36 protein-coding genes, 2 tRNA genes and 3 rRNA genes (1 of these 41 running past the window's edge) are annotated in these 57,671 nt (G+C 63.1%); 14 read left to right on the top strand and 27 right to left on the bottom strand.

What is annotated here, in order from left to right; genetic code table 11:
- Positions 1 to 65: the end of an excinuclease ABC subunit UvrA gene (uvrA, locus tag F4Y72_12805; GenBank protein ID MXZ29162.1), read on the top strand. Its footprint begins 2,791 nt before the window's first position; only the last 65 of its 2,856 coding nucleotides appear in the window; its start codon lies off the left edge, out of view; its stop codon occupies positions 63 to 65.
- 156 nt (positions 66 to 221) lie between these two features.
- Here uvrA and F4Y72_12800 read toward each other — a convergent pair whose 3' ends face one another.
- Positions 222 to 1,223, bottom strand: coding sequence for a cupin domain-containing protein (locus F4Y72_12800; protein ID MXZ29161.1), 1,002 nt, complete (start codon positions 1,221 to 1,223; stop codon positions 222 to 224).
- Between the two features lie 119 nt (positions 1,224 to 1,342).
- On the opposite strand from F4Y72_12800, the gene F4Y72_12795 reads away from it, so the two are divergent.
- The 4 genes from F4Y72_12795 (at position 1,343) to F4Y72_12780 (ending at position 7,037) form a co-directional block, all read left to right on the top strand.
- On the top strand, positions 1,343 to 2,338 hold the full coding sequence (locus F4Y72_12795; GenBank protein MXZ29160.1) for an ester cyclase: 996 nt from the start codon (positions 1,343 to 1,345) through the stop codon (positions 2,336 to 2,338).
- A gap of 178 nt (positions 2,339 to 2,516) precedes the next feature.
- Positions 2,517 to 5,084 carry a TonB-dependent receptor gene (locus tag F4Y72_12790; GenBank protein ID MXZ29159.1) on the top strand — a complete coding sequence of 856 codons (2,568 nt, stop codon included), beginning with the start codon at positions 2,517 to 2,519 and terminating at the stop codon, positions 5,082 to 5,084.
- Between the two features lie 115 nt (positions 5,085 to 5,199).
- Positions 5,200 to 6,030, top strand: a complete 831-nt coding sequence (locus F4Y72_12785; GenBank protein ID MXZ29158.1) for an alpha/beta fold hydrolase — start codon at positions 5,200 to 5,202, stop codon at positions 6,028 to 6,030.
- 41 nt (positions 6,031 to 6,071) lie between these two features.
- On the top strand, positions 6,072 to 7,037 hold the full coding sequence (locus tag F4Y72_12780) for a zinc-binding dehydrogenase (GenBank protein MXZ29157.1): 966 nt from the start codon (positions 6,072 to 6,074) through the stop codon (positions 7,035 to 7,037).
- A gap of 6 nt (positions 7,038 to 7,043) precedes the next feature.
- Here the strand turns inward: F4Y72_12780 and F4Y72_12775 are convergent, their stop codons facing one another.
- The 3 genes from F4Y72_12775 to F4Y72_12765 are packed head-to-tail and all read right to left on the bottom strand — an operon-like array spanning position 7,044 to position 10,646.
- The gene (locus tag F4Y72_12775; GenBank protein MXZ29156.1) at positions 7,044 to 8,186 is read right to left on the bottom strand and encodes a cobalamin-independent methionine synthase II family protein; all 1,143 of its coding nucleotides are present in this window, start codon (positions 8,184 to 8,186) and stop codon (positions 7,044 to 7,046) included.
- Positions 8,187 to 8,199: 13 nt separating this feature from the next.
- Positions 8,200 to 9,474 (bottom strand): histidinol dehydrogenase, encoded by a 1,275-nt coding sequence (gene hisD, locus F4Y72_12770; protein ID MXZ29155.1) that lies wholly within the window; start codon positions 9,472 to 9,474, stop codon positions 8,200 to 8,202.
- A gap of 11 nt (positions 9,475 to 9,485) precedes the next feature.
- Positions 9,486 to 10,646: an ester cyclase gene (locus F4Y72_12765; protein MXZ29154.1), complete on the bottom strand. Its 1,161-nt coding sequence runs from the start codon at positions 10,644 to 10,646 to the stop codon at positions 9,486 to 9,488.
- Between F4Y72_12765 and F4Y72_12760 the strand changes: the two genes are divergently transcribed.
- Both F4Y72_12760 and F4Y72_12755 read left to right on the top strand, forming a co-directional pair.
- Entirely contained in the window at positions 10,645 to 13,101 is a 2,457-nt protein-coding gene (locus tag F4Y72_12760; GenBank protein ID MXZ29153.1) for a TonB-dependent receptor, read from the top strand. The two genes, F4Y72_12765 and F4Y72_12760, sit on opposite strands and share 2 nt — an antisense overlap.
- A 71-nt stretch (positions 13,102 to 13,172) precedes the next feature.
- A complete protein-coding gene (locus F4Y72_12755) occupies positions 13,173 to 14,783 on the top strand; it encodes a sodium/solute symporter (GenBank protein MXZ29152.1) in 1,611 nt (536 codons plus the stop codon).
- Here F4Y72_12755 and F4Y72_12750 read toward each other — a convergent pair.
- Positions 14,768 to 15,805, bottom strand: coding sequence for an ester cyclase (locus F4Y72_12750; GenBank protein ID MXZ29151.1), 1,038 nt, complete (start codon positions 15,803 to 15,805; stop codon positions 14,768 to 14,770). The genes F4Y72_12755 and F4Y72_12750 overlap by 16 nt on opposite strands.
- On the bottom strand, positions 15,806 to 16,804 hold the full coding sequence (locus F4Y72_12745) for an ester cyclase (protein MXZ29150.1): 999 nt from the start codon (positions 16,802 to 16,804) through the stop codon (positions 15,806 to 15,808).
- Between F4Y72_12745 and F4Y72_12740 the strand changes: the two genes are divergently transcribed.
- Positions 16,673 to 17,569, top strand: coding sequence for a 4'-phosphopantetheinyl transferase superfamily protein (locus tag F4Y72_12740; protein ID MXZ29149.1), 897 nt, complete (start codon positions 16,673 to 16,675; stop codon positions 17,567 to 17,569). The two genes, F4Y72_12745 and F4Y72_12740, sit on opposite strands and share 132 nt — an antisense overlap.
- Here F4Y72_12740 and F4Y72_12735 read toward each other — a convergent pair.
- From F4Y72_12735 to F4Y72_12690, 10 genes are all read right to left on the bottom strand, one after another.
- Positions 17,558 to 18,490, bottom strand: a complete 933-nt coding sequence (locus tag F4Y72_12735) for an alpha/beta hydrolase (protein ID MXZ29148.1) — start codon at positions 18,488 to 18,490, stop codon at positions 17,558 to 17,560. The two genes, F4Y72_12740 and F4Y72_12735, sit on opposite strands and share 12 nt — an antisense overlap.
- A gap of 77 nt (positions 18,491 to 18,567) precedes the next feature.
- Entirely contained in the window at positions 18,568 to 18,813 is a 246-nt protein-coding gene (locus F4Y72_12730; protein ID MXZ29147.1) for an acyl carrier protein, read from the bottom strand.
- Positions 18,814 to 18,890: 77 nt separating this feature from the next.
- Positions 18,891 to 28,661, bottom strand: coding sequence for an SDR family NAD(P)-dependent oxidoreductase (locus F4Y72_12725; protein ID MXZ29146.1), 9,771 nt, complete (start codon positions 28,659 to 28,661; stop codon positions 18,891 to 18,893).
- Positions 28,662 to 28,866: 205 nt separating this feature from the next.
- Positions 28,867 to 31,215, bottom strand: coding sequence for a TonB-dependent receptor (locus tag F4Y72_12720; GenBank protein ID MXZ29145.1), 2,349 nt, complete (start codon positions 31,213 to 31,215; stop codon positions 28,867 to 28,869).
- A 107-nt stretch (positions 31,216 to 31,322) separates the two neighbouring features.
- Positions 31,323 to 32,318: a hypothetical protein gene (locus tag F4Y72_12715; protein ID MXZ29144.1), complete on the bottom strand. Its 996-nt coding sequence runs from the start codon at positions 32,316 to 32,318 to the stop codon at positions 31,323 to 31,325.
- A 71-nt stretch (positions 32,319 to 32,389) separates the two neighbouring features.
- Positions 32,390 to 32,505: ribosomal RNA gene (gene rrf, locus F4Y72_12710) — 5S ribosomal RNA — on the bottom strand.
- A gap of 114 nt (positions 32,506 to 32,619) precedes the next feature.
- Positions 32,620 to 35,529, bottom strand: a 23S ribosomal RNA gene (locus F4Y72_12705).
- A gap of 191 nt (positions 35,530 to 35,720) precedes the next feature.
- Positions 35,721 to 35,796 (bottom strand) — tRNA-Ala (locus F4Y72_12700).
- Between the two features lie 62 nt (positions 35,797 to 35,858).
- Positions 35,859 to 35,935: transfer RNA gene (locus tag F4Y72_12695), tRNA-Ile, on the bottom strand.
- 171 nt (positions 35,936 to 36,106) lie between these two features.
- Complete coding sequence (locus F4Y72_12690) at positions 36,107 to 38,884, bottom strand: TonB-dependent receptor (GenBank protein ID MXZ29143.1); 2,778 nt, start codon at positions 38,882 to 38,884, stop codon at positions 36,107 to 36,109.
- 153 nt (positions 38,885 to 39,037) lie between these two features.
- Between F4Y72_12690 and F4Y72_12685 the strand changes: the two genes are divergently transcribed.
- From F4Y72_12685 to F4Y72_12670, 4 genes are all read left to right on the top strand, one after another.
- On the top strand, positions 39,038 to 41,212 hold the full coding sequence (locus tag F4Y72_12685) for a redoxin domain-containing protein (GenBank protein MXZ29142.1): 2,175 nt from the start codon (positions 39,038 to 39,040) through the stop codon (positions 41,210 to 41,212).
- Between the two features lie 111 nt (positions 41,213 to 41,323).
- Positions 41,324 to 42,190 (top strand): DUF4437 domain-containing protein, encoded by an 867-nt coding sequence (locus F4Y72_12680; GenBank protein ID MXZ29141.1) that lies wholly within the window; start codon positions 41,324 to 41,326, stop codon positions 42,188 to 42,190.
- A 49-nt stretch (positions 42,191 to 42,239) separates the two neighbouring features.
- The gene (locus tag F4Y72_12675) at positions 42,240 to 43,235 is read left to right on the top strand and encodes an LLM class flavin-dependent oxidoreductase (GenBank protein MXZ29140.1); all 996 of its coding nucleotides are present in this window, start codon (positions 42,240 to 42,242) and stop codon (positions 43,233 to 43,235) included.
- A complete protein-coding gene (locus F4Y72_12670; GenBank protein MXZ29139.1) occupies positions 43,232 to 44,833 on the top strand; it encodes an NAD(P)/FAD-dependent oxidoreductase in 1,602 nt (533 codons plus the stop codon). The genes F4Y72_12675 and F4Y72_12670 overlap by 4 nt, the downstream gene beginning before the upstream one ends.
- Here the strand turns inward: F4Y72_12670 and F4Y72_12665 are convergent.
- Genes F4Y72_12665 through F4Y72_12635 form a run of 7 tightly spaced genes read right to left on the bottom strand, consistent with a single transcriptional unit; the run spans position 44,820 to position 52,851 of the window.
- Entirely contained in the window at positions 44,820 to 45,938 is a 1,119-nt protein-coding gene (locus F4Y72_12665; protein MXZ29138.1) for a hypothetical protein, read from the bottom strand. The genes F4Y72_12670 and F4Y72_12665 overlap by 14 nt on opposite strands.
- Before the next feature lie 17 nt (positions 45,939 to 45,955).
- Positions 45,956 to 47,617 (bottom strand): GH3 auxin-responsive promoter family protein, encoded by a 1,662-nt coding sequence (locus F4Y72_12660; protein ID MXZ29137.1) that lies wholly within the window; start codon positions 47,615 to 47,617, stop codon positions 45,956 to 45,958.
- On the bottom strand, positions 47,614 to 48,582 hold the full coding sequence (locus F4Y72_12655) for a sterol desaturase family protein (GenBank protein MXZ29136.1): 969 nt from the start codon (positions 48,580 to 48,582) through the stop codon (positions 47,614 to 47,616). Before F4Y72_12655 ends, F4Y72_12660 begins: the two co-directional genes overlap by 4 nt.
- The gene (locus F4Y72_12650) at positions 48,537 to 49,364 is read right to left on the bottom strand and encodes an ABC transporter permease (protein ID MXZ29135.1); all 828 of its coding nucleotides are present in this window, start codon (positions 49,362 to 49,364) and stop codon (positions 48,537 to 48,539) included. The genes F4Y72_12655 and F4Y72_12650 overlap by 46 nt, the downstream gene beginning before the upstream one ends.
- A 10-nt stretch (positions 49,365 to 49,374) precedes the next feature.
- Complete coding sequence (locus tag F4Y72_12645) at positions 49,375 to 50,589, bottom strand: ABC transporter permease (GenBank protein MXZ29134.1); 1,215 nt, start codon at positions 50,587 to 50,589, stop codon at positions 49,375 to 49,377.
- A gap of 22 nt (positions 50,590 to 50,611) precedes the next feature.
- The gene (locus F4Y72_12640) at positions 50,612 to 51,727 is read right to left on the bottom strand and encodes an ABC transporter substrate-binding protein (GenBank protein ID MXZ29133.1); all 1,116 of its coding nucleotides are present in this window, start codon (positions 51,725 to 51,727) and stop codon (positions 50,612 to 50,614) included.
- A 29-nt stretch (positions 51,728 to 51,756) separates the two neighbouring features.
- A complete protein-coding gene (locus F4Y72_12635; GenBank protein ID MXZ29132.1) occupies positions 51,757 to 52,851 on the bottom strand; it encodes an ABC transporter ATP-binding protein in 1,095 nt (364 codons plus the stop codon).
- Between the two features lie 163 nt (positions 52,852 to 53,014).
- Between F4Y72_12635 and F4Y72_12630 the strand changes: the two genes are divergently transcribed.
- Together F4Y72_12630 and F4Y72_12625 are read left to right on the top strand one after the other, a co-directional pair.
- The gene (locus F4Y72_12630; GenBank protein MXZ29131.1) at positions 53,015 to 54,142 is read left to right on the top strand and encodes a YcnI family protein; all 1,128 of its coding nucleotides are present in this window, start codon (positions 53,015 to 53,017) and stop codon (positions 54,140 to 54,142) included.
- Between the two features lie 54 nt (positions 54,143 to 54,196).
- Positions 54,197 to 55,702 carry a PepSY domain-containing protein gene (locus F4Y72_12625; protein ID MXZ29130.1) on the top strand — a complete coding sequence of 502 codons (1,506 nt, stop codon included), beginning with the start codon at positions 54,197 to 54,199 and terminating at the stop codon, positions 55,700 to 55,702.
- Here the strand turns inward: F4Y72_12625 and F4Y72_12620 are convergent.
- The 4 genes from F4Y72_12620 to F4Y72_12605 form a co-directional block, all read right to left on the bottom strand.
- Positions 55,699 to 56,514, bottom strand: a complete 816-nt coding sequence (locus tag F4Y72_12620; GenBank protein MXZ29129.1) for an SDR family NAD(P)-dependent oxidoreductase — start codon at positions 56,512 to 56,514, stop codon at positions 55,699 to 55,701. The genes F4Y72_12625 and F4Y72_12620 overlap by 4 nt on opposite strands.
- Before the next feature lie 3 nt (positions 56,515 to 56,517).
- Positions 56,518 to 57,036 carry a DNA-deoxyinosine glycosylase gene (locus F4Y72_12615; GenBank protein MXZ29128.1) on the bottom strand — a complete coding sequence of 173 codons (519 nt, stop codon included), beginning with the start codon at positions 57,034 to 57,036 and terminating at the stop codon, positions 56,518 to 56,520.
- Positions 57,037 to 57,112: 76 nt separating this feature from the next.
- Positions 57,113 to 57,409, bottom strand: a complete 297-nt coding sequence (locus tag F4Y72_12610) for a DUF1330 domain-containing protein (protein ID MXZ29127.1) — start codon at positions 57,407 to 57,409, stop codon at positions 57,113 to 57,115.
- Between the two features lie 199 nt (positions 57,410 to 57,608).
- Positions 57,609 to 57,671: ribosomal RNA gene (locus tag F4Y72_12605) — 16S ribosomal RNA — on the bottom strand; the annotation flags it as partial.

Genomic DNA, 57,671 nt, shown 5'->3' with positions numbered 1-57,671 from the left:
GCCGCTACCTAGCCGGAATGCTGCGCCGCCACCCACCGGCCGTGCGTAAACGGGACGCTGCCTGACTCGCTTGGTGCCGGCCCTCGCCCGTTATTCACCCACCCCTGTTGAGAGGCGCTGTGGGCGCCGGGTCATCGGCGCCCACTGGCTCGGTTCCGCCATCCTGGCTCCAACGCTCTCCACAGGGGTGGGTGAACAACAGGCTCAAGGTCTGGCGCAGGTCAGACCCACTTGGGGGCGGCGGGGGAATCGCTGCCGCGGACGACGAAGGCCTCTGCGGGGTCAGCGCCGGGGTTTTGGATTGTGCGTTCGAGTTCGATGGGGACGGTGAGTACGTCGCCGGGGGCGAGGTCCAGGGACTCGTGTCCCCAGGCGATGCGAAGGCGGCCTTCGTGGACCGTCCACACTTCCTCTTCCGCGCGGGAATGCGCCGGCAAACGGGCGCCGGGACCGAATGTGAGGCGGCGCAGGTGGAAGCCGTGCTGCCAGGAGAGAGGGGCTTGCTGGACGCCCTCTTGTAGATTGGATTGGCCGATGATGGGTTGCTCGATGACCCGGCCGTCCGAAGCGTTCTGGGCCAGGATTGAATCGGCGGCGCCGTTGGTAGCGCGATAGCGCGCCACGCATGATTGCAGGGCGGCGCTGTCCAGGCGCGTCAGTTCGGCAACCTGGCCGGCGGTCGTCGCGGGCATGACGGGTTCGTCGTCGGGGACGGCCTCGCCGGCCGCGGTGTCGATCAACCGGCCGCTCTCCAGCAGCACCAGGCCGTACCTGCGCGCGTCATCGAACACGTACGGGGCCCAGGTCACGCGACCCGGATCGTCGCCGCCCAGCGCGGCGAACATGAATCCTTCGCTGCCGCCTACGTTCTCGAATCCGCGGAACACGTGAATCGGAATGGAGATGGTGTCGCCGCGCTCAAGCACGACCTCGCCGTCTTCGCCGTGTTCGCCGGTCATGAAGCGCCAGCGGCCCGAGTGGATCCAGAAGACCTCGGCGGTCTCGTGGCTGTGCTGGGAGTTGACGCATCCGGGCGGCTGGCGCGCGGCCCCGATATTGAAGCCGTGCGGCTCGCGAATGTGCACGTGCTGGTCCGGGTTCTCGGCGACGCCCGGGCCGATGATCGTGAAGTTCTCCTTCGACTCGCTGCCCGGCGTGCGCGTGTCGATAAACGCGGTGCGGCAGGGCACCAGCTCGCCGTAACGGACCAGCCGCGCCCGCATCTGTTCCCGTGTGACCTGACTGGCTGCCAGCATGCCGCCTCCCCGGATTCGGTGCGGCCCATATACTAGCCGCAGCCGAATATACCTGCACATAACCGGCGGGGCGCCCTGACCGGCATATGAATCCTATGACCGACTATTCGAACTCCGAAGAAATCGTCGATTACATCCTGCGCATAACGCGCGAAATCTGGGAAGACCGCAACCCGGATCTGGTGATGCGCTACTACGGGCCGGAAGCGCGCATCCACGCCCTGGGCGGGATCATGCAGGGTGCGGCGGCGGTCACCGAGAATACGCGCGCCATGCAGGCCGCTTTCCCCGACCGGCTTGTGATCGGGGAGGGCGTGGTGTGCAGTCCGCTGGACGGCGGCGCGTGGCTGTCCTCGCACCGCATCCGCAGTCCGATGACCAGCAAAGGAGACAACGCCTACGGCCCGACCACCGGCAAAAAAGTAACGACCCACGTAATGGCCGACTGCGTGGTCCGGAACGGACTGATCGAGAAGGAATGGCTGGTGCGCGACAACCTGAGCCTGGTGCGGCAACTGGGCCTGGATCCGCACGAGGTGGCGCGGCGAGAGGCTGCCCGAATGCATCCGGAGGAACACTCGCGGTGGCTTGCCGGCGAACGCAGGCGCGTTCTGGACGCTCCCCCGCCCCCTTCGGGCCCGGCTTCACCGCCGGACCCCCAGCGGGACCCGCTCAGCTTTGCCCGCGAGATCCTGCTCGGCCAGTGGCAGAACCCGTCGGAGTCTTGCGAAGCCGCCTACGCACCCTACGCTGTCTTGAGCGATTCAGACCGGGAAGTGGCCGGAGCGAGCGATATCCTCGGCCACTACGCTGCCTTGCGGGAGAGCCTGAAGGTGCTCCGGCTCAGCGTAGATCATGCCGGACTGCAGGCCCGTGGCGACGGATGGACGCTCGCGGCGCGCTGGACGGCGGCAGCGGAACACTCGCAGGATTTCGAGGGGCTGCCGGCGGCGCAAGGCCCGTTGTTCCTCATGGGCATCAGCCACTGGTGGCTGACCGGCGGACGCGTGGCTCGCGAATGGACGGTATTCGACCGCCTCGCGCTAATGGAGCAGATCCTGCGCCAGCGGAAAGCCCCCTAGCGCCGTATTGCGCCGAGTCCGCCCCGGGGGGCGAGGGCGGCGCAAACAAGCAGTTGCACGAGCCTGCGTTTGCAACTATTCTCCGGTACCACGAATCCTGCAAACGTTCGGGGGCGGACGCCAAGTGGACGGACAGGCAGGTATTCGGCAGCTGCTAAATCCTATTGGGAGGACAAACATGCACCGACTTCATTGGACATTTTCGATTGCCCTGGCCGTGGCCGTGGGCGCCGTTGCCTGGGGCACGGCTCCGCAGGCCGGCGCGCAAGAGGCATCGGCACTTGAAGAGATCGTCGTCACGGCGCGGAAACGCGAAGAAGCGCTGGCGGACATTCCGATAGCGATAACCGCCTTCTCGGCGGAGCAATTGATCCGCGGCGGGTACACCACCCTGCAGGACCTTTCGTTCGCGACCGCCGGCATGCACTTCCACAAGCAGGGCGGCCAGATTCCGGGCCGCTTCAGCAGCAGGGTGCGCTTTCGCGGGATGAACAGTAACGCCAACCCCCCTTCACAGCAGGTGGGTACGGTGTTCCTGGACGGCGTTTACATTTCCGATGGAGTTACGAGCATCGACTTTTCCAATATCGAGCGCGTCGAAGTCATCAAGGGGCCCCAGTCGGCCACATTTGGCCGGTCCACCTTCGCCGGAGCGGTCAACTACGTGACCAGGACACCGGGCAATGAATACGCAGGCCGCGTCATCGCCGACGTTTCGGAGTGGGGCGGGCGCGACGTGACACTTTCGCACGAAGGACCGCTGGTGGACGACCAGCTGACCTACCGCGTTTCGGCGCGACTGTACGGAACCGACGGTCAGTACAAGTCCAATGCCGATGGCGGCGCCCTGGGCGAGGAGAGCACACAAACCATACAGGCCGTGATCAGCTGGACGCCCACCGAGAACTTCTCGGCCAAGTTCCGCTACCTGTGGTCCCACGACGACGACGGACCGGCCGCCGGCATGTTGCTGGGTACGGCCTTCTCGGCCCGCTTCGGCGGGGCCGGCGTCCCGGCCAACGCCGGGCCCAACTGCTACAGCGACGGCATTACTTCAGGGGGCGCGGGCTCCGACACGCCGTCCGATTACTTCTGCGGTTCGCTGCCGAAGGTTGACGTGGATTCCTTCATCGCTCCGAACACGGCGATCAGCGCCGTCGATCAGGCCGCCTTTCGCAGCAACGTGATCTGCGACCCGCGCGACGGCATCTGCCGGCCCAAGCTGCCCGGCGCGCCGCTCAGGTCCACGTCCGGTCTGACCCGCTACCAGCAAAGGGCCGCGCTGTTGCTCAACTATGACTTCGACAGCGGCATGCTGGACGGGCACAGCCTGGATTCCGTGGTCGGATGGAGCGCGATGCGGGCCGGCTGGGTTCGTGATTTCGACCTTACCGCCGCGCAGAATTTCCTGTCGCAGGATCCGGTCGTTGCCGATGATCTGACGGTGGAACTGAACCTGAGTTCGCCGCAGGACCGCAGGCTGCGCTATTCGATCGGGGCGAATTACTTCACCGCGGATAACGTCACCGTGGGCAACGGAGGTCAGACGATCTGGGGTTCCGACGGGGGCGTGAGCCAGCGAGTGGTGGCTGCGCCCGACGGAACGCCCCTGCCCGAGCCGGTAACGCTCCCGGGTCCGCACTTCTTCATGAACGCCATTCCGCCCACCGAGGGCAACGACACCACCGGAATATTCGGGTCCTTTGCCTACGACTTCAATGATGACCTGACCCTGGACGTGGAGTGGCGCTACCAGTCGGACGATATTTCACTGTCAAGTCCGAGTAACGCGGGCGTGCCGAATCCGGGCGGCGGTGTCGTGAACGCGACCTACAACGAGGAGTCATTCAACAGTTTCCTGCCGCGGGTCACGCTGTCCTACGATGTCGGCGACCGGGGAACCAGTTGGGTCACGTATTCCGAAGGCACGCTGCCCGGCTTCTTCAATACGGACTTCGGCTCCCTGAGCCAAGCGGACAGGGAGCAGGTAAGGTCGGTGATCCCCGGGCTTTCGCTGTTCAACGAGGAAGAGGAGCTTGAGAACATGGAAGTCGGCTTCAAGCAGGAGTTCGAGAACTTCTACTTCTCGGCGGTCTTCTACATGCTGGACTGGACCAATCTCAAGACTCGCCAGGGTGTTACCTTGACGAACGAGCTGGGTGTCCAGCGCACGCTCAATCTCCAGCTCAATGCCGGCGACGCGGAACTGGAGGGTCTGGAGCTGGAAGGCGGCTTCTCGCTGGGAGAGAACTTCTCCGGCACGTTCATGCTGAATTACGCCGACGGCGAGTACGGCACGCTAACCTGCGGCTTCTCGCCATTCAAGCCGCCCATCACGCCCGGCGCCACGTTCGGCCCCCGCGACTGCTCCGGCAGCCGGCCCGCGCGTTATCCGGAATGGCAGGGCGCCATCTCCGGCACCTGGACCGACAGCTTCGCGAGCGGCAACTGGGACTACTACGTGCGCGTGGACGGCGAGTACTTCGGCGAGGCGTACAACGAGGAAGCCAACTTCTCCACGATGGGCGACTTCTGGCGTTTCAACCTGCGTGGCGGTTTCGAACGGGACGACCTTCGCATCGAGGGATACGTCAAGAACCTGCTCGACGACGACAACTACCTGGCGGGCGCCCGCTGGTCCGATTTCTCCGGCACCTTCCTGTTCGCGTTCCTGTACAGCCAGGGCGTGGCGGTCACCCCCGCCGAGAAGCGCACCATCGGCCTCAGGGTCGTTTACGACTTCTAGCATCATTCGAAAAAGCTCCGGCCGACAGATCGGCCGGAGCTTTTCTTTCATGAAGATCAGGAACAGCCGCCCGGTGCTCGCCGGGCCGGCATTTCCCGGGGTGAAATAGTCAGCGATGTCGAACTATCAGCGCGGCTACGTGAATGGCCGCTTCGGACAGATTCACTACCACCGGGCCTGGCCGGATGCCGAAGGCAGCGGCAAGACGCCGCTGGCGTTCTTTCACCAGAACCACAAGTCGGCATTCGAATACGACATGCTGCTCAGGGAAATGGGCCGCGACAGGGAGGCGCTGGCCTTCGATACGCCCGGCTACGGCAGCTCGGACGGCCCTCCCGACGTGCCGACGATGGCAGACTTTGCCGGCTCGATGGCCGATGCGCTGGACGGCCTCGGCTTTGGCGCCGGCGGCAAGGGCGCGGTCGACGTGTTCGGCCTGCACACGGGGGTGCTGATCGCCACCGAACTGGCGCTGACGCGGCCGGACCTGGTGCGCCGTATCGTAATGAGCGGCGTTCCCTACCGTTCGCCGGAAAGGCGCAGGGAAATTCTCGAGTCGCTGCCCCGCGACCGGAAGCTGACCGAGGACGGAGCCTGGATCAAGGACCGCTGGAAGGTGCTCGTGGCCGACCGGTCGAAGGACGTGCCGCTGGAGCGTGCGGCGCGGGTCTTCGCGGAGGCTATTCGTCCACTGGACAAGCACTGGTATGCCTACGACGCCGTCTGGAATTATCCGCTGGAAGAGCGTCTGCCGCAGCTCCCTCACCCGGTCGCGATCCTGCAGACGCATGAACCTCTGCTCGACGAAACCCGTCTGGCGCATGCCGAGTTGCTGCCACGGGCGCATTACGTCGAGATTCCCGAAGTCCAGGTAAACATTCTGGACCTTGCCTGGAAGCAGTTCGCGCGCGAGATGCGGCTGTGGCTGGATAAGCCAGCGCCCTGATCAACCCCCTCAGCGCGCACCCGCAATCCTCGCTATCCGCCATGCACGGTTTCCTGGTCGAGCAGTTCGGCGGCACGGAAGTCATGCAGTGGCGCGAACTGGGGCGTCTGGAACCGGGTCCGCGGCAGGTGCTCGTTGAGGTAAGAGCATCCGGAGTCAACTTCGCCGAGACACGCATGCGTGCGGGGACCTATTCGGGACAGGAGCTGCCCTTCGTGATGGGCATGGAGGGCGCCGGGGTGGTGGCCGAATGCGGTGACGAAGTCGGCGAGTTCAAGCCCGGCGACCGTGTTTTCGGTCGGGCACGCGGCTCGCATGCCGAAGCGGTCCTGTTCGAAGCCGGTCACCTGATGCCGCTTCCCGACGGGCTTTCGTTCGTTGAGGGCGCCGCGATCCCGGTGAGCTGGCTGACCGCCTGGCATGCGCTGGATGCGGTGGCCGGATACAGGCAAGGCCAGCGGATTCTGATCGAGGCGATCGCCTCGGGCGTTGGAAGCGCGGCTTTGCAGATCGCGAAGTGGCGCGGTTGCTGGGTGGCCGGAACCGCGAGCCGGGACCCCAAGCTGGAAATCGCCCGCGAATGGGGCTGCGACGCCATCTACAACTACAAGCGGGACGACGTGCCGGCACTGGTGAAACGCGACACGGATGGTCGCGGAATCGACATCGGGCTCATGACGATAGGCGAGGAAACCGCCGAATCGCTGATCGCCTGCATGGGCATGGACGGGAAGATCGTGATGTACGGAAGCACCGGCGGGCGCCAAGTGTGCTTCAACCTGAACATCGGCGTTCGCAACCTGTCGCTGATGAGCATGAGCATTTCGACGAGCGAGCGCTTCATGACCCACACCATGTCCCGCTTCCGCGACGTGGCCCTGCCCCTGTTCGCTGACGGCACCTTCAAGGCTCCCGTCGGCACCGTCCTCCCGCTATCGGAGGTTGTCAGAGCGCATCAGCTCGTGGACGAGCGCAACCACTTCGGCAAGATCATCCTTACCGTATAAGGGCGTTTACCAGAGGCGCTTGCTGGCGATCGCCGCGCCTTCGGCCATGGCGGCCAGCTTGGCGTAGGTGATGTCCGGATCGACGGCCCCGAATCCGGCGAAAGTCGAGAACCCGCAGTCCGTTCCGGCGATCACCCGCTCGCGTCCGACGATATCGGCAAAACGGCAGATGCGTTCGGCCACCAGCCGCGGATGCTCGACGAAGTTGGTCGTGGAGTCGAGGACCCCGGGCACCAGGACCTTGTCGTCGGGCAGTTGCGCTTCGGCAAAGACGGTCCACTCGTGTGCGTGACGGGGATTGGAGGACTCGAACAGCAGCGCCTGCGGCCTGGCCTTGAGCGCGATGGGCAGGACCATCTCCATCGGCGCGTCGTGGATATGGGGGCCCTCGTAGTTCCCCCAGCAGACGTGCAGGCGCACCCGGTCCGCAGGGACGTTGCGCAAGGCGTGGTTCAGCGCCTCGACGTGCAGCTCGGCCTGACGCCGGTACTCGCTGTCGGGCTGTCCCTTGAACATCATGTGCCTGCCCAGTCCCAGGTCGGGCGAATCCAGTTGCAGCAGGAATCCGGCCGCGACGATGGCTTCGTATTCCGGGCGCATGGCATCCGCCAGCGCGTAGAGGTAGGACTCGTGGTCCGGATAGTGCTGGTTCGGCTGAAACAGGGCGATAACCCCGGGCGAGGCCGCATTCATGAAGCCTTCCGTGGGTTTGTGCCGATCTACCGCCGCGCGAAAATTCGCCAGGTCCTCCTCAAGCGGAGCCGTGTCCTTCACCCGGATCTCACCGACGCACTGGGGCCTGCGATAGGTGGGCGTGCCGCCGCTGGCGGCCAGGCGTTGGAGAAATCCCGGATACTCCTCCAGGTCGGAAGGAGGCTGCCGCGGACTGTCGCCCTCGAATCCCGTGATGCGGTCCTTGATGTAGGTGGCGTAGCTGATCTTGCTCATTTCGCCGTCGCTGACCACGTCCACGCCGGCCTCGCACTGTTTCGCCACGACCGCGTCCACGGCATCGGCCAGCAAGGCATGCCGCGCCGACGGCTCCATCCGCTCGCCTTTCTCCTCGGCGAACACCATTTCCGTTACGGCTTCCGAGCGGGGAAGGCTGCCGACGTGGGTAGTGAGTATCCGCTCGGTGGAATGCAGCATGATGCCCCCTGATTCAGCCGGCGTAGCGGCGCAGCCGGATGTCGGCCTGCTCCTTGTGACCGGCAAAGCCTTCCAGGGCGCAGAGCCGCGAGCAATATTCGCCGATCTCCACCGACGCTTCTTCGGTGATGCGCTGGTAGGTGCAGGTCTTGATGAACTTGCCCACCCACAGGCCGCCGGTATAACGCGACGCCTTGCGGGTCGGCAGGGTGTGGTTGGTGCCGATGACCTTGTCGCCGTACGACACGTTGGTTTCCGGACCCAGGAACAGGGCCCCGTAGTTGCGCATGTTGTCGAGGAAATATTGCGGGTCGCGGGTCATGACCTGGACGTGTTCGGAGCCGATCTCGTCGGCCTTCTCCAGCATTTCATCGTAATCGTCGCAAACGATCACCTGGCCGTAGTCCTGCCACGCCTGCCCCGCAATCGCCGCCGTGGGCAGAACGGTAAGCTGGCGCTCCACCTCGGCCATCGTGGCTTGCGCCAGCTCCTCGGAATTTGTCAGCAGGATGGCCGGGGAGTCGGGGCCGTGCTCGGCCTGACCGAGGAGGTCCGCCGCGCATAGTTCGCCGTCCACCGAATCGTCGGCGATGACCAGAGTTTCCGTGGGGCCGGCCAGCAGGTCGATGCCCACCCGCCCGAAAAGCTGCCGCTTGGCCTCGGCCACAAAGGCGTTGCCGGGCCCCACGATCATGTCCACGGAGGGAATCGTGCCGGTCCCCAGGGCCATCGCACCGATCGCCTGGACCCCGCCCAGGCAGTAGATGTCGTCGGCGCCGGCCAGGTCCAGGGCCGTCACGACCGCCGGATTGGGTGCGCCCTCAAACGGCGGCGAGGCGGCGATCACGCGCTCCACTCCGGCCACCCTGGCCGTGACCACGCTCATGTGCGCGGAGGCCACCAGCGGATACTTGCCGCCGGGCACGTAGCAGCCGACGCTGCTGACCGGGATGTTGCGGTGCCCGAGCACCACGCCGGGACGGGTTTCGACTTCCACGTCGTTCAGCGCTTCAAGCTGAATCCGTGCGAAGTTGCGAATCTGTTCCTGGGCGAAGCGGATGTCGGCGATGTCCTGCGGGTCCAGGCGGTTTTGGCAGTCGTCGATCTCCTCACGGCTCAGGCGGAACGAATCCGGCGACCAGCGGTCGAACTGCTGCGAATACCGGCGAACCGCCTCGTCGCCGTTCTCCGTAATGTCGCCCAATATGCCCTCGACCGCCGACTGGATGCGCGCATCGCGCTCATCCTGCTGCCCGGCGGCCATGCCCTTCTTCATGTATCGAATCATCTTGTCTTTCTCTATTCCGCGCTTTCAGGAGATTCCTCGTACGGGGCGCCGAGGAGTTGCATCATGACGTCGAGCTCGTTGAACAGCATCCATTCCTCGGTGATGCGCCCGTCCTCGATGCGATGCTGGGTGATGCCACGTATCCGCGCCTCGCGCCCCGTGGGCGGCCCGAACACGCCGTTGCCGCGGTGCGCGCCGTAGGCGTTCCAGCGAGTGGAGACCAGGTAGCCCTCGTCCGGATTGCCCATCCAGTAGACCTCGTCCACGTCCAGCGCCAGGTCCGGGAATTGCGCGAGCAGCGACAGTACAAATGCCTGGTACGGACCGAGGCCGCTGAAGGCGCGATCGGTGGGGCCGTTAAATACCAGGTTGTCAGCGTAACGGCCCTGCAGGGTGCCGAGCATCCGCCGGTTCCAGACGCATTGGTAGAGGCTGCGGATGTAGTCTTCCACGTCCAGCTCTCCCGAGGCTTCGGGAACCAGGGGATAGGCCGGCTTGGCCTGTCCTTGCTGGCGGGCCGGTTCGCCGGCGGTGTAGTCGTCGGGCAGCGCGGCCCCGCCCGACTCGGCCATCTGCCGCGCCACGTCGACGAGATCGAGGCCCATCTGGCGGAGCATCGCCGAGGTGTTGTAGAGCACGTGCTCCAGGAAGATCTCGTTTTCGCGCGACACGCAGTTGGCGATGCACCACAGCGACACCCGCTTTCCGGTGGGCGGGCCGTAGCGACTGTAGCCGGTGTTGTCGCCCTGAATGATCGTGCGATGCGAAGTGTAGAACCCGACGTCCTCGTCGCCGGCCCAGATGATCTCGTCGGCCACCAGGCGGATGTTCGGGAAGGCGTTGATGGTGTGGGTGGTGTCGGCCACGATCTTGTCGCGCCCGTACTGCAGCCCGTAGTCGTCGTACACCCGGCTGTTGTGCGCGTAGGTGTCGTAGATGTAGCCGATGTCCTTCTCTTCCCAGATCCGGTGCGTGATGCGGACGATGTAGTCGATGATGTTGCGGTACTGGTCCTCGAAACCGCGCATGGACTGCGCCGGCATGTCGTCGCGCCCTTCGGCGAGAAACCGGTCGGTGCCGCCCCGCGTGTATTGCGCCAGCGATATGGAGTAGTCGGCCGGCATATGCGCCCGGGTTAGTTGCGGCAAGCCGCTTTCCACGTCCTTCGTCATGCTGGTCCCCTCTCTCGTAAACAGCTGTCCAAAATACCGGCGTTTATTTTGCTTTATGCAAGCGGCTAGGTATAGTACGCCCTTGCATTTTCTTGGGAATCCTAGGGGACAGCTTATGAATCTCAGAGGCACGTTGACCCGCGCCGCCATTCCGATTGTCGCGCTCGCCGTTCTGGGAGCGGCAGGCGGGGCACAGGCGCAGGGCGCGCTGGAAGAAATCGTGGTTACCGCGCAGAAGCGCGACCAGAGTCTGCAGGACGTTTCGGTGGCCGTTACCGCCGTGTCCGGCGACGAACTCAAGGCACTGGGGATTACCGACGCTTTCCGTCTTGAAATCCTGGCGCCCGGCCTGCAGCTCGGGATGTCCGGCGCCGATCCGCGGCCCGCCCTGCGCGGCGCGCGGACCCAGCAGGTGGAGGCCAACGACGTGGCGATCTCCTTCTACACCGATGGCCTGTATCGGCCGCGCCACGGCCAGGCCCTTGCCGGTTTCGTGGACGTGGATCGGGTCGAAGTGCTTCGCGGTCCGCAGGGGACGCTGTTCGGTCGTAATTCATTCGGCGGCCTGATTCACGTCATCAGCAACAAGCCCGATCCCTCCGAGACGGACTACGGTTTCGCGGTTTCGGGCGGCGACTATGCGCTGGCGGGCTTCGACGGTTTCTTCAACGCACCATTGAGTGATACTTCCGCCGTCCGGTTTGCGCTCAAGACCGAGACCCGCGATCCGTACGTCGAGAACATCACTCTCGGCGATGACGGCGGCCTGAAGGATGCGGACATGACCTACTTCCGGGGGCAATTGCTGTTCGCACCCAGCGACACCCTGGACCTCACGCTTCGAGTGGAGAGCTGGCAGGACGATTCCAACGGCAACGGCCACTTCGGCTACTACGTTGAAGGCATTCCGGTCAATCTGGGCACGGGTCTGACCAACGGTGTCTCCGGCACCATGAGGCCTCGCATCGGACGTTCCGACGAGTGCGCCGGCACCTGCGGGCGCTATGGCGCCGGATTTGACTTCGCCGCCACGCCCGGGCCGGATACCGTAGCGCTGACCACCGGCGATCCCTACAAGATCGAGCAGGATACCGCCCCCGAGCGGGACTTGTCCGATCTGACCCTGGCCGGCGAACTCAATTGGTCCACGGATTTCGCCGACCTTAAAGCCACCGTTGCGTACATGGACTACGAAGAGTATCGCTGGGCCGACTGCGATATGTCAGCCTACCTGACGGCCTCCTGCGGCAACGACATCACGTCGGAGACCAATATGCAGGAATTCCAGCTCACTTCCAATTCCGACGGTCCGCTTGAGTGGGTCGTCGGCGTGTTCCTGCTGCAGGAAGATCTGACCAATGCCTTCCTTTGGGAAGATCATGCTTCCACCGTGGACAACACGCCGGTCAGCCCGCCGGACATCAATATGCACGCCGGCTGGACCCTCCAGATTCGGGTCGACACCAGCTCTGTGGCGGGATACGGCCAAGCATCCTACGCTCTCACGGATACCACGCGTGTGCTTGCCGGAGTGCGCTATACCAATGATCAGCGCGATTGGGAGATTTACGGTCAGGATCCCAACAACCGTTCGACATATTCGTTCACGGTATTGAATACGGCAGATGGCGAGGGTGACTGGAGCGAAGTTACCTGGAAGACCGGCGTGGAGTTCGACATGAGCGAAGACACCATGCTGTATGCCACAGTATCGACGGGCTTCCTGGCAGGTAACCAGCAGGGAGCTTTCAATGGCACCAATTCCTATGACGAGCAGACCGTGACGGCCTTTGAACTCGGCAGCAAGAGCTTGCTGGCTGACGGCAGCGTACGCCTGAACGCGGCCTTTTATGTAAACCAGTTCGAGGATCTGCTCGCAACGCGTTTCGTCGATACCGGGATCACCACGCTGGCGTTCACGGACAACGCCGGCGAGATCGACGCGATGGGGCTGGAAGTCGAACTGGACTGGGCGGTTACCGATCAATTGCAATTGGGCGCCCGAGCCAGTATGCAGCAGGCGGAGTACGGTGACTTTGCGCTACCCAACGTATTCCAGGAGGGTGGAGAAACAATCAGTGGAATTGCCAATCAGTTCCAGCTGGATGGGCTCCAGGTTCAGAACTCCCCCGATTTCACGGCTACGCTGCTCGGCAGCTACCTGGTGGACCTGGGCGGTTCGGGCACGCTGATCCCGTCGATCACGCTCTATTATTCCTCGGACTACCGCGTGGACGACTCCAATTGGTTCTTCGGCAACCAGGACGCCTATACCAAGACGGACCTGAGCGTTGCCTGGATGTCGGTCAACCAGGACTGGACCGCGCGCTTCTGGGTGGCCAACCTGGAAGACGAGGCCACCCTGCTGAAGGCCACGCGTTTCGGCGGCGACGTTGCGGTAACGGACTACGCCAACCCGCGTATGTGGGGCCTGACCGTAGGCTACCGCTACTAGATCGCATCATTCTTGCGGAAAGGCCGGGTTCTGCGATGGCGGAGCCCGGTCTTTTTTATGGCGCATAGGGCATGACCGACTTCGGCACGCTGAACTGGACGATCGTCGTCGCTTACCTGGCGGGCACGCTGGTGCTCGGCTACTTCCTGAGCAAGCGCGTCCGAACCGCACAGCACTACTACCTGGGGCAGCGCACGACGCCCTGGTGGGTCATCGGTGTGTCGGTGGTGGCGACCTATTTCGGCGCGATCACGTTCCTGGGCGGACCGGCGTGGTCGTACAAGGACGGCTTCGCGGTCATCTTCATCCACATCAACTACCCGATCGTCATCTTCATCGTCAACGCGCTGTTCCTGCCGTTCTTCTACAACACCGGCGTCGCGTCGATCTTCGACTACCTGGAGCGCCGGTTCGGGCTGGCGTCGCGCACGCTGATGTCGGCCGTGTTCCTGTTCGGAAATATCGCCTACTCGGGAATCATGCTCTACACGACCGCGCTGGTGCTGCAACTCATCACCGGGATGGACGTCGTCAACGCCATCCTCATCATCGCCGTGGTCGCCGTCACGTACACGATGCTGGGCGGGATCTCCGCGGTAATCTGGACCGACCTGATCCAGAGCGCCATCCTGTTCATCGGCGCGGCGATCGTCGCCGTCATGCTGATCGCCGACCTGCCGGACGGGTTCCTGGGTTCGCTGCAGGGGCTGAAGGAGATCGGCCGGGCCAATCCGTTCGAGTACACCTTCGATCCGTCCGTGGTCGCCACGATCTGGACCGGCGTGATCGCGATGTCGGTCTATCACGTCGTCGTGTACGGCGTGAACCAGATGATGATTCAGCGCACGCTCGCGGCCAAGACCCTGGGCGACGCGAAGAAGGCCTATGCCTTCATGGGATACGCGGCTTTTCTGGTCTATGTTGTGTTCTTCCTGATCGGCATCCTGCTCTACAGCTACTACGGCGGAAAGGACTTCGACAACGACAACCGGATCGTGCTGGACTTCGTGGCCACGATCGGACTCCCTGGGCTCATGGGCGTGATCACGGCGGCCATCGTCGCCGCGGCCATGTCCAGCCTGGATTCCAGCCTGAACTCGATGGCGACGGTCACGACGCTGGATTTCTACGAGAAGTTCTTCAGGAAAGGCCGCTCGCCGCAGCACTACCTGCGGGCGTCGCGCTGGTTCACGCTGATGTGGGGGGTCCTGACGGTCGTGCCCGCCATCATCGTTGCGCAGAGGGCGGACACCTCGGTGCTGGAGATACTCAGCAAGGTGGGCGTTTTCCTGGTTGGTTCCAAGCTCGCGATGTTCGGCCTGGGATTCTACTCCAAACACACGACCCAAAGAGGCGTGCTTGCGGGCGTCGCTGCGGGCTTTGTCGCCCTTTGGTACGTCGAGACCTACATGGACGTGGCTTGGCCGTGGTATGCGGTGCTCGGAGGCGTCGTGAGCATCGGCGTGTCGTTGGCGGCCAGCTTCGTGCTCGACGGGCGCCAGAAGCATTACTCGCTATGGACCGTGCAGGGGCAGAAGGAGGAGTTCGCGCGCAAGGGGCTGCCGGAGAAGCGCGACGGCTGGTACGTGATTCCCGGAAAGATCGACCGTTCGAGCTGGTACCTGCTGGTCTATTTCGTGTTGTGCGTCGTGGCGCTGGCGGTCTTCTACGATCTGATCTGAAGTTCGATGCCGGCCTCGCGGAATACGTCGAAGTCGAGTTGCAGGAGCATGTCGATCAGGTCGATGAGCACCCAGTTTTCGACCAGCACGTTACCGCTTCTGCGCCATAAGTCGCAGAGGCGAACGGTGAACATCTGTCCCTTGCCCTCGACGCCCAGCCAGGGGCGGACCATGAAGCCCCCGTGCGATGGCCAGCCTCCGCAAGCCACGTACGCGCCGTCGGCGAAACGGGCGTAATGCCCTTTGACTTGTCCGTCGAGTCGCGCATCGCCGGACTTGCGGAAGGCGCTGGAGAACCGGCCGGGCTCGAAGATCCCTTCGTAGGGTTGCTGAAACCGGCAGAAGCCCTCCAGGCCGAAGTAACTGCCGTAGCCGGAAGGGCCGTACCAGCACATGTTGCGGTGCCAGTAGGGTCGCCAGCCCTCTTCTTCGGTCCAGAGTTCGGCGAGCATGTCCTCGACCGTCTTGAGGCTCAGGCGTGACCGTTCCGGATCCTGTGCCGACAGCAGCATTCCATCGCCCGTCGCAGGCCCCGGAACGAACCCTTCATGTCCGACACTGGCAGGAAGAGGCCATCTTCCCAGCTGCCGCAGGAAATCCAGCATGTCGATATAGAGGTAGCACTCGACCGAACGGCCCGCCTCCATCCGGTGGAATTCCGCGTAATGCAGCCAGACGGGCTGGCCATTCGCGGGAATGCCCAGCCAGTCGTCGACGAATTCGCCTATGTAGTGGCCGTGGCTGACCACCCACTCGGCGCCCTCGTGTTCGCCGCCGAACAGCATGTCGCTGCGCCGGTGCAGGTGCCGGAAGGAATGCAGAAGCGGTTCCATCACCCGTTCAAGGAACTGTTGAGCGCCCGCCACCCTGTTGATCGGCTGCACGACATTCACCGCCACATCGGGATGCAGGAACTCCTTCAGGGCTGAACGAATGCGGGCGGAGTCGCAATCCGCGTAGTCGGCGACAAGCTCTGCGTAACGCTGCTTGTTGCGCAGCGTGGTTTCGGTGGCGATGCGCATTCAGGTGCGGGTGATGGAGCGGCAACGCTCGAGCAGGTCCACGCCCAGCGGCAGTAGGTAGTGGAGCATGTCGATGAATACCCAGTTCTCCGCGAGCTTGTCTCCCTCGCGCCGGTACATATCGACCACGCGCATCTCGGTCGGCCGCTCGGACGCCGGCAAGCCCATAAATCCGTCGCCCTGCTTTAGGCTCAGGTTGGCCCATCCGAACCAGCCGCCGTAGCAGCCCTCGGCGTGCTCCAGGACGTGGCCGTTGAACACGATGTCGTCCAGGCCGGCCCGGAACGGACCCTGGTGCTGCACCTGGTAGCGCTCGATCGTATAGGTCGAACCGATGCCGGCCGGTCCGAACCAGATCATGTCGTCGTGCCAGGTGGAAGCCAGCGATGAATTCGGCGACTGCCATCCGTCCTTGACGACCAGGTCGTCGCACATGCGCAGGATCAGCTCCAGGGTCTTTTTCGATTCCTCTTCTGCCTGGGGTTCGAACAGCAGGCCGTCCTGCGTGCGCGGCGGCGGATGGAGAATGCCGGAGCCGGTCTGTATCGGCAGCGGGTTCAGGCCCGCTTGCTGCATCACGCTGACGATGTCGCAGAAAAGCGCGGTTTCCGCGATCCTGCCGTCGTCGATTCGAAAGAACTCGCAATACGGAAGCATGGCGATCTTGCCGGTGGAAGGAATGCCCAGCCAGTTATTGTCGAACAAGCCGAAAAACTTCCCCATGCTGGACACCCACAGGGTCCCGTCGATCCAGTTGGGACCCGCCATGAAAATCTCCTGGCGCCGCTGCATGCGGGGAAACGCCTCCCGCAAGGGACGCCAGACCTTCTCGGCGATGTCGCCCGCACCCTGAATCTCGTTGAAGGGATGCACGCCCCGAAAGCGCAGGTTCCCGGCGCTGCGGCGAGCTATGACGGACTCGATGCCGTCCACACCGGCTTTCTCGAATTCGTCGAAATAGCCCAATACCAGGGCCTTGGCGTTCGCGATCTCGTTCATGCGAGCTCCAGTAGAATTCAGTCCTTTACGCGGGACACGACACTAGAATTGGCGCGGCCAATTATATTGAGTAATCGCTGGTGGCGTCCCTTTCGCGCGGCCGGGGACGCGGATGTCGTACACGTTGATCTTTCACCTCGGTCCGAGCGGGAGCGGCAGGCGTTCCGGTTGCTGGATGAAGAGGAGCAGGCCCGCTGGAGCCGCTTCCGCGCTGATGCGCCGCAGCGCGAGTTTGCCCTATGCAGGGGCGCGCTTCGGGCGATCCTCTGCCAACGGCTGGCTTGCCCGAACGAGGAATTGACTTTCGAGGAAGGGGAGCATGGGAAGCCGGCGGCGATCGTGCGCGGGCAGCCGGCTTCCGTCAGTTTCAGCGTCAGTCACAGCGGACGCCATGGGCTGATTGCGCTGGCCGGGCGCGGCAGGCTGGGCGTGGACGTGGAACCGCGAAGCGCTCGCCGCAACCTGGACGTGCTTATCGGCGAGACGCTCACTCCGGCGGAACAGTCGCGGCTGGCCGGCGCCGGCGCGAACCGCAGGCGGCAGCTTTTCTTTCGCCTGTGGACGATGAAGGAAGCGCTGGTCAAGGCGCTGGGCACCGGCTTCCAGCTTCACATTTCCGAATTCGAGATCCCTGCGGCCATGTGCAATGGAAAGCGGCTGTGCGAGTTTCGCTTTCCGCACCTGCCCGAGGTGCGCTGGCGGCTGGAGAATATCGGTAACCCCGAATTCGCCGCGGCCGTCGCGCACGAAGTTTCAGTCGAATGAAATCTCGTTGAGGAAGCCGCGCATCGAGGCCACGCACTCGTCCGGCTTTTCGACCTGCAGGAAATGGGTGGCGTCCGGAATAAAGTCGTAGTCCACGCTCAGGATGTGGCTCAGGTCCATGCTCGGCAGGTACGAGTAGGGCAGTGTGGGGTCCGCGCCGATCACCTTGATCGGACAATGGAATGAGTCGAAATTGATGGTCACCGCAAAGACCGAGGCATATTCGACGATCTGCGCTTCATAGTCGCGCGGGCAGCGCAATTCGTAGCCGTCGCCGCCGGAGCGCCGACGCAGCGTCGTGTCGGCCAGCAGCCTGTGGACGCCGGGCAGCGCCTGCCGGTACAGGGGAACGATCGCAAGCAACTCGTCAAACTCCCGCAGCGTGGCGAAGTGCTCGGTGCGCCGGCGGACCTGGGCGGCGTTCTGCGTCGCCGCGGCATCGAAGTCGAAGTAGCTGCGGCCGGCCTTGCAAAGCGGCGGATCGAACAGCACCAGGCCCGCGTAGTCCCGGCCCTTTGCGGGCGACAGCAGCGCGGCCAGCGCCGCCAGGGAATGGAATATCCCAACCGCGGGTTTCTCTCCGTAGGTCGAGTTGACCGCTTCCAGAATGCGGTCCTGATCGTCGGCCAGCGTGGGCATGTTGTGCCTGTCCGGCGCGCTGACCTCATTCCAGCCGTGGTTCCTCAGGTCATGGACGACGATATCGAACTCATCGGTAAGCAGCGACCAGAAGGGATAGTACAAGTCGATCGCAAGGCCGTTGCCGTGAGTCAGTATGAGCCGGGCGCCATCCGGATTGCCATGGCGCCTGAGGACGATGACCGTGTCATCGTCCACTTGCACATTGTGGGTGGAATGCGGCCTGGGCAGCGCCCAGCGCGACTTGTACAGGCGCGTCAGTCCGTCGGCTTGCTCAGGCAAGGCCGCGCCGGCTCCGCGCTAAATTGCCGGCAGAACGGAAGAAATACGTCTGGTCCTGCCGGTCTTTCTCCAGGCAGCTACGCAGCCTTGCTGTCTACGAATGCAACAACCTTGGTGAGGTTGTCGAGTGCGGCGCAATCGTCCAGCGTAAAGGTGATGCCGAACTCGCTGGCAATCAGCTTGCCCAGAGCAACCAGGTCCATGGACGAAACGCCGGCAGCCGCGAGGCTGAAGTTCATGTCGTCCGGAATATCCAGCGCCTGGCCGTCCACCTCGATGTTGTCGTCTACCAGCGCCTTGATTCTTTCCGCAGTTGAAGCCATGGTGATAGGTCCCCCTAATCAAAAGTTGTTTCGGATGCGGGCGCAATCATACTCGAATTCTCACAACCCGCGCGGTACTAGGAATTGATCCAGTAGCTTCGGCGCTGGAAAGGATAACCCGGCAGCGAAATGCGGCGGCGCTCTTCTCCGGCAAAGAGGCTCTCGAAGGAAACGGCCAGCCCGTCCTCGTACGCCTTCGCAGCCGTCTCGACAATCGAGCGGCCATTCCCGGAGTCGGGAGCGTTTTCCGCCTCGACTCCGGTTGCCGGCGACGCCCCAACGGCTTGTTGTCCTCCCCGGTCGCCGCCGTTTGCGAGCGACTTGAGTTCCTGCCGCAACGATTCGGCATCCTCGAATACCAGGCCGGCCCGGCAATCGAAATGAGTCCGTCCCACGGCCGCCGTCCATGCCATGTCGGCCAGAAGGGCATCCATGTCCACGTCGGAAGAGATCTCTTGCGAACGCCGGTCGAGCCATTCGAGATACCGCTCCGACAACTGCCGAAGGGCGTCCTCCGACTTGCCCGAAAGCGGAAGCATCCTGGCGATCCGGTCGTCGGGACCTTCGCCGCGCGACTGCTCGAGGTCCCCCGAACGCTCCGACTCGGAAACGGACACGCGTATCGGGGCGCCCGCGGGATCGATCGCGCCGCCGGGACCCGTCCCGTTGGCGGCGTGCCCCTCCAGCACGACATGTGCGTTCGTTCCCGATATACCGAATGCGCTCACGCCCGACCTGGGCGGCCGTTCGGAATGGCCGGGCCAGGGCGTCGCGCCTGAAACGACACGTACCGGAAGCTCGTCCCATTCGAGGTTCGGATTCGGGGTGTTGAAGTGCAACTGGCGGGGAATCATCCCGCGCTGCATCGCCAGCACGGCCTTGATCAGGCCGGCCACGCCGGCAGCCGCTTCGAGATGGCCGATGTTCGCTTTCACCGAGCCGATCAGCAGCGGCCTGTCGGACTCGCGTCCCCTTCCATAGACCGCCGCCGCGGCCTGCACTTCGATCGGGTCTCCCAGGGCCGAGCCGGCTCCATGCGCCTCCAGGTAGTCCACCGCCGACGGCGCCATGTTCGCCCTGGAAAGCGCCGTCTCGATGACCCGTTGCTGGGCCTGGCCATTGGGCGTTGTGGGACCTGCGCTGGCCCCGTTTTGGTTGACCGCCGAGCCGCGGATCACGCCCCAGATGCGGTCGCCGTCGGCCTCGGCTTCATCGAGCCGTTTCAGAACCAGCATGCCGCAGCCTTCGCTTCTTACAAAACCGTCCGCGGAAGCATCGAAGGCCTTGCATTGACCGTGGCGCGACAACATGCCCAGCTCCGCCATCTCCCGGGTCACGGCGGGCGAAAGCAGCGTGTTCACGCCACCCACGAGGGCCTGGTCCACTTCGCCATAGCGCAGGGCCATAACCGCCTGGTGCGCGGCAATCAGCGACGACGCGCAGTTCAGTTCCACCGGAACCGCCGGGCCTTCCAGACCCAGATGATAGGCAACCCGGCCCACCGTCATGCTGGTGGCGGTGCCCAGGTAGCTCACGCCTCTTTCGCCGGACTTCATCAGATCCCGGTACTCGCTCGAAGCCAGTCCGACGTAGATCCCGGTGCGGCTTCCCCGCAAGCGGTCCGAGTCCATTCCGGCATCTTCCAGGGCCTGCCAACTCGTCTCCAGCAGCATTCGCTGGCGCGGGTCCAGCATGCGCGCCTCGATCGGCGCAATCCGGAAGAACCTCGCGTCGAACTTGTCGATCTCGTCCACGAACCCGCCCTTGCGGTAGGCAGCGAACTCGCGCGGCAAATCTCGCGCGCTATCGGACCAGGGACCTGAACCCGCTCGGCCGTCGGTAATTCCGGTGCCGCCGCCTTCGAGCTGGCGCCAGAATGCCGCAAGGTCCGGCGCCCCCGGAAAACGGCAGGCCATGCCCACAATGGCAATGCCTTCTTCTTCGCGCGGCGCCGTGGCTGCGGGTTGCGGATCCGGCTCCGCTCGCCGGCGAGGTTCCGGCTGCGGCTCGGCTTGAGGCGCGGGTGCGGGAGCGGGTGCCGAGGCAGCCGCCGGAGCGGGCGCGGGTGCGGTCCCCAGGTCGCCGAGCTGTTCGGCTACATGAGCCGCAAATTGGGTGATGTCCGGATAGTCGAAAACCGCGGTGTTGGACGCCACGTACTCCCCGGCGAACGCCCGGTTCACCCGGTTGCGGAGTTCCACCGCCATCAGCGAGTCCATCCCGAGATCGAAGAACCCGACCGTGGGCGCTGGCGCCGACGGCAGTCTCAGTACTGCCTGCACTTCGTTTTGCAGAAAAGAAGCCAGCAGGTCTTCATGAGCCGCAGCGGGTGAGCTCCTCAGCATGGACAGCAGATCGCCCAGCCCTGCCGCGGGATCGTCCTTCGCCTCGGTAGCGGCGGACAACAGATCCTCCACCAGGATCGGCGGTTCTTCAACGGCCTCCGCGAAGACCGACCAGTCCATGGACATCACCACGGAATGGGTGGCGTCCTGGCGCACCAGACGATCGAATGCCCTGATGCCCTGTTGCGGAGTGAACCAGCGCCCGCCCAGCGCCGAGCGCTGGCTGTCTATGCGCTCGCGCTGCTCCGCCGCCTCGCCGATCTCCGACCAGGCGCCCCAGGCGATGGCCTGGCCTGCGAGACCCAGCGCCCGGCGATGGCCCGCAAGCTGATCCAGGAAGGCATTGGCGGCGGCGTGGTTGGCCTGGCCGGGATTGCCCATCACGCCCACGCGGCTCGAGAACAATACGAACATGTCCAGATCGCGGTCCACCGTCGCTCGATGCAAATGCCAGGCGCCCAGCACCTTTGGCCAAAGCACCTGCTCGAAGCGCTCCCAGCTCTGGTTGGTGAGCGCGCCGTCCGACAGCACGCCCACGCTGTGGATCACGCCCGCAAGGGGCGCCAGTTCGTCATCCATGCGGGCCAGCATCCGATCGATCGCCGCCGTATCGGTAACATCCGCCAATTCCACTTCCACCCGCACGCCGCGGTCCCTGAGCGCGCCGATGGTCTTCTCGGCGGCTTCGTCGGGCGCGCGCCGTCCGTTCAGCACGATCGTCCCCGCGCCCCTTTCGGCGAGCCAGTCCGCCACCGCGCAACCGATTCCTCCCAGTCCGCCCGTCACCAGGTAGGTACGATCCGGCCGCAAGCGGCCGTCCTTGACCGGCGGGTTTGTCGCCACGATCTTTCCGAGGTGCCGGGCCGAGCGCATGAAGCTCAGCGCGGCGCCCGCTTCGGCCAGCGGCCAGCGGCTGTGAATGATCGGCTTGAGCTCGCCCGCCGCAACGCGCGCCATCACGCCCCGCAGGACCTTGCCCACCCTGGCGGGCTCAGTCTTCTTCAATACGTCCAGCTCAAGGATGTGGTAGGGCACGTCGGGCCGCACGGCCGCCATCTCCTCCTCGCTCAGGATGTCGCGCCGGGCCATCTCGACGAAACGGCCGCCCTGCTTGAGGCACGCCAGACTGGCATCGATGTAGCCTTCGCTCGTCAGGCTGTTCAGCACCACATCGACGCCCTCGCCGCCGGTGGCCTTGAGAATTTCTTCGCCGAACGCCGTCGTGCGGCTGTCAAAGACGTGCTCCACGCCCAGCGACCGGAGATAGTCCCGCTTGGGCGCACTGGCGGTGGCAAACACTTCTGCTCCTGCGGCCTGCACCCACTGGATGGCCGCCAGGCCCACGCCGCCCGCGCCCGCGTGAATCAGGACCCGTTCGCCAGCCTCCAGTCCCGTGAACTCGAAGGACAGCGCAGCCGAAACGTAGGCGCTGGGGATCGTGGCAAGTTCGCTCACCGTAAATCCGTCCGGCGCAGGAGCGACGAGTTCCCCGTGCGTGATCATTTCCCCACCGAACGCGCCGAAGCCCATTCCAACCACATGGTCGCCGGCCTTCACGCGGGCCACGTCGGAGCCGACGTCCAGCACGTAACCGCACATTTCGCGGCCGAGCATGCCCTCCTCGATGAATCCGAGCGACCGGAATACGTCCCAGAAGTTGAGCCCGGCGGCCTCTACCTGCACCCGGACCTCGTCCGGCTCCAGGGGCCGCTCCGGCAAGGTCTGAACAAAGGGTTTGTCGAAAACGCCGTCCGGGTCGGGCGCCAGCACCCAGTCCGGCTCCTCGGGCAGTTCCAGCCGCTCTGCGCCGGCGCCCTCCCGAACCAGACGGGCCGTAAGCCGGCGGCCGCGACGATGCGCAATGTGATCCTCCGGGTCCGGATACATGAGTTCATTGACGAGATCGGACGCGGCGCCCGGGGCCGGATCGAGGTCGAGCATCCTGGGCTTGAGGTGCGGCGCTTCGCGAGCGACGCCCTTGCCGAAACCCCAGAGTACAGAGCCCGCGGGTTCCCCGCCCCGCTCGCGCTCCAGGACCTGCGCGCCGCGGGTCACGAACCACAGGCCCCTGTCCGGCATCGTGTCCGAATCGATCAGGCCCTGGACCAGCGCCAGCGCACTTGCGCCCGCCCGTCGCACGTCATCCGCCATGGCTTCGGTCTGGGCCCGCTCACCATTGCCGTCGAGTGCGGCGAGATGCACGATTCCACCGAGCGGCACATCGCCGGGAAGATTCTCGATCAGCGAGCGCCAGGAATCCCGGTCGTCCGGTTCCACGGCAGTCTCGAACACACCCGGTCCGTTCCCCGGTTGAATCCCGTTCGCCGGCGCATCCGCGCCGGCCAGCATCACCGTTTGATTGCGCGCGGCCAGGTCGCTCGCCAGTTCCGCCCCGACTCCCCCTGCGTCCGCGGCCAGCACCCAAACGCCCCGAGGTTCGCTCACCTTCGCGGGTCCCTGGGCCACGATGACGCCCTTGTCCAGGGTCCGGTTCGGGTCGTTCTCGTTGACGCCCAGCACTTCCACTGCCTCGAAACCGGCATCGCCCAGCGCCTGCCTCCAGATCTCCGGAGTGGCCAATGCGTGGTGGGGACGGTAATCGTCGGCGAACCGCCACCAGCCGTCCAGCTGCCCGAAGGTCAGGTCCATCCAGCCCAGCCCGGTGAGGTTCTCCAGCGCGACCAACTGCCCCGATGGAGCGAGAAGTTCCCGGCAATGTGTCAGTGTATCTTCCAGATATCTCGTTGCATGCAGAACATTCGAGGCAATAATCAGGTCGTAACCGTGAGGGTCGTAACCTTGCGCGACCGGGTCCTTCTCGATGTCCAGCGGCGCATACCGGATACAACCGCCGGCGTCGCCGAACCTCGCTTCCGCTTCGGCAAAGAATCCCGCGGAAATGTCGGTATAGACGTAATCGAAACGGCCCTCGGGAAGCTCCGGCAACACCGAAGCGGTGGCGGAGCCGGTGCCCGCCCCGACTTCGATCACCCGCAGGCGCCGATCGCCGGGCAGTGCGGCCACCAGGGCACGCACCGCCTCGCCCAGCAGGCTGTTTGCAGCGCGCGCCACCGGCGCCTTCAGGTACAGGTCGGCCGCCGTCGGCTCGCCGCTGCTGAACAGCAGGGTAAGCGCATCCTCCTTGCCGCGAAGCACGTCACCAAGGGCCTTGCCCGACCGCTCGAACAGGCCAACTTCGGTGAGACCGTGGGCATAGGTTCCCCTCATCCGCTCGACCCATTCATCCAGATCCCTGGGCATCTCGGCGGGCAGGGGATCTTCGGGTCCCAGGAGCACGCGGAAACCCGCATCGGTCTCTTCCAGTACCCCGGACCTGGCGAGCATTTCGAACATGCGGCGGAACAGGCGCGAGTGCTCGGGCAAGACATCCATTTCCTGCCGCAATTGATCGGAGTCGACGACGTCGCCCGTCTTCCTCTGCCATCCCAATTCCTCGAGCGTGGCAAGCGCGCGCGAACGCGACCATTGTTCGAGGTCCTCAAGCAGATCGTTCCGGCCCTCGGGATCGACTCCCGCCTCCCGCAGGTAATCGGCGAACAATTGCGTGCCGGCTGCGACAGCCGCGGGCCGGGGAAAGAAATCGGCGGAAAGGATCCCGGGGGGAAGCGGCTGCTCGCGCCACTCCACCTCGTACAGGAGATCGTTTACGCCTTCGATGGCCGAAAGCAGGGCCGCGCGCGTCGCCCGCTTGATCGAGTAACCGCTAAGTCGCCCCAGCAGAGACCCGTCCGGGTCGTAGATTCGAAGTTCGCCGTTCAGGGTCTCCGGCATTGCGTCGGGGTCCGCATCCGCGTCGCGCGACGCCTCGCTCAGGCGCACGTGGCAGTACACGCGGTCCGGCAACCGCCCCGCCAGCCACAGTTGCTCCCAACCGAAGGGAAGATAGGCGGAGGCGCCCTCGGACTCCGCGAACTTTCGGGCGGTGCCGAACACCTGGAAGCAACCGTCCAGCACCAGAGGGTGAACGTCCAAGCCGTGCCGTTCGAAAGCCTCCGGCAGCGACACCTCGCCCAGAGCCTCGCCGGGGCCGGACCAGACCTGCTTCAGCGTGCGGAAGAACGGTCCGAGATTGACGCCGGTGCTTGCCCTGTGCCGGTAGTACGCGTCAACGTCCGCCGCCTTCAGATCGGCCCTGAGTTGTTCGAGATCGATCGACTCGCCTTCGCCGGGCGCCGACGAGGCTGACGCCAGCCGGCCCTCGATATGCTGGCTCCAGACACCTTCGTTGCCTTTGCTGAAGATTCGAACGGCCCGGGACGCCGCCGACCCGGATTCATCGATCGCCAGCTGCACTGTCCTCGCGGCTGCGGTCGGGTCTTCCTCGTTCTCCTCCTCGAACACGAGCGCATTGTGCAGTTGCATGTCTTCAACGATCACCGACCGGCTGCCCTCCGCAAGCGCTGCCGATGCCACCATCGCTCCATATACCGCGCCCGGCGCCACAACGCGGCCGAACACCCGATGGTCGCTCATCCAGGGTGGGTCGGAGGGGAACAGTTCGGTTTCGAATGTTATTTCGCCGCCCGCCGATTCGCGGCGCACGCCGAGCAGTGGATGGCCTGCGCTCCCTCGTCGTCTCGCCGGAGCCTCCAGCCAGTGACGGCGTCGTTGAAACGGATAACCCGGCAGGGAAATCCTGCGCCGGTTCTCGCCCGCGAACAGTCCGGAAAACTGAATCGGCAGTCCAGCCTGATAGGCGGCTGCGGCCGCTTCCGTGAATTCCCCGCCGTCGGACGTTCGTGATGCTCCGTCCGCGGGCGGCCGCAGGCTTGCCAAGACAGCCGGCACGGGCGACTTGGACGACTCCGGCCATGCCGACAAGGTCATTGACGACAGAACCGACCGCGGCCCGATCTCGATGACCAGGTCCACTCCCAGGCCGTCCAGCGTGTCAACGCCATCCACGAACGCTACGGCTTCGCGAGCGTGCCGCCTCCAGTAGGCGCCGTCCAGCCGCTCGTCCACCCCGAGCGCGCGGCCGGTCAGGTTACTGACGAAATTCACGACAGGCTCCTCGACCGACAGGCGGTCCAGCACCGCTTCCAGGTCATCCAGCGCCGACTCCATCAGGGCGCTGTGAAAGGCCCTGGAGGTATTCAGGCGCCGCACGCGCACGCCCTGGGACTCCAGACGCCCGGATATCTCTTCGATTTCCGCTATCGCGCCGCTGACCACCTGGTGCGTGCCGTTGTAGGCGGAAATGTTCACGCCGACGCCCCCGGAAGCGGCATTGGCGGATTCCACCTCGGCGGCAACCGTTTCGGCCGGAGCAAAGACCGCCGCCATGGCGCCCGGTTCGGTCGCCGACAGCAGCGAGCCCCGCGCTTCGGCAAGGCGCATGCCATCCTCCAGGCTGAACACGCCCGCCGCCTGCGCGGCCGCCAGTTCGCCGACGCTGTGACCCAGCACAACGGCCGGCCGAACACCGATACTTGCCCAGAGAGCCGTAAGCGCGCACTCCAGCGCATAGAGCGCCGGCTGCTCCCATGCCGTGTCGGCAAGGTCCCCCTGCGCGCCATCGCGGCCGAACATCAGATCCAGAAGGGAAGCGCCCCGCTCCTCGACGAATACCGCCTCGCAACGGTCGAATACCGCCCTCGCAACCGGCTCGCTCTCGTAGAGCGCAAGCCCCATCCCGGTCCACTGGCTCCCCTGGCCCGTGTAGGCGAAGGCAACCGCGGCCGATTCGCGCGCAGCCGGTCTCTCATCAGCCTGGGCCACCTCTTCCAGTCGCGACCGCAGGGATTCCGCGCCCTTAAAAACGACGCCTTCGCGAACATCGAAGTGGCTTCGTCCCACGCTCGCGGTCCAGGCCATGTCCGAAAGCAACGGATCCGGGGCCGCATTGACGGGAGAAAACTCGTTTTCCCTTTCCGCAATCCAATCCAGGTAGCGCGCCGCGAGTTCTCCAAGCGCGGCGGAAGACTTGGCCGAGAGCGGCAGAAGCCGCGAGCGGCGCGAAGTGGGCCGCTCTTCCGGGACCGCCAGGTTCGAAACGCCTGCGGGCATCGAAACGGCAACCGCGTTTGCGGGGCCGGCTACATCGGCAATGTCGCGTGTCAATCCGGGGGCGAGGCCGTCGCGACCTCCTGTGCCCTTTCCGTTCGGGCTCCGGTGTTCTTCCACCACAAGATGAGCATTGGTGCCGGAAATCCCGAAGGAGTTCACGCCCGCCAGGCGCGGCCGGCTTCCATTGCCCGGCCAGTCCTGCATTTCCGTCGTGATCTTCAGCGGCAGGCTTTCCCAGTCAACGCGTGGATTGGGGTCCCGCAAATGCAGGTGTTTCGGGATCACGCCCTGATTCACGACCAGCACGGCCTTGATCAGCCCCGCCACCCCCGCCGCCGACTCCAGGTGGCCCACGTTGGTCTTTACCGAACCGATCAGCAGTGGATTGTCGGGCTTGCGCGACCGGCCGTAGACGGCAGCCACGGCGTCGATTTCGATCGGGTCGCCGACCGTGGTCCCGGTTCCATGCGCTTCCAGGTAATCGACGTCCAGAGCCTGGACGCCTGCCTGCGACAGGGCCTCTTCGATCACCCTCTCCAGCGCCGGCGTGTTGGGGACCGTCAGGCCGACGCTGGCGCCGCCGTGGTTCACAGCAGAGCCGCGGATGACACCCCAGATCCGGTCGCCGTCCGCCTCCGCTTCGCTCAGCCGCTTCAGAATAACGACGCCGCAGCCTTCGCCGCGAACATAGCCGTCGGCCGAAGCATCGAAGGTCTTGCACTGCCCCTCGGGGGACAGCATCATCGCGTCGGCGCGCAATTCGTAAATCCGGCCGTTCAGGATCGCCTGCACCCCGCCCGCAATGGCCAGGTCCGCCCTGCCCTGCTGCAGATCGGCCACCGCATCATGTATCGACACCAGCGATGAGGCGCAGGCAGCGTCAACCGCCTTCGCCGGACCCATCAGTCCCAGCACGAAGGAAACACGGCCGGCGGCGCCGTTCAGGTTGGTTCCGCTCAAGGCGTAGAGGCAAGAGGCCGCTTCGGCGGGCTTGCTCGAGTCCACGACCAGCATTCGATACTCGTCGTTGCTGATCCCGGTATAGACGCCGGTTCGGCTCTCCCTGAGCCGGTCGGGGTCGATGCCGGCATCCTCGAGCGCCTGCCAGCTCGTCTCCAGCATCATCCGCTGCTGCGGATCCAGCAGGGATGCTTCGACCGGAGATATGCGGAAGAACGAGTCGTCGAACTGGTCGATGTCGTCAACAAATGCGCCGAAGCGGCAGCCTTCGCTACGCACCGCCTCGTCGGGAAAGAGTTGGCTGAAGCGTTCGTGCCCCGAACCAGGGACCCATTCGCTTATGGAGTTGCCGCCATCCTTGAGCAGCTGCCAAAAGGAACCAATATCCAGCGCGCCCGGAAAACGGCAGGCCATGCCCACCACGGCGATCGGTTCGCCGGATCCGGGATATTCCGTTCCGGGAACTTCGGATACGGCAGGTCGGGCCGAAGAAGATGATTTGCGCGTCGCCATTACGTAATTTCGCCAGGAACCCCCCGTTCCAAACCGCCGATGGCGGCATCGTTTTCTGTGCTGTCAGTTTAAGTGAAAAACGCGCCCCAAAACCCCTGGTCCCCCGGCACGGGCGGGTACGGCGTTCGATGGATCGTTGTTGCGGCCCAAAAGAAAAAGCCCCGGAACCGGCCGGGGCTTTTTCACGAATCAGGGCATAAAGCCACTAGAAGCTGTAACTGACGTTCACGCCGAAGTGACGTCCGCGGCTTAGATTGGCCAGTTGGGCGTACGGGAAGGTGAATGAACCCGTGGTCTGATCGAAGCGCGCGAAGCGGCGGAGGTCGCGGAAGCGGTATGAGCCCGCCAGCGTCCGGTCATCGAGAATGTTGTTGACGTAGGCCGTCAGTCTCCAGTTCTCGTTCGCAATGCCCCCACGCAGGTTCCACTTGTATTCCCATCCGAGGTACGAGAGGTTGTAGATTTCCGACCAGCGCTCCCCGGTCATGTTCAGATCGGTCCGGGCGAAGAAATCCCAGTCGTTAAGCACGCCCGATTGGTTGTAGTTCGCGGAAACTTGGAGCTGCCAGTCGGGATACCGGTAGGGCTCGTTGCCGGCAAGATCTGAGTCCGTGCCAAGTTGCGGGGCGAAGGTTTCCTCCACAAAGAACTTGTACTCGGGGTCCGCGAACGCAACGGAACCGGACAGGACCCATCGCTCCGATACGGCAAGGCTGGACTCCAGCTCGAAACCGTAAACCTCGGTCTTGCCCGCGTTGGTGGCAATGGTCGAGGCCTGGCCCTGGACGTTCAGGAACGTCTGGCGGATCTGCTGGTTTTTCCAGTCCAGGTAGTACGCGGCTGCATTGAGCAGCAGGCGGCCGTCCATCCACAGTGTCTTGGCTCCAACCTCGTAGTTCCAGATGGTCTCTTCCTTCACGGCGGGATCTATGCCGAGGCTTTCCGCGACCGCACGGTTGTTGAAGTACCCGGGTTTGTTGCCCTGCGATACGACACCGTACAGGGTGACGTCTTCACTCGGCTTGTAGTCCACGATGAAACGCGGCAGGGTGCGCTTGAAACTCGCTGTGTCGAACCGGTACGCTTCCAAGTTCTTGCTTGAACCCAGACGCGGAACCTCGGCCTGCGTCTGCGGGAAGAACGTTGCGGTGCCCTCGAGCACATCGTCCTTCTGCCAGCGAACATCCAGACCCAGAGCGAGCCGGTCCGTCAGGCTATAGGTCAGGCTACCGAAAACGGAGACATTTTCGATATGGCGGGAGCCGCCAGCCTGGCCGTAAGGACGCGACCGTGACAACCGCAGGTTCTGGGCGGCGAGGATGTCATGCTCGTAATACGAGGCGCCCGCAAAGACCGACAGCTTGTCGGATCCCGGAGCGGTGACCTTCAGCTGCAGGCTCTTGTCCTGGTAGCCGGACCAGGCCTTGTTTGCTTCGAGCTGGCCGACCGAACCGAAGATCAGGCCGTTAAAACCGCCAAGGCCATTGAAAAGGCCGAAGCTCTCGGAATAGCTGGCATCCTGAATGGTAGTGTCCGTCTGCTGATTGGTGCCGGCCCGCAATTCGAATTCCCAGTCATTGCTGGTTACGAAATCCACTTCGGCCGTATAGCGGCGCGTAATCTGGAATTGTCCGACCGCCTCGCCGAAACGCTCTTCGACCCTCTTGTTGTTCTGTGCGACCGTGTCCAGATCGTCCGGAAGTTCCCCGCATATGTAGCCCAGGGGGATGGAGGAGTTGTAGAACAGACAGTTGTCCAGAGAATCGGGCAGGCTGGTTGTTGGCGGTGCGCCGTCATCATCTTCCGCATAGGATGCGAACAGCGTCACGGTGAGATTTTCCGCGGGCTCCCAAACCACCTTGCCGGAGATAGCCCTGGACTTTTCGTCGCCGATCGTGGCGTTATCTTCAAACATGGCGGTATTCTTCCACTCGCCGCCGAAACTGTAGGAGCGGACGCTCACCATGGCCTTCAATGTGTCCGAGCCCAGCAGCGGACCGGAAACGGTCAGGGCGACATCGGAGCGGCTGTGCTCGCCCAGATCGAAGTCGGCATCTATTTCGAGTTCGTCTCCCGGCGTCTTCGTAATGTAGTTCACGGCTCCGCCGAAAGTCGCGCGGCCAAACAGTGCCGATTGAGGCCCCTTGAGGACTTCTACCCGTTCAATGTTGTTGAAGCCGAAGGTGGCGGCCGTTCCCAGGACAAAGAACCCGTCCACAAAGACAGAAGAATTCTGACGGTCCTTCACTGCAGTGTTCACGACCAGACCGCGGAAATACGGGTTGGAATCGCGACCGCCGACGTTCTCGGTGTAAAAGCCGGGCGTATAGTCGGATAGGTCAATGATGTTATCGACACCCCGCTCGTAGATGTCGTCGTTGGTCAGAGCCGTCACCGTCAATGGAAGGTCCTGCAGGTTTTCTTCCCGTTTTCGGGCGGTGACGATGATCTCCTCGAGGGCGAGTTCCTGGGCGAAAGCCGGTGCGGAGTCGTAGGAAATGGCAATCAATGCCGCGCCCATCACGGACGCGAGCAGCGTGGTCTTTCTTTTCATAAAGGCAAGTCCCCTGTGACTTGTATGGAAAAAGCGCCTTACCCCAGCGGCGCCTGTCGGAAAAAAATTATAGCTGTATTCGGCGCATCAGCCAGCGAGCGCCGTGATCAGGGACGGGGCGCGCCCTGCTCCTTTGCCCGGCATAACGCGTAGAACCAGCCCAGGTTGATGCCGAAGCGGTCGGCGTCGTCCACCGCCCAGGCATAGGCGATGGGCACATGGTTTCCTTTTTCGTGGACGCGGAACAACGGGAAGACACGGTCCGACGGCGAGGCGAATTCACGGGTATGCAGTTGGAACTCCAGCGTGCGGCCGTCGGGCCAGTCGATGTCGGCCGAGCCGCCCTGATCGTGAAGTTCGATTTCGGTGAGGAACTCCGTATTCAGCATGTCGCCGTCGAGGTTGTAGTTGACCGTGCAGATGAACCAGCGGGCCCTGGTAGCCTGAATCCAGTCGTACCGGTCGCCCCCGGTCTCGTTCCAGGTTACCTCGCCCGTCTCCCGGCTGATCTGCCGGTCGCGAGTCCAGTAGTGGTTCGGGCCAAGCACCACCTGATACTCGAACCAGGCCTCGTCGCCGCAGGATTCCCGTTTCATTCCGCCCGAGAACTGGCCGCCGTCGAATCGCATATAGACATCGCATGCGTCCGAAAACGGGCGCAACTCGTCCGCTTCGATAGCTGCCAGCCGGTCCGGATCGAGCCTGGCGCCGATCATGCGGTCATGGCCGTCACTGAAAGCGTGGAGTTTTACCCTCACCGCCTGTTCCTCCTCATCGACGGAAAGCGCATAGACGCGGATGCGCGAGATGTTGGAGGGGTCGTTGTTGAGGTACTCCTCAACGTAGAGAACGTTCTCGCCCAGTTCCGGCAGATCCAGGCGAACGTAGTGGGAATGAATGCGGAAAACGGGCTCGTAGATGGGAACCGCAAATCCTCCGCCGGACTGACGGACGATCTGTTCGTGATTATCGTATTCGCCGGGCCACCACTCCATGATCAGCGCAAGATGTTTCTCCAGTTCCGCCTTGCCGAAGGTTTGCGCCTGAACGGGCAGTGCAAGCGCGAGTGCCAGGGAGGCAACAATCGGAAAACGCATGATCATCTTTGGTGACGCTTAATGCGCGCTGTTGCGCGAGGGCGCAGGGCCCTCGCTTCAAACAGCTTGAATCAGATGCCTGGCGGTGACCTACTCTCGCGCGGGGAGACCCCGAACTACCATCGGCGCTGGACGTTTTCACTTCCGAGTTCGGAATGGAATCGGGTGGGACCCGTCCGCTATTGCCACCAGGCGAAAAAGGTGGCGCGTCCCTCAATCGGGGACGCGCCCAGGATTGTTCCATGCAATGTTGATTCCAGGAGGGCGGGACGCCCTCTCAAGTGGGAATGCTTCGGTGTGACGCGGTTTAAGCCGCACGGGCAATTAGTACTGGTTAGCTTCACGCGTTGCCGCGCTTCCACACCCAGCCTATCAACCTTGTAGTCTTCAAGGGCCCTTCAGGGATCCGAAGATCCGGGAAACCTAATCTTGGGGTGGGCTTCCCGCTTAGATGCTTTCAGCGGTTATCCCTTCCGTACATAGCTACCCGGCAATGCCACTGGCGTGACAACCGGAACACCAGAGGTACGTCCACTCCGGTCCTCTCGTACTAGGAGAAGCTCCCCTCAAGTTTCCAACGCCCACGGCAGATAGGGACCGAACTGTCTCACGACGTTCTAAACCCAGCTCGCGTACCACTTTAAATGGCGAACAGCCATACCCTTGGGACCCGCTTCAGCCCCAGGATGTGATGAGCCGACATCGAGGTGCCAAACACCGCCGTCGATGTGAACTCTTGGGCGGTATCAGCCTGTTATCCCCGGAGTACCTTTTATCCGTTGAGCGATGGCCCTTCCATACAGAACCACCGGATCACTAAGACCGTCTTTCGACCCTGCTCGGCCCGTCAGCCTCGCAGTCAAGCACACTTCTGCCTTTACACGCACTGCATGATTTCCGACCATGCTGAGTGTACCTTCGTGCTCCTCCGTTACTCTTTGGGAGGAGACCGCCCCAGTCAAACTACCCACCACACACTGTCCTCGACCCAGCTAATGGGCCCAAGTTAGAGCCCCAACATGGCCAGGGTGGTATTTCAAGGACGACTCCACGAAAGCTAGCGCTTCCGCTTCAAAGTCTCCCACCTATCCTACACAAACCAAGTCAAAGTCCAGTGTGAAGCTGTAGTAAAGGTTCACGGGGTCTTTCCGTCTAGCCGCGGGTACACGGCATCTTCACCGCGATTTCAATTTCACTGAGTCCCGGGTGGAGACAGTGTGGCCATCGTTACGCCATTCGTGCAGGTCGGAACTTACCCGACAAGGAATTTCGCTACCTTAGGACCGTTATAGTTACGGCCGCCGTTTACCGGGGCTTCGGTCACGAGCTTTGCCCAAAAGGGCTAACAAGATCACTTAACCTTCCGGCACCGGGCAGGCGTCACACCCTATACATCCTCTTGCGAGTTAGCAGAGTGCTATGTTTTTAGTAAACAGTCGCAGCCACCTGGTCACTGCGGCCTCCGACAGCTCAGGGAGCAAGTCCCGTCACCGTCAAAGGCGTACCTTCTCCCGAAGTTACGGTACCAATTTGCCTAGTTCCTTCACCCGAGTTCTCTCAAACGCCTTAGGATTCTCTCCCTGCCCACCTGTGTCGGTTTACGGTACGGTCGCCCGTAACCTGATGCTTAGAGGTTTTTCCTGGAAGCATGGTGTAAGCCACTTCCCGGCAATGCCGGTGGTCTCGTATCTCGGCGTTAACAGCGCTCCGGATTTTCCAAAAGCGCCCGCCTACCTACTTTCCCCGGGACAACCAACGCCCGGTAGGCCTAACCTTCTCCGTCACCCCATCGCAGTTACGGCCGGTACAGGAATGTTGACCTGTTTCCCATCGACTACACCTTTCGGTCTCGCCTTAGGGGCCGACTCACCCTGCGCCGATTAGCGTTGCGCAGGAAACCTTGGGCTTCTGGCGTGCGGGTTTTTCACCCGCATAATCGTTACTCATGTCAGCATTCGCACTTCTGATACCTCCAGCACGCCTCGCGACGCACCTTCACTGGCTTACAGAACGCTCCCCTACCCCCGATACGATCCGAAGAACGTATCGAGCCGCAGCTTCGGTATACGGCTTAAGCCCCGTTAAATCTTCCGCGCAGGCCGACTAGACCAGTGAGCTGTTACGCTTTCTTTAAAGGATGGCTGCTTCTAAGCCAACCTCCTGGCTGTCTGGGCCTTCCCACTTCGTTTACCACTTAGCCGTAATTTGGGGACCTTAGCTGGCGGTCTGGGCTGTTTCCCTTTCCACGACGAACCTTAGCACCCGCCGTGTGTCTCCCGTGCTGCACTTACCGGTATTCGGAGTTTGCATCGGTTTGGTAAATCGGTATGACCCCCTAGCCGAAACAGTGCTCTACCCCCGGTAGTGATACACGAGGCGCTACCTAAATAGCTTTCGGGGAGAACCAGCTATCTCCAGGCTTGATTAGCCTTTCACTCCTATCCACAGCTCATCCGATAATTTTTCAACATTACCCGGTTCGGGCCTCCAGCAGGTATTACCCTGCCTTCACCCTGGCCATGGATAGCTCGCCTGGTTTCGGGTCTACTCCCAGCGACTCGATCGCCCATTTAAGACTCGGTTTCCCTACGCCTACCCTACACGGTTAAGCTTGCCACTGAGACGTAACTCGCTGACCCATTATACAAAAGGTACGCGGTCACCCGGTCCGAAGACCAGGCTCCCACTGCTTGTACGCACACGGTTTCAGGTTCTATTTCACTCCCCTCACCGGGGTTCTTTTCACCTTTCCCTCACGGTACTAGTTCGCTATCGGTCGGCAGAGAGTATTTAGCCTTGGAGGATGGGCCCCCCATGTTCAGACAAGGTTGCACGTGCCCCGCCCTACTCTTCGTCACCCACACATCGCATCCTTTCGCATACAGGGCTATCACCTTCTTTGGCCAGACTTTCCAGTCTGTTTTGCTAGGTTTTGATGTGATTGCGGTGAACTGGGCTGTTCCCCGTTCGCTCGCCGCTACTGGGGGAATCTCGGTTGATTTCTGTTCCTCCGGGTACTTAGATGTTTCAGTTCCCCGGGTTTGCTTTAACGCACCTATGTATTCAGTGCGCAATGACCGTAAACGGCCGGGTTTCCCCATTCGGAAATCCCCGGATCAAAGCCAGTTTGCAGGCTCCCCGAGGCTTATCGCATGCTACAACGTCCTTCATCGCCTTCTGCCGCCCAGGCATCCACCATGCGCGCTTGATTACTTAAACCACGTCACCCGAAACATTCCCCTCAAGGAGACTGTTCGGGGCGCTTGAAATAACCACGCGAATGCAGTTCCCACAAGTTCAACATTGCAAGCGAATCCTGCCCATTGGGAGCCGGACCCGCCTTGTTTTGCAATGGAACAATCCTGTTTGTAAAAGTGCGGCGCGGCGATAAGGCCACGCGTTTGAATCTGGTGGAGCTGATCGGGTTCGAACCGACGACCTTCTGCTTGCAAAGCAGACGCTCTCCCGGCTGAGCTACAGCCCCGGGGGCGGCGGAAAGGCCGCGTGAAGGCCCGACCACTCCGATTATCTGGATCTGCCCCAGCCTGGTGGGTCTGGGAAGATTTGAACTTCCGACCTCACCCTTATCAGGGGTGCGCTCTAACCAACTGAGCTACAGACCCGCGCACGAAGCACGCTCATATGCCGGCCCGCCAAGGACGGGCGCGCACAAGTTGCGTGCCGTTGTAAAAGAACTAAATCCCCGACGTGCCCATACGCCGGAGGATTTGCAATTGTAGGCGAAATCCACCCGTCGTCAATACCGTACCGCATTGACGGCCTCACGTCCGGATCTACAAGTCGAACTCCTTGACTACGTCGAACACAAACACGCGGCGTCGGAAGTCCACCCGCGAGGAGTCCACGCCCTGGAAACTGTCAAAGAACGGGAAATCCTTGTCGAAGACGTTCTCGACGCCCAGCGTAAAGCGCCAGCCCGCGTCGTACAGTTGGTAAGTTCCCTGAACATCCACTGTGGTGTAGCTGCTTACATCGCGGCGAACCGCCTGTTCGTCGGTGTTCTCGTAGTCGGAAGAATGTCGGACGGTCACGCTCGCCTGCCAATTCCGCCAATCCCAGTCCAGATAAACATTGGCTCGCAGTTCCGGCGGACCCCGGTCTGTGCCCTGCCGTGCCAGCGGTTCCAGTCCCGGTGCGGCCGTTTCCTCGAGCGTAAGCGTCCGCGTTGCCTGCATACCGGCCACGAATTCTCCGTAATTGGTGCTGAAATTCATCCGCACCTCCACGTCCACGGACTCGTTGAGGCTGCCCGACAGGTTGCCGTCCTGATTCGAAAGCAAAACCAGTACGCCGCCCGCATTGCGCTCGACCAGCCCCGGGAACAGATTCACATTTTCGATCGCGAAAGTTCCCGGGAAGCCCAGGGCGTCCCAGATGCTGCCGATCTTGTCGGTGAAGTCGGTCCGGTTGTAGTTCGCGGACAGGTACAGCCCCGGCACGTTTGGCGGCGAAACTTCGAAACCGAAACTGATGTTGTCGGAAACCTGCGAATTCAGATTCGGATTGCCTCCCAATGCGATAACCGGGAAAACCGGAACAAAAGGGCCATCCGGATTCAGCGGATCGAAAATCCTGAAAAACGGCGGCGTGTGAGGCGGGTTGAGAAAGCTGGGAGGGCTGAACAGTGACTGCAGCGTGGGCGCCTGAAAGGCTTCGCCCCAGGTTCCGCGAATTTTCAGATACTCCACCGGATACCAGACCAGACCGATTTTCGGTACGAAGTCACTGAAAGTGCGGGTTCTGTTGGGATTTTGGGGACCGTCGAACGGACCGTCAATCTCGTATTTGTCATAGCGCCCGTTCAGGTTCAGGTTGAGCTGATGAATGCCGGGTCTTCCCTGCGCGATCGGAATCGAAAACTCGGCAAACCACGCCGTGTTGTCCGATTCCGGAACGATGTCCGGCGCGTCAGGGAAGCGGAACGTAAAGGGGTTGAGTCCGAAGTCTTCAAAATCGAGCGTGTCGGTTCGCATCTCGCCGCCCACGGCAAATCGCAACTCTCCGGCGGGCAGTTCAAACAAGGCGCCGTCCGCGTTCAGGGAAATTACGTCCTGGGACTGCGTGCGATTGCCCCGGTCGTCACTTCCCTGAAACTGCATGAGGTTGTCCAGTTGCGCGGAGCCGTCGCCAAAGGGGTTGAACGCCGTAGCCTGATCCGGGCTGGCGAGCGCCTCCAGGAATTTCAATCCCTCCGGCGACCTTCTGTCGGTGTTGAAGGTATTGAAGTAGGTGTTGTAAAGGCTTTGCTCGCCGGTGCTGTAGCCAAGCCGGGCCTGCCAGTCGCGCACCGGCAAATCCCAATTGATGCGGGCCGACAGGTCGTGGCGGTCTGACTTGGTGTAGCGCACGAAAGGAAGCAATTTGCCCTCGGAGATTTCGCGAGCCAGGCTGTAGGCGGCGTGAACGGTCTGGCCGAAGTTGTTGTAGTAGTTGCTGGGGGGCACGTTGCCTCTGAAGGATTGCCCATGGGAAGTCTGCGAGTCGTCCTGCTCGCTGTACATGCCGCTGAAGTCAATGGACAGGTTTTCGCCCAACTGTTGCGTGAAATTCAGATACGTAGCCAGATGGTCGCCGGAGGGGGTGGCCTGGTCGGGGCCCAGCAGTGCCGGGCTGGTGGGGACTCTTTCAAAATTTCCGGATTGAGTTTCCCATTCCTGATTGCTTACATAGACGATGTCGTCGATGTTTATGTTGGTGCCGTCCCCGGGAGGAAGAACTCCCACACGGGTCCCGGGCGGCGCGTTGGGAGGGAATGGACCAAACCTGAGGAGCAGGGCGGGCTGGCCATAGGTGGCGGCAAAACGCCTTCCACCTTGCTCGCGGTAGTCACCGTCGATGTCAATGCCGGCATCGGCGGCCAGCACCGCGTCTTCCTCCCAGAAGTTGGCCGATGCGGTAAGCGAGCCCGTGTCCCAGGTCAGCCCCAGGGTCTGTTCCACCACCTTGCGGTGGCCTCCCGAACTGCTGTTCTCGTAACGCACGGTGGATTCCGCGCCCCGATAGTCCCTTCTCAGAATAAAGTTCACCACGCCGCCCACGGCATCGGAGCCATACACGGCGCTGGCGCCGTCCGTCAGGACTTCAACCCTTTCGATAGCGCTGAAGGGGATCGTGGAAACGTCGGTGAAGGTGCCGTCTTCGGCCGGGGAAGCGGCGATGCGGTTGCCGTTTACAAGCACCAGCGTGGATCCTTCACCCAGACCCCGCAGGTTGATCGTTACCAGCCCCTGCGCGAATCTCGGAGAACGATAGTCGAAGCTGCCCCCGGCGGTCATCGTCGAGTAGTTCTGCGGAATGTAGCGGATGATGTCCTCGATGTCCTGCAGGCCCCGTCGGTCGATTTCCTCCCGGGTAAGCACGAATACAGGCGACGCGCTAACGCCGCCGCGCAATCGGCTGCCGGTTACGACCTGGGGCGCCAGTTCAAGCGCCTCGTCCGCAGTTGCTTCGTTCGAGGCGTCATCCGCCTCCTGCTGCGCCAGTCCAACCGCCGGTGCGGCGAGAACGAGAAGAAGGACCGCCAAGCGACGGTTTGCTACGTGATCCAGCATGATTTGCCCCCATTTGTCAGAGTGACCTCGCGGTCAGCCGTGAAACCGAACGCGATAGAGCCCCGCCTCTTGATTTTAGCTAATGACAATTCAACTGCGATTTTGGGTAAGTAATCGAGGGGGAGTTACACTACTTGTGCGGGACTGACGGCATTGGCGCAGGGGATTATGGAAATGCTTACCGGGAAAACGATTTTCGCCACTCTCATCATTGCGGGCGGGTGTCTGGCTGCGGCGTCTTGCGCGCCGGAAGCCGCCAATGACGGACCCACGAGTGAAGCAGTTGCAGCGTCGAAGGCCAGCTATGAAGAAGGCCAGCGCGCGTTTCGGGAGCGCAACGCCGCGGACGCTGTCACACACTTCCGGACCGCGATCGAACTCGACCCCAACAACACCCAGGCGCACCGGATGTTCATCTTTGCGTCTCAGGACCTCGGCAGATCGGAGATCAGCGCCGAACTGGATGAAGAAGAGCGCAATGCGGCACTGAAAGCCACCGCGGACGAGTCCTTTGAGAATCTGCTTGCTCTCTACGAGGAGTGGTCACGGGATTCGTCCGATACCGCCGCTTACAAGTGGGCAATCGGCCAACTCTACATGTATCGGGACTACGACAAGGTCCGACAGTACACCAATGAAGCGCTCGCCCTGGATCCCGGCCTTTCCGACGGCTACAGCACCCTGGCGCTTATAGCCGATGTCAGCGGCGACAAGGAACTGGAACTGGAGTTGTTGGAGAAGGCGGTGGAAGCAGCGCCGGACAGCCCCGACAAGGCGTTCTACTACGCGGCATCACTGCACCAGGCCGACCCGGCGTTGTGGCGGGAAAAGTCCCTTGAAGTTGCCGAGCGGTTTCCCGAGAGCGAGCGAGGCGCACAGTCGCTCTACTGGCTCGCCTACCGTACCGGGGACCGTGATGAGCGGATTTCCATTTATGAGCGCCTGCGCACCACCTACCCGCCCGAAGAATTTGATTGGTCCGGATCCGGAATGACGCAGCTGGCGAACCTGTACTCGGAGTCGCAGCCGGAAAAGGCGCTCGCCCTGGCCGAGCAGATGGTCGCGGCGACGGCCGAAGAACCGGATGGCTGGAGCGCGACGCACTGGAACGAGCGGCTGGCCTTACAGCAAAACGTGATGAAGGCCGACGAACTGATCGCCGACGGACAGTTTCAGCAGGCCGTGGAGTTGCTGCAGGACGCGACGATTCCACGATTCGTCAATGCCAACGTGTTCCATGAAACCTGGGCCAGGGCGCTGGACGGCGCAGGCCAAACCGTAGATGCCTACGAGTATCTGCTTCCGCTGGCGGCGAAGGAGCCGACGGAAAGGGTGCGTGGGGCGGCATTCTTTTACGCGGAGAAACTCGAAAAAGACGAAAAGACCGTCCGAGCAGACATCAGAAATGTGCTGGAAGAGGACGCGGAGGAAATCATGGACTACTCCTTTGAGCGGTACGACAACGGCGAGCGGGTGTCGCTTTCGGATTTCCAGGGCAAGGTCGTGCTCCTGAACTTCTGGTACCCATTCTGCGGGCCGTGTCGGGGCGAGAATCCTGAGCTGCAGAAGGTCCTGGAGAAGTACGGTCCCGAGGGGTTCGAGATTCTTGCGCTCAACGTACACCCGGAAGAAGACGAGTTCGTCCTGCCCTACGCTACCGGCAATGGATTCGATTTCATCCAGTTGCGAAGCGATATGGAGTTTGCCCAGTCGGAGTTTCAGGCCCGGGGTATGCCGACGAATTTCCTTCTCGATATCGAAGGCCGAAAAGTCCTCAGACTCCCGCCGATCGCGGGAACGCAAGTCAGGACACTGGAACTCCAGATCGAATCGCTGTTGCCCGAAAAGAGCGCGGCAGGCGGGCTCGTTTTGGACGCTGTGTCGCCGGGTCCCGAGCAGGCGGAAGTTGAAGCACCCGGTCATGCCGGCGTAATCGCGTCCGTCAATCCCGGGAAGTTGACGGCCGGGGCGCAAGCCCTCATGAAGATCGAGTTGGAACTGGTCCCCGGCACGCACGCAAACTCGGACTCGCCAAGGGATTCCGCGTTGATTCCAACGACGTTTTTCCCCGATTCGGTTGAAGGCGTAGTGTGGGAACAGGTGATCTACCCCCGGCCGACCGAGGTGATCGAGTGGTACTCCGTGGATCCGCTGCCGGTTTTTGAGGATGGCGCCGTGATCCAGGCTCGGCTGAGCGTCGATGAAGATGCCGTTCCCGGAAAGCTTGACGTATCGGGTCAATTGCGCATTCAGGTTTGCGACGCCGACTATTGCTATCCGCCGGAGCGCGTACCGGTGACGGCAGCCATTACCGTTATCGGCCAGTAATCCTCCAGCCTGGAAACAGGTTCCTGATCAATCATCCGGCGGCGCCGGGCATTGCTGCCCGGCGGGCAAATCTGTGGCATTCTTGCTTTCCTGAAGTTTCGGGAGGACGCAATGGCAAGGCCCCACATCGAATTTATCCAGTCGCAGGCCGTGCCCTGGCGCGACGACCTATGGAGCGGCCGGTTTGACGGAGCGGAAGTAAAGATCCTGAGCGAGGACGACGAGACCGGCGCGGCCAGCACGATGGTGCGTTACCCGGCAGGCTGGTCGCGCACATCTACCGAGCACGTAAGCACCGATGAAGAGTTGCTGGTGCTGGACGGGGACCTCGAAATCAACGGCGTCGAGTACGGCGAACTCTGTTATGGCCACATCCCGGCCGGTCACACCCGGCACAGCGCATCGAGCAGGAATGGCGCCGTAGCTCTCACTTTCGTGTCCGGCGTGCCGGAGACTTCGGCCGGCGAAGGGCCGGACGACGACGACGAGCGTTTCGTGGAGAAGGTGGACGTGCTCGGCACGAAGCTGGACACCAGTCTGCGCGAGCTCGGCGTTGACGTGGACGAGGGCGACGGGATGCTCGACGGGTTCCGCAAGTTTTCCCGCATCATCTGCCGCGAAGATCCGCATACCCATGACCAGACGTGGGTGCTTTCGGCGCCCCCGCTGTGGCGCAATGACGTGATCGAGATTCACCCCGTGGTGGAGGAGATGTATCTGATCACGGGCGACCTGACCGGCGATACCGGCCTGATGAAACCGGGCGCGTATTTCTGGAGGCCGCCCGGCATGCCTCACGGCCCGTTCGGCTCCAAGACCGGCAACCTGCTGTTCTTCCGCACCCAGGGAGGACCGCTGTCAACCGACTTTCAGCCCGGCGAACACCTGTTCAGTTGGGACGCCAAGCTGAACCCGGTGCTCCCGCCGGAATTGGCCGATTACTCCCCGAAAGTCGAATCCGAAGCCGCGTATTACTAGACGCCCGGCTCCTCCAGAGCTTTCGACGTTCGCGTGCCCGGAATGAACCATGCGTTTCGGCCTGCGACTGATCGAGTACCTGGGTCCGGTACCGGAGCTGGTACGGCTGGCCGTCACCGGAGAAAAGGCCGGTTTCGACAGCGTCTGGTTCCCGCACGACACCTTCATGCGCCACACCTGGGTGACGACTTCCGCGGTCGCAGCTGCAACCGAACGCATCCGGATCGGATCGGTCGGCACAAACCCTTACACCACACATCCCGTGGAGCTCGCCACGTACGCGGCGACGCTGGACGAGCTTTCCGGCGGGCGTTTCATTCTCGGCATGGGCCTGCACACGCTGGACATGATCGGCTGGGCCGGCGTGGACGCCACCGATTACCTGCAGCGCCACCGCGAAGCCGTGCACCTGATCCGCGGCCTGTGGCGCGGGGAGGTCATGGAATACGACGGCGAGGTGTTTCAGTGGGGCCCGGAGTGCTATCTGCGGTTCAAGCCGCTACGCCCCGACATTCCGATCTACCTGTCCGCCTTCGGTGAGGACTTCCTGCGCCTGAGCGGCGAAATCGGCGACGGCAGCCTGCCGATGATCACACCTCCAGCGTCGGCCAGGCAGATGATCGCGCCGATTCGCGAAGGACTGGCTGCGCGTGCAGATCCGGCGCCCGACTACGTGGTGTCCGGCTGTGGCTGGCTGTCGCTCTCCAGGGAGAAGGCCGCGGCTTCGGAAGTCATGAAGAACCTGGCCGCTTATTTCGGGCCGTATCTCGAGGACCGTGCGCTGCGTACGATCGGGTTCGGAGCCAGTGATTTCGCCCCGTTGCGGGAGCTGGTGGACGCAGGGCAAATGGAGGCGGCGCGCGCGCGTGTCACACCGGACATGCTGCGCCTCGGTATTGCCGGAACGCCTGCGGAAGTCATCGACCAGATCCATGAGCTGGCGGACGCCGGCGTCAACGAGGTGAACCTGGGCGGTCCCCTGGGTCCGGATCCGGAAGAAGCGATTCGCCTAATGGGCGAGGAGGTCATTCCCGCCTTCAGGTGAACGCGCAAGACGACGTTCTCATTCTGGGTGGCGGCCACAACGGTCTCGTCTGCGCCTGCTACCTGGCTGCCGCCGGAAAGCGCGTGCGCATAGTCGAGCGCCGGAGCATCGTGGGCGGCGCGGCAGTCACCGAGGAATTCCATCCCGGTTTCCGCAATTCGACCGCGAGCTACACCGTGGGATTGCTGGACCCCCAGATTGTCCGCGACCTCAAGCTGCACGAGTACGGTCTGCGGATCGTCCCGCGACCGATGGCGAACTTCCTGCCCTTGCCGAACGGAGAATCCTTGTCCATCGACAACGATGACGCGGAAACGGCGCGGGAATTCGCCCGCTTCTCGCCGCGCGATGCGGAAGCGCTCTCCGACTTTCGCGCCATGATCCGGGACATCGGCAACATCGTTCTCCGGCAGATGCACCGTCCGCCCCCGAACGTGGGCGGCGGCCTCCGCGATTGGGTCCGCGCCGCCCTGGCGGGCAACGACGTCACGCGACTCAGTATGCGCCGGCAGCGGCAACTGGCGGATCTCTTCCTGACGCCGATAGCAGACCTGTTGCAGAGTTGGTTCGAGAACCCGCACATCCAGGCGGCTTTCGCCTTCGACGCCGTGGTGGGCAACCACGCCTCGCTGCACGAGCCGGGAACCGCCTACGGGCTGCTGCACCATGCATTGGGTGAAATCGCAGGCCGCAAGGGCGTGTGGGGACACGCGATCGGCGGAACGGGCGCTATTACCAAGGCCATGCTCGCACAAGCGCGTGACCTGGGCGTCATCGTGGAGACCGGCGCCGAAGTCGTGGAGGTGATAGTGGAGGCCGGCCAGGCACAAGGCGCCGTGCTCGCCGATGGCTCTGTCCGCCGCGCCAAATCGATCGCCGCCAATCTGGCGCCGAAACTGCTCTACCTGGAGCTGATCGACAGCAGCGAACTCGATGCCGATTTCCGCGGCCGGATCGAACGAACCCGCACGGAATCGGCCGTGCTGCGCATGAACGTGGCCCTGTCGGAACTGCCCGAGTTCAGCTGCAAGCCGGGCGCCGGAATCCAGGACCACCACGGCGCCGGCATTGTCATCGCCCCGACCCTCGACTACATGGAGAACGCGTATCTGGATGCGCGGCGCGGAGACTGGTCCGAGCATCCGGTGATCGAACTGCTGATCCCATCGACCGTGGACGGCACGCTGGCGCCCGAGGGCAGGCATGTAGCCAGCCTGTTCTGCCAGCACTTTCCCCGCCATCGGGACTGGCAGCAGCGCCGCGAAGAAGCCGCCGATACCGTGTTTGCCGCCGTGGACCGCGTCGCCCCCAACTTTAGCCGTTCGGTGATCGCCCGACAGATACTCACGCCGGCCGATCTCGAACAACGCTTCCGCCTTCCCGGCGGCGACATCTTTCATGGCGCCCACACGCCAGGCCAGTTGTGGAGCAACCGCCCGGTAATGGGCCACGCCGCGTACCGCGGACCGATCGCCGGTCTTTATCACTGCGGCGCCGGAGCGCATCCGGGCGGCGGCGTAAGCGGCATCCCGGGGCGCAACGCGGCGCGCGAGATCCTGCGCGACCTCAGGAAGCGCGGGAGGATCAGACGGGGGTGAGTTGAGCTTCGTTAATCCGTAGCCCGAGTCCGGACCGTGTGATGTCGAGGTCGTTTTCCGCGTTCAGTGTTCCGCCGGCGCCGAACATCAGGCAGGGCTCGGTCAGGTCCTGCTCCAGCAGAAGTGTGCCGAAGGCGCCTTCCGCGGCGACAAGGGATTGCCGATACTCGTTCATCACCGCCAGCGAGGCGCGCGTCAAGATGCTGGTCTCGCCCACCTGGGCGCCCACGATAAGGCCGATCCCCCGCCGCGTTGCCTCTTGCGCCAATTCCAGCGACCGAGTGATTCCGCCCATCTTGGACACGCGGAGATTGACGATCCAGCATTCGGGATCGTCCAGCGCCTTCAGCTGCCTGGCGCGAACCAGGCTTTCGTCCAGAATGATCCTGACCGCGCATTCCCGGGCCACCTGTCGAAATCCTTCCAGGTCTCCGCTCTGCAACGGCTCTTCGACGGCGAAGACAGGCGCGTCCAGGGACTTCAGGTAGCCGACGGCGTCGGCCGCGTCCTGCCACAGGTTGTTGGCGTCAAGCCGAATCCGCAGATCGGGGTCGCCGTGACAGGTCAGCAGCGCCAGTTTGCGTCGGTCCTTCCCCGCGTCGCCGGAAACCTTGACCTTGAAATCGCGAAAGCCCATTCGCCAGTACTGTTCCGCCTGCTGCTGAAAGGAAGAAAGTGACGCATCGCCTAGGACAGCCGAGTAGCTGAACGTACCGCTCAAGCGGGAAATGCCGAGCAATCCCTCGACGGGCTGCTGCTCAATCTTGCCCAACAAGTCCAGGACCGCGATCTCCAGCGCGCAGAAGGCGGCGGGGTTCGCGTCGATTTCATCGCCGTGTGTTCGGATCCATGCGCACAGCCCCTCAAGGTCCTCAACTTGCCGAATCAATGACGGCTTGTGCTTCTCGATGAACGCGGCAGCGGACTCTACGGTTTCGCCGGTCACGTATTCGCGCGGGCAACCTTCGCCGTAGCCGGTTTGTCCTTCCGCTCCCCGGGCCGCAACTATGACGTTGGCGGCTTTCGAGCGGCTTGCCGATGCGTGCCGGAAGACCAGCCTGAACGGCACGGGGAAGCGCCGGACATCAACGCTTTCGATACGCATGGACGGCCGCCGGGCCTTCAGCCCGGTTCCGCGTGCGCGCTGAAGTCAAACGGGCATTCGTGCGCGTACTGCAGGTGCAGGTACTTGAATTGCGAGTCGCGCTGTCCGGCGGCTACCCGGTCGGCGCGGAATTCCCCGCCGGTTCCCGGGCGCAGCTTTTTGATTTCGACCGGGGACAGCCGGCCGCTGCCGCGCTTGCCGTCGTATTCGATATTCGCCTCGCGCAATCCGCGGTCCACCGCGTTGGCCAGGCCCGACGAATCAAACGGCTCACGCCTGGAGGCTTCCAGGTAGAGCGTGTACGCCGCCTCCTCCTGATCGGCCAGCATGACGAAGAACTTCGGCGAAACGCCCAGACGGGCCGTCGCCGCCATCACGGTATCGAGCACCTGCTTCTCGTAGAGTTTCTCGCCCGTAATGCTGGTCACCCCTTTGCCTTTTTGCACGAACTCAAGGCAGGGCGTTGCGTTGATCATTCGCGTGACCTGCACGATATCGTTCATGTCGTAGCGGTACAGGCCGTCCTGGGTGGTGACGAAAACGTAGTATTCGCAACCCTCTTGCAACTCGTCGAGCAGAAGATAGTCCCTGCCGCCCGCCTCCCGGGCCTCGCGCTCGACAAACTCGAAGAAGTTGTCCAGCAAGGTCGGTACACAGACATTTTCGGCCGCATCGATATTGACCGTGCCCTGGAATTCGCTGGCGATGTAACCCAGTTCGATGATCGAAGTCCCGGCCGGAATGGAACCGGCCAGCCGGCGAAGGGGAACACCGCAACTGCCGCCGGTCCAGGTCATGATCCCCTTGAGGTTGGGCCAGATTGCCGCGTAGTCCAGCCCGCCGTTGGCCGCGAGCAGGCCCTCCAGCTCGCGCGCCCTGCCGCGATCGGGAGTCAGCGTGATTTCGGCGGGCAGGTCGGCGCCATCGGGCAGTCGGCCCTCGTGGACTGCCTCGATCAGTGCCTCCGGCTCGCTTTGGATCAGGTCGAGGATACGCACCAGCGTAGAGGGATTGGCCGTCCCTATGCCGGTCACGTTGCGCTCGGCAAGCGCAAAGGCCGCGGTAGCGAAGTAGCGCAGATCGTAATCCTCAATGTCCGCGACTTCCGGAGGCAATACGTATTTCCTGCGCACCATTTTCGACATCCGCTTGTACAAGAGGCCCGAAGCCGAGCCATAGGGCACGCCGGACGGCATCAGTCCCTCCACCGCCTGCCCCGTGATCCCCAGCACCCGACCTTCGAAAGCCCGGGTCCCCCGGGCCACCGAGTAGGCGAACAGCTGCTGGTTCTCCTTGACCCGCCCGAGTCCGGCGCTGGTTACGGGAATGTCCTTGGCCGATCCGAGAGTGCCGCTGGTGCGATGGTAATAGACCGGCCGGTCGGCGGTCAGGTACGGCTCTCCCGTGCGGTCCTGAACCTCCACGTACTTGCGCAGATCCTCGTAGGTCTTTGCGGGAACCGCTCGCCGATACGCCCCCGGGTTCCGGATTTGCCTGAAATTGTGGCGGGCTCCGAAATGCGTGTTGGCGTTGGTGACCAGGATCCGGCGCAACAGCGCCTCTTGTGCTTTACGCGGGTTCCCGGTGGCATTGAGCAGCGACTGATACCGGCCGTCGAACCGGAGCGACAAGGCGGCGCGCAGCGCTGCGTACTTGAGCGGCGGGCGTTCTTTGGTCACTGGTCGCCGGCAGCGCTTTCAATGTCCGGCATGAAGGGAGTTCGCATCTGCGCCCAGAACCCCATCGGATATGCGCGGTTCACCAGGCCCAGCGGCCCGACCTCTCGTTCCTCGGGCAGGAACCGGGTGCCGAACAGCAGGTCCCACACGATGAGGTTGTTTCCGAAGTTGTTGTTGGATTCCTCCGGCAATTCGGAGTGATGCCAGCGATGAAGCTCGGGCCCGGCTATCAGGTAATTCAATGGACCCAGCCGCACCAGGCAGTTGGAATGCTGATAGAAGCCGTTGACGGCGTAGAACACGAAATACGCCGCCAGGACTTCGCCGGAAACGCCGACCAGCGCGAACGGCAGTGCGTCCAGGCAGTACTGGATGGCCTTCTCCAGCGGATGAAACCGGCCGACGTTGACCCAGTACAAGCGGTGCGGCGAATGATGCACGGCGTGCAGCCGCCACATCGGTGAGAACTTGTGGAAAGCGCGATGCAGCCAGTAGCGCCCGAAATCCGCCGTCAGCATCATCAGCGCCGCCTGCGCCCAAACCGGCCATTGATGTGGCCAGAAATCCGCTGCGACGAGACCCTGGGCGCGCAACCAGTCCGCCAGCTCCACCACCAGCGTAACGCTCAGGAGCAGGGGCACGCCGATCTGCACCGCGCCCAGAAACATGGCGTCAACGCCTACCTCCGGCGCGGCCGGCTTCCAGTCGCGCCGGTACGGAAGCTTGAGCTCGTGCCAGGTGATCAGAATCGCTCCAAGCAGCACGGCTGCGTATGCGCTCAGCGAGGTGATCAGGCCCAGCCGGGAGAAGCCCGCGAACGACGCGCATGCCAGAGCCATGACGATCGGGTAGGCCGAGGCGGCCAAAAGCGTGCCCCGCGTACTCATGTGTCTCATGTGTTGCCTTCGGTCACTAGGCACTAATGTACCGATCTTTGCTCGGAAGCGGTACGATTCCGCAACCATTCCACCGTCAGCAGGACCACGACGGCGAAGGCGATCAGAAAAACGGCCAGGGCCAGAATCGCGGGGCTGATCTGCTCGCGTATGCCGGCCCACATCTGGCGCGGTATCGTGCGCTGCTCCAGTCCGCCAAGGAAAAGCACGACGACGATCTCGTCGAACGATGCGGCGAACGCGAACAGGCCTCCGGAGAAGACGCCCGGGGAGATGAGCGGCAACTGGATCCGGAAGAAGCGCCGCATGGGACCGGCGCCGAGACTGGCGGCCGCCCTCAGGACCGTGCGGTCGAACCCGGCCAGCGTGGCGGTAACGGTGATCACCACGAACGGCGCGCCCAGCGCCGCGTGGGCAAGGATCAGTCCGGCATGCGTCTGTCCCAGGCCGAGACCCGAATAGAAGAAGAACACGCCCACCGCCACGATGATGATCGGGGTGATCATGGGCGAAATCAGCAGCGCGGTAACCAGTGTGCGCCCCGGCATGGACGGGCTGGCCAGGCCGAGCGCCGCCAGCGTGCCCAGGGTGGTCGCCAGCACCGTGGCGGCGACACCGATGATGAGGCTGTTGACCAATGCGCGGCGCCATGCCTCGTCCTCGGCGATGCTCTCATACCAGCGCAGCGACCAGGCCTCGGGATCCAGACGCAGCATCCCTTCGGTAAATGTGAAATACGGCTCCGCGTTGAAGCTCAGGGGCACGATAACTAGGATCGGAGCCAGCAGGAATATGAACCCCGCCACGCAGAAGGCATTGAAGCCGTAGCGGCCCATGCGCCTGCCGACCATTGCCCGCACCTCAGCCCAGCCTCATCCGTTCAATACCGATCGCCCGGCTGTAGACCAGGTACAGGGCCGTCACGGCTACCAGCAGAATGCTGCTGAGCGCCGCGGCCAAACCCCAGTTCAGCGAGGTCTGCACGTGATAGGCAATCTGGCTCGAAATCAGTTCGCCGGTGCGTCCGCCCACCAGCGCCGGCGTGATGTAGTAGCCGATGGCCAGTATGAAGACGAGCAGCGAGCCCGCGCCGATGCCCGGCAGGGTCTGCGGCAGATAGACCCGGCGAAAGGCCTGCAAAGGCGCAGCGCCCAGGGACACGGCGGCAGCCATGTGCGATCGGGGAATGGAGCGCATTACCGAGTACAGCGGCAGGACCATGAAAGGCAGCAGCACGTGAGTCATGGCCACAAAGGTGCCGGTCATGTTGTAGATCATCTGCAGGCGCCCGTCGTCGGGAACGAGGCCCAGGGACACCAGAAACCCGTTGATGACGCCCTGGCGTTGCAACAGGACGATCCACGCGGTCGTTCGCACGAGTAGCGAGGTCCAGAACGGGACCAGCACAAGCAACAGCAGAATCCTGCCGCGGGCGGGCGGCGCCGCGGTGATCATGTAGGCAATGGGATAGCCGATCACAAGGCACAGCAGCGTCACGCCCAGGCTGACCAGCAGCGTGCGCCACATCAGCGGCGTATAAACGCGTTCGTCCGCCGCCTTCGGCGCAATGCCGCCATCGGACCGTTGTTCAAGATCCAAAGCATGCAGGTAGTGGCGCAGGGTAAAGCGGGCGCCGGCTTCCCGAATCGCCAGCCAGGTTGCCGGCTCTTCCCAGTCGGAATCGATTCCGGCCAGGGTTTCCCGCCATGAGCCTGCCTGCCCGGCTCTCGCCAATCGCCGCGCCGTGCGATTGAGAACGCCCCGCATCCCGCTCTGCACGCGGTTGACGGCCCCGGCGACACGGGCCAGTTCGGGACGGTTTTCGGTAAGCGCCGCCAGCTCGCGCGCCATGGCGGCGAAGGCATCCTCGGACGGAAGTCCCTCGCCGGTCCAGTCCCTGAGCTCCGCGATCGTCTGCGGCAGGACCCGGGCGACTTCCGGCTGGTACGCGCTCTTGCCCAGCAGGGTTCCCAGGGGGACAACGAAGCTGACCGTAACGAAGGCCAGCAACGGCAACACCAGGGCCAGCGCGCCCAACCGGGGCGCCGTCGCCGACAAATTCAGAATGCGCTTCAAGCCTTGGGGTCCGGACCGGCGGCTAGCGCGCCAGCCAGGCGCTGAAGCGTTCGTACACGTCGTCCCGGTTTTCGCTCCACCAGCGCCAATCCAACCGAACAGCGCGTTTCATGTTCGCCGGTGAGGTGGGCATGTGCGGCTGCATCTCCACGCCGGTGGCGAGATGGCGATCCACCAATGCGCGAGGCGACTGGCGAACCGGGCCATACGAGATGTACTTGCTGATATTGGCGATCGACTCGGGTCGGTTGGCGAACAGAACGAACTGCCTGGCCGCCTCGAAACGGGGCGTTCCGGCGACGATCGCCAGAAAGCCGCTGTCCAGCGCCTGCCCGTCCCACACGATAACAAAGGGCTGGTTCTCCAGCACTTGCGCGTTGAATATCCGGCCGTTATAGGCGGTGCTCATGATGACTTCGCCATCAGCGAGCAGTTGCGGCGGTTGGGCGCCCGCCTCCCACCACACTACCTGATCCTTGATCGTATCCAGTTTGGCGAAGGCTCGATCCAAGCCCTCGGAAGTCGCCAGCACAGAGTAAATCCTGTCCGGCGCCACACCGTCGGCAAGCAATGCGAATTCGAGATTGACGAAAGGCGAGCGTCGCATGCCGCGGCGGCCGGGATATTTTTCAAGATCAAAAAAATCGGCGATGGTTTGTGGCGGCGGCCCGGTCATGTAATTCGAGTTATAAGCAACTACCGTCGAATAGAAAGTCACTCCGGATCCGCACTCGGTAACGTATTCGCTCGGGTAGTCGTCCTCGGGCGCCTCGCCGTTCACACCGTCAGGCAACTCCGTCACCTCCAGCAGTTCGATCAGGCCCTCTTGACAGGCCAGCCAGCCATCCGGCATCTCCATGTCCACCACGTCCCAATGCACCGCTCCGGCATCGACCTGGGCACGAACCTGGGCAAGCCCGCCGTTGTAGTCCTCCAGCAGTATCTCGATGCCGGTTTCGTCGGTGAACGACTCGTGATAGGCCTGCTGGCAGGCGCGCGCATACGAACCCCCCCAGGACACGACCGTGATGGCCTCCGCCAGCGCGGCGCCGGCCGGCGCCAGGCAGGTGACGAACAGACAGAAGCCCCATACCGACGGCGCCTTCCCCCGGAATCGACCGGAAAAACCAATACTCATTACGCTACCCCCTTCTATTGCAACAGGTGTCAAAGGGCCTCGGCCTCCAGGGCCCGGCAGTCAAGCGCGCCCCAGCCGATCCGGACCGAATCTCCCGGCAGGATGCCGCCATGCCCCACGATATTGGGAATCTTGGCGATGAAATCCGAACTGCCGCAAACCTCCAGCCGGACGCGCAGATGATCGCCGAGAAAGCTGATGTCCTCCACCAGCGCGTCGAACTCGTTCGAATATTGCATCGACAGCGGCGCGATGTTGACTCTCTCCGGGCGAATGGCGACCAGCGTTTCGCTGCCCGGAGGCAGGTCGGCGATGTGGGCGGCCTGCAAACGCTGCTCCGCTACTTCCACCTCGCACACTCCGCGCTCCACCGACACGATCCGCCCCTTCAACAGGTTGTTCTCGCCGATGAAGCTGGCCACGAAGGGCCTCTGCGGTTCCTCGTACAGGACTTCCGGCGTCGCCACCTGCTCTATGCGGCCGGCCCGGAAGACGGCCACGCGGTCGGACATCGCCATGGCCTCCTGCTGATCGTGCGTGACGTACAGCACCGTAACCCCGAGCTGCCGCTGAATGCGCCGGATTTCGTACTGCAGTTGCTCGCGCAGGCGGCGGTCCAGTGCGCCTAGCGGTTCGTCCATCAGCACGAGTTCCGGCTCGAACACCAGCGCCCGGGCAATGGCCACGCGCTGCTGCTGTCCACCGGAAAGCTGGTTCGGCCGGCGGTCCTCAAAGTCTTCCAGGCGCACGAGCTCCAGCGCGCGCGCGACGCGCGCGCGACGCTGTTCGGCGTTCAGGCCGCGCACTTCCAGGGGAAAGGCCAGGTTCGCGCCCACGCTCATGTGGGGGAACAGTGCGTAATTCTGAAAGACCACGCCAATGCCCCGCTTGTCCGGCGGCAGGCCGGCAACCGAGACTCCGTTGATGCGGATGTCGCCGGTGGTTGGCGGTTCGAAGCCGGCCAGCATCATGAGGCAGGTCGTCTTGCCCGAACCCGACGGGCCCAGGAGCGTCAGAAACTCGCCGCGATTCAACACCAGGTCGAGATCGCGCACGACCCAGTCGGACTCCGTGTAGCGCTTGTGCACTGCGAGGTATTCGACGTGCGGGGCTGGCTGGTTCATTGCGCTTTCAATCGATTCCTGTCGGTGTGGCGGCCCCGAAATCGGGCGGCGTCATTGTGAAAGACCGCTCAGGCAAAAGCAAACCGGATCGCCGGCAGACCGGAGAACCCTAGCCGCGCGGGGAGTAGCTGAAGATCTTCGGGTTTCGTTTCCGCCGGCGGATATGCAGACCAAGCAACAGAATGAACGAGGCGAGAACGAGGTGAAAGAAGGCCGGCAGCGACTTCGCGAACCAGGCCTGATCGGCCAGAATGGTCAGGCCGGCCAACCAGCGGAAGGCCATGACGGCAAAGTAGGCGCCGCCGAAAACAAGACAAACCCGGTACTTCCACGGCCTTGCCCTTATCGTGCCGTTTCGCACCCTGTGCAGCACAAAACTCATCAGCCCGACAATGCCGAACTGGCTGGCGAGCAGGACCGGGTAGGGCAGCAAGCCGGTATGCCAAGCCTCGAATTCGGGAATCCAGTCCACGGGGAAAAGCGCCTGCAGCAATTGTGCGCATACACGCAGGACGAACAGAGCAGTCAACATGCTCATCAGTACCAGCGTAAGCCGGCTGCCTTTCATTCAACCCCCGTCTTGAATCCCCCCAAAGCTTACCAGCCGCCCGGAAAACGGCGAAGCCGGAGCAGAATCCTGAGGAGTCCGTGTACCTTGCGCGAGAGGTGCGCCCCGGGAGTTTCGGGTATCTTCCCTGACCGGGGCACCAGGAGACAAGCGGAGGGCAATGCGATGAAGAGATCACTGGCGAGGCTGGCGGCTGTGGCCGTTCTGGCCGGCTTGAGCGGGACGGCGCTGGGGCACGCCTATGTGCATATGACCCACATGCCGGCGGGCTGGTTCCATGATGTGGAGGTGCGGGTCCCGCACGGTTGCGGATCGGATCCAACGACCGAGGTGCGGGTGAAGATCCCCGAAGGCGTCATGCGCGTGACTGTCGCGCATGATCCTGAATGGAAGGCCGAGACGATCATGCGCGAACTCGATCCGCCGATTGAAATGGGCGAAGGTTACGAGATCAAGCAGACTGTGGACGAGATCGTGTGGACCGGGTCCGAACTGCCGACGCGGCGATTCGGACGCTTCATGTTCCGCGCGCTCCTGCCGGAAGAGCCCGGCCGCATCCTCTGGTTCAAGACGATCCAGCGTTGCGGCGAGGACAAGGAGCTGCGCTGGGACCAGGTGAAGACCGACGACAGCCAGCCAATGGGAGTATTCCTGCGCGTGGTGCCGGACTCCTCCCCGTTCGTGGTACTGACCGAGCCCGAGCGCTCACAATACGATTTCTGATCCTGAAGCCAAGCAGGGTGCGCTTGTCGTGCCCCGAATGAGGCCAGCGATGCAATGAGTCGCAAAAGGGGACCGAAGCGGCGAACGGCGTTGAATCGGGCGCTGCTGACACTGCACAAGTGGGCGGGGCTTGCCGCGGGCGCGTGGCTGCTGGTTCTGGGCGTCAGCGGCATTCTGCTCGATCACGACGAGTGGCGCTGGCAGCGGCAGATGACCGTTCCGGAATCCTGGCTCTCCCCGCGAGTGGCGCGGCTGCTGCCGGCCACGGTCATGCGTTACGTTGCGGTGGACGAAGCACGGCCGAATCGGTGGCTGGGCGGTTCCGAGCGCGGCCTGTGGCTGACCGAGGACGGCGGCGAGAACTGGCGCGACGTTTCCTTTCCCGGGGGTGAAAAGCCACAGGTGCTGCGCTTCGTTCGCCCGGGCGACGGCAGCCTCGAAGGAATCGTCGTGGCCACCGACGACGGGTTGTGGCGAACAACCGGACAGGGCATGGGCATCGAGCGCTTCGCACTGAAGGGGACGCGCATCGGCAGCCTTGCCCGCGGCAGCCGCCCGGATGAACTGGTCGGGGTGGTGGGCCATGAAAGCGTTTTCCGCATCAGCCGCAGCGACCCCTCCCGGATTGAATGGCTCAATCTGGATCGGGTCACGGTGACGGGACTGCCGGAACAGGTCAGCGTCTATGACTTCGTCTTCGACCTTCACTTCGGCTACGGAATCTTCGGCCGCACGGCTTCAACGCTGATCAATGACCTGGGAGGCCTGGCGATGGCGGTCCTGGCCGTCAGCGGCTTTTTCTACTGGTTCCTGCCGTGGCGTTGGCGGCGCCGGTCCGGACCGGGACCCCGGGTGCGCCGCGAGACACACCGGTGGCTGTACCGCACCCATGCCACCGTGTTCGGCCTTCTGGCGCTCATACCGATCGTTTACCTGAGCGTGACCGGAATCATCCTGGATCACGTTGTCGGCTTCGGAAACTGGGCGCGGGACGTGCCGATGGATCGCTCGTCCCTGACGCCCGTCTATCAGTACCGGTCGCTCGGCGAGGAACTGGATCAGGTCGTGGCGTATCCCGGGGAGCCACGGCGGCTTAGCGTCAGCACCCGGCTCGGGCTGCTGCATACGGACGACGGCGGCAGAACCTGGGACGCCGACGTTGATACCGGCGGACAGGGCGGCAACCTGTTCCGCGTAGGGGACCGCGTGTTCTTCAGCAATAACCGCGGAATGCACCTTCAGCGGCGCGACGGCGAAACGGAATGGTCGCAGATCAACGGTCCGGCGACCATGATCAGCGACGGCGTATTGCTCGATTCCGCCGTCTATCTGAAGAACAGCAGGGGTTTTTACATGGAGCTGCCGTCGGGCTGTTTCGAACTGACGGACATGAAGTCACCGCAATTGTCGGGCGCCACTTTCTACCTGTTCGTGGTGGACGTGCACACCGGCAACATCATTCACGAGCAGTTCAAGTGGGTCAACGACCTCGTGGGCGGGCTGGCCGTGCTGCTGGTGCTGACAGGCCCCGTCCTCTGGTGGCGCTGGAAGAGCCGTTAGTCCCAGGCCTTCTCGGGATTGCGGAAGCGTTCGATCTGCCGTTGCTCAAAAGCGCCGGGGTCCGCCAGGATCGTGTCGCGCATTTGATCGGCGCCCAGGCCGGCAAAAATATGCCGCTCTCCAGCCTCGAAGGCATCGAACACGTCCCTTGCGTGTTCTTCCGGGGTAAGCAACGTGGGAATGTCGCGGGCCGACATGCGGGTTCTGACGCCGCCGGTATAGACGCCGGCGATATCCACGCCGGTCCCGTCGAGGTCGGCGCGAAGACCCATGGTCATGAGGGCCTGCGCGCCCTTGGCGGCGCAATAGCTCGCGTGTGACGGGAGGCAGAAAATCGCGCCGATGGACAGGATGTTGATCACGCCGCCCTCGCCGCGTTTCACCATGTCAGGCAAATACAGCCGGCACATTTCGATCGGCGAGAAGCAATCCGTTTCCATCACCTGACGCGCGTCGTCAAGACTGCTAGCGCGCAGGAAGCGCCGCTCATCCTCGTTCTCGCTGCCGGAAATTCCCGCATTGTTGATCAACAGGCTGGTATCGCTCGTCTGCCCGGCGACCGAGCGGCGCTGCGCGTCATCGTCGATATCCAGGACGAAACCGGTGATCCGCGACGGATCCAGGTCCACGACGGCCGGCAGGCTGGAGGCGTCCCGCGCCGTGGCGTACACCCTGCTCGCGCCCCTCTCCAGCAGCACCTTGACGAAACCCAGGCCGATGCCCCGGTTGGATCCGGTCACCAGCGCCACGCATCCTTCAATCTTCACAATAATTGCCTCGCAAGAATTCCAATCAAATCGTACTCTGCGGATCGGCTACGAATCCGAGAGCGCAGCGTCCAGGAATTGCCGCCACTGCCGAGCCTTGGCCTCCAGCGGCATGGCGGCATAGGCCGGGCTGGATGAAGGCAAGCGGCAAAGCTCTATCTCGCCCGGAAACCCATTCAGCCAGGCGCCAAAGTGCCTGCGAAAGGATCGATGCGCCTTGCCGCCATTGCATCCCACGGCGCGCAGGCCGGGCAATTCGCCGAACAGCGCAGGCAGATCGTTCGGGCGCTCCTTCCGAATGGCGGTGTCGAGGCTGCCTCGGCGCTCGGCCGCCTTGAGCACGTCCCAAAGCGCAATGCGCTTTCGCAGCAGGAACGCGCATTTGCGCTCATACTCAAGGGGCGGCAAGTCCCGCCCGAAAACGGCCCCAAGCAGCGCCCAGAACTGGTTCTGCGGATGACCGTAATACTGGCCCCGGCGCAGCGATTCGTCGCCCGGCAAGGATCCGAGAATAAGCACTCTTGCGCGCGGATCGAAGATCGGGGGAAATCCGTGCTTGATCTGCATCGCCATACCGCCGACCCTTCAGGACAGCGCCCCCGAACAGGCGAAACGATACGACAGCCGGCGCCGACGCGGACCCTCAAGTGCCCTCGAACAGGCCCACGTCGTAGAGGCCGGTGTCGGCTCGCAGCGGCTTGAGCACTTCCTGGTACTCCTCGCTGTTCCAGAACGCCTTGGCGGCTTCCAGCGAAGGCCAGCGCGATATGACGCAGGGGCGCTGGCCCCACATCTCGCCCTCCAGGACCGTTTCCGCGGGACCGCGCACGATGTACTCGCCCCCGCAGCGGCTGGTCAGCTCACCGGCGCGCTTTGAATACTCGATAAATCCTTCGGTGCGCTTGTCCACGCGCGCCGCAACAACGATGAACGCAGTCATTCAGTCCTCCTTCCTTTCCGGGATGCAGTCGATTTCGGCGACCCGCGGGCAACGATAGCCGAACGGGCGCGGTTTCTACAAACCGGGTTGGAAGGGCGAGGATTCGTTGAGGGCGGGGCGCCCTCGCGCCCAGGGGAAAAACAGGCGACAAGCTTGAGTGTGGGAACCCGAGAACCGGTCCTTCAAAGACCGAGGGTTTTTGCTCTTAAAGGAGGTGATCCAGCCGCACGTTCCCGTACGGCTACCTTGTTACGACTTCACC

The sequence above is a fragment of the Gammaproteobacteria bacterium genome (assembly GCA_009838035.1).
Lineage (GTDB): Bacteria > Pseudomonadota > Gammaproteobacteria > Steroidobacterales > Foliamicaceae > Foliamicus.
This window is presented reverse-complemented; position numbering and strand designations above follow the sequence as displayed.

Coding starts and splice junctions, on each gene's coding strand:
- hisD (MXZ29155.1), bottom strand. CDS start 9,474: ATGATTCGATACATGAAGAAGGGCATGGCCGCCGGGCAGCAGGATGAG.
- F4Y72_12750 (MXZ29151.1), bottom strand. CDS start 15,805: ATGCGCATCGCCACCGAAACCACGCTGCGCAACAAGCAGCGTTACGCA.
- F4Y72_12730 (MXZ29147.1), bottom strand. CDS start 18,813: ATGGCTTCAACTGCGGAAAGAATCAAGGCGCTGGTAGACGACAACATC.
- F4Y72_12675 (MXZ29140.1), top strand. CDS start 42,240: ATGCGTTTCGGCCTGCGACTGATCGAGTACCTGGGTCCGGTACCGGAG.
- F4Y72_12625 (MXZ29130.1), top strand. CDS start 54,197: ATGAGTCGCAAAAGGGGACCGAAGCGGCGAACGGCGTTGAATCGGGCG.
- F4Y72_12720 (MXZ29145.1), bottom strand. CDS start 31,215: ATGAAAAGAAAGACCACGCTGCTCGCGTCCGTGATGGGCGCGGCATTG.
- F4Y72_12610 (MXZ29127.1), bottom strand. CDS start 57,409: ATGACTGCGTTCATCGTTGTTGCGGCGCGCGTGGACAAGCGCACCGAA.
- F4Y72_12785 (MXZ29158.1), top strand. CDS start 5,200: ATGTCGAACTATCAGCGCGGCTACGTGAATGGCCGCTTCGGACAGATT.
- F4Y72_12665 (MXZ29138.1), bottom strand. CDS start 45,938: ATGCGTATCGAAAGCGTTGATGTCCGGCGCTTCCCCGTGCCGTTCAGG.
- F4Y72_12745 (MXZ29150.1), bottom strand. CDS start 16,804: ATGAACGAGATCGCGAACGCCAAGGCCCTGGTATTGGGCTATTTCGAC.
- F4Y72_12655 (MXZ29136.1), bottom strand. CDS start 48,582: ATGGTTGCGGAATCGTACCGCTTCCGAGCAAAGATCGGTACATTAGTG.
- F4Y72_12715 (MXZ29144.1), bottom strand. CDS start 32,318: ATGATCATGCGTTTTCCGATTGTTGCCTCCCTGGCACTCGCGCTTGCA.
- F4Y72_12740 (MXZ29149.1), top strand. CDS start 16,673: ATGCACGCCCCGAAAGCGCAGGTTCCCGGCGCTGCGGCGAGCTATGAC.
- F4Y72_12780 (MXZ29157.1), top strand. CDS start 6,072: ATGCACGGTTTCCTGGTCGAGCAGTTCGGCGGCACGGAAGTCATGCAG.
- F4Y72_12755 (MXZ29152.1), top strand. CDS start 13,173: ATGACCGACTTCGGCACGCTGAACTGGACGATCGTCGTCGCTTACCTG.
- F4Y72_12650 (MXZ29135.1), bottom strand. CDS start 49,364: ATGGTCGGCAGGCGCATGGGCCGCTACGGCTTCAATGCCTTCTGCGTG.
- F4Y72_12800 (MXZ29161.1), bottom strand. CDS start 1,223: ATGCGGGCGCGGCTGGTCCGTTACGGCGAGCTGGTGCCCTGCCGCACC.
- F4Y72_12635 (MXZ29132.1), bottom strand. CDS start 52,851: ATGAACCAGCCAGCCCCGCACGTCGAATACCTCGCAGTGCACAAGCGC.
- F4Y72_12630 (MXZ29131.1), top strand. CDS start 53,015: ATGCAGACCAAGCAACAGAATGAACGAGGCGAGAACGAGGTGAAAGAA.
- F4Y72_12790 (MXZ29159.1), top strand. CDS start 2,517: ATGCACCGACTTCATTGGACATTTTCGATTGCCCTGGCCGTGGCCGTG.
- F4Y72_12640 (MXZ29133.1), bottom strand. CDS start 51,727: ATGAGTATTGGTTTTTCCGGTCGATTCCGGGGGAAGGCGCCGTCGGTA.
- F4Y72_12760 (MXZ29153.1), top strand. CDS start 10,645: ATGCTGGTCCCCTCTCTCGTAAACAGCTGTCCAAAATACCGGCGTTTA.
- F4Y72_12775 (MXZ29156.1), bottom strand. CDS start 8,186: ATGCTGCATTCCACCGAGCGGATACTCACTACCCACGTCGGCAGCCTT.
- F4Y72_12795 (MXZ29160.1), top strand. CDS start 1,343: ATGAATCCTATGACCGACTATTCGAACTCCGAAGAAATCGTCGATTAC.
- F4Y72_12615 (MXZ29128.1), bottom strand. CDS start 57,036: ATGCAGATCAAGCACGGATTTCCCCCGATCTTCGATCCGCGCGCAAGA.
- F4Y72_12690 (MXZ29143.1), bottom strand. CDS start 38,884: ATGCTGGATCACGTAGCAAACCGTCGCTTGGCGGTCCTTCTTCTCGTT.
- F4Y72_12725 (MXZ29146.1), bottom strand. CDS start 28,661: ATGGCGACGCGCAAATCATCTTCTTCGGCCCGACCTGCCGTATCCGAA.
- F4Y72_12765 (MXZ29154.1), bottom strand. CDS start 10,646: ATGACGAAGGACGTGGAAAGCGGCTTGCCGCAACTAACCCGGGCGCAT.
- F4Y72_12680 (MXZ29141.1), top strand. CDS start 41,324: ATGGCAAGGCCCCACATCGAATTTATCCAGTCGCAGGCCGTGCCCTGG.